The organism is Curvibacter gracilis ATCC BAA-807 (assembly GCF_000518645.1).
GTDB classification, from domain to species: domain Bacteria; phylum Pseudomonadota; class Gammaproteobacteria; order Burkholderiales; family Burkholderiaceae_C; genus Curvibacter; species Curvibacter gracilis.
Genome location: NZ_JADZ01000018.1, coordinates 111,662 through 160,861, shown reverse-complemented (window position 1 = coordinate 160,861; position 49,200 = coordinate 111,662). Strand labels below are relative to the sequence as shown.

The 49,200-nt window shown below is 64.7% G+C and carries 46 protein-coding genes and 1 pseudogene (1 of these 47 running past the window's edge); 36 read left to right on the top strand and 11 right to left on the bottom strand.

The window, feature by feature from the left end:
• Window positions 1-370 precede the first annotated feature (370 nt).
• Window positions 371-946, bottom strand: coding sequence for a 5-formyltetrahydrofolate cyclo-ligase (locus tag L880_RS0116380; RefSeq protein ID WP_019575970.1), 576 nt, complete (start codon window positions 944-946; stop codon window positions 371-373).
• Window positions 947-955: 9 nt separating this feature from the next.
• Here L880_RS0116380 and L880_RS0116375 point away from each other — a divergent pair, with 9 nt between their 5' ends.
• The gene (locus tag L880_RS0116375; RefSeq protein ID WP_027476594.1) at window positions 956-2,974 is read left to right on the top strand and encodes a lytic transglycosylase domain-containing protein; all 2,019 of its coding nucleotides are present in this window, start codon (window positions 956-958) and stop codon (window positions 2,972-2,974) included.
• A gap of 126 nt (window positions 2,975-3,100) precedes the next feature.
• Window positions 3,101-4,873: an alkaline phosphatase D family protein gene (locus tag L880_RS0116370; RefSeq protein WP_027476593.1), complete on the top strand. Its 1,773-nt coding sequence runs from the start codon at window positions 3,101-3,103 to the stop codon at window positions 4,871-4,873.
• A 17-nt stretch (window positions 4,874-4,890) separates the two neighbouring features.
• Here the strand turns inward: L880_RS0116370 and L880_RS0116365 are convergent, their stop codons facing one another.
• Both L880_RS0116365 and L880_RS0116360 read right to left on the bottom strand, forming a co-directional pair.
• Window positions 4,891-5,817: an MBL fold metallo-hydrolase gene (locus L880_RS0116365; RefSeq protein WP_027476592.1), complete on the bottom strand. Its 927-nt coding sequence runs from the start codon at window positions 5,815-5,817 to the stop codon at window positions 4,891-4,893.
• 4 nt (window positions 5,818-5,821) lie between these two features.
• Window positions 5,822-7,516 (bottom strand): AMP-binding protein, encoded by a 1,695-nt coding sequence (locus L880_RS0116360; protein WP_027476591.1) that lies wholly within the window; start codon window positions 7,514-7,516, stop codon window positions 5,822-5,824.
• A 178-nt stretch (window positions 7,517-7,694) separates the two neighbouring features.
• Here L880_RS0116360 and L880_RS0116355 point away from each other — a divergent pair, with 178 nt between their 5' ends.
• Complete coding sequence (locus L880_RS0116355; protein ID WP_027476590.1) at window positions 7,695-8,609, top strand: esterase/lipase family protein; 915 nt, start codon at window positions 7,695-7,697, stop codon at window positions 8,607-8,609.
• Between the two features lie 31 nt (window positions 8,610-8,640).
• Here the strand turns inward: L880_RS0116355 and hppD are convergent, their stop codons facing one another.
• Window positions 8,641-9,777: a 4-hydroxyphenylpyruvate dioxygenase gene (hppD, locus tag L880_RS0116350; RefSeq protein ID WP_027476589.1), complete on the bottom strand. Its 1,137-nt coding sequence runs from the start codon at window positions 9,775-9,777 to the stop codon at window positions 8,641-8,643.
• 125 nt (window positions 9,778-9,902) lie between these two features.
• On the opposite strand from hppD, the gene L880_RS0116345 reads away from it, so the two are divergent.
• The 4 genes from L880_RS0116345 to lnt all read left to right on the top strand — a co-directional run bounded on the left by L880_RS0116345 (window position 9,903) and on the right by lnt (window position 13,812).
• A complete protein-coding gene (locus L880_RS0116345) occupies window positions 9,903-10,376 on the top strand; it encodes an Lrp/AsnC family transcriptional regulator (protein WP_027476588.1) in 474 nt (157 codons plus the stop codon).
• A 93-nt stretch (window positions 10,377-10,469) separates the two neighbouring features.
• Window positions 10,470-11,201 (top strand): GNAT family N-acetyltransferase, encoded by a 732-nt coding sequence (locus L880_RS0116340; RefSeq protein ID WP_027476587.1) that lies wholly within the window; start codon window positions 10,470-10,472, stop codon window positions 11,199-11,201.
• A gap of 95 nt (window positions 11,202-11,296) precedes the next feature.
• On the top strand, window positions 11,297-12,172 hold the full coding sequence (locus L880_RS0116335; protein ID WP_027476586.1) for a CorC family transporter: 876 nt from the start codon (window positions 11,297-11,299) through the stop codon (window positions 12,170-12,172).
• Entirely contained in the window at window positions 12,169-13,812 is a 1,644-nt protein-coding gene (gene lnt / locus L880_RS0116330) for an apolipoprotein N-acyltransferase (RefSeq protein ID WP_043329658.1), read from the top strand. The genes L880_RS0116335 and lnt overlap by 4 nt, the downstream gene beginning before the upstream one ends.
• Window positions 13,813-13,820: 8 nt before the next feature.
• On the opposite strand, the gene L880_RS0116325 is transcribed toward lnt, so the two are convergent.
• Entirely contained in the window at window positions 13,821-15,767 is a 1,947-nt protein-coding gene (locus L880_RS0116325) for a trypsin-like peptidase domain-containing protein (protein WP_157462926.1), read from the bottom strand.
• Window positions 15,768-16,065: 298 nt separating this feature from the next.
• On the opposite strand from L880_RS0116325, the gene glyQ reads away from it, so the two are divergent.
• The 8 genes from glyQ to L880_RS0116285 all read left to right on the top strand — a co-directional run bounded on the left by glyQ (window position 16,066) and on the right by L880_RS0116285 (window position 23,629).
• Window positions 16,066-16,971, top strand: a complete 906-nt coding sequence (gene glyQ, locus L880_RS0116320; protein WP_027476583.1) for a glycine--tRNA ligase subunit alpha — start codon at window positions 16,066-16,068, stop codon at window positions 16,969-16,971.
• A gap of 18 nt (window positions 16,972-16,989) precedes the next feature.
• Window positions 16,990-19,110 carry a glycine--tRNA ligase subunit beta gene (glyS, locus tag L880_RS0116315; protein WP_027476582.1) on the top strand — a complete coding sequence of 707 codons (2,121 nt, stop codon included), beginning with the start codon at window positions 16,990-16,992 and terminating at the stop codon, window positions 19,108-19,110.
• Window positions 19,111-19,140: 30 nt separating this feature from the next.
• Complete coding sequence (gene gmhB / locus L880_RS0116310; protein WP_019575956.1) at window positions 19,141-19,713, top strand: D-glycero-beta-D-manno-heptose 1,7-bisphosphate 7-phosphatase; 573 nt, start codon at window positions 19,141-19,143, stop codon at window positions 19,711-19,713.
• A 67-nt stretch (window positions 19,714-19,780) separates the two neighbouring features.
• The gene (locus tag L880_RS0116305) at window positions 19,781-20,527 is read left to right on the top strand and encodes a lysophospholipid acyltransferase family protein (RefSeq protein WP_027476581.1); all 747 of its coding nucleotides are present in this window, start codon (window positions 19,781-19,783) and stop codon (window positions 20,525-20,527) included.
• 20 nt (window positions 20,528-20,547) lie between these two features.
• Entirely contained in the window at window positions 20,548-21,528 is a 981-nt protein-coding gene (locus L880_RS0116300) for a M48 family metallopeptidase (RefSeq protein ID WP_027476580.1), read from the top strand.
• An 88-nt stretch (window positions 21,529-21,616) separates the two neighbouring features.
• Window positions 21,617-21,994: a CidA/LrgA family protein gene (locus L880_RS0116295; protein ID WP_043329654.1), complete on the top strand. Its 378-nt coding sequence runs from the start codon at window positions 21,617-21,619 to the stop codon at window positions 21,992-21,994.
• The gene (locus L880_RS0116290; RefSeq protein WP_027476578.1) at window positions 21,991-22,728 is read left to right on the top strand and encodes an LrgB family protein; all 738 of its coding nucleotides are present in this window, start codon (window positions 21,991-21,993) and stop codon (window positions 22,726-22,728) included. The genes L880_RS0116295 and L880_RS0116290 overlap by 4 nt, the downstream gene beginning before the upstream one ends.
• Window positions 22,729-22,786: 58 nt before the next feature.
• Entirely contained in the window at window positions 22,787-23,629 is an 843-nt protein-coding gene (locus L880_RS0116285; protein WP_027476577.1) for a class I SAM-dependent methyltransferase, read from the top strand.
• Window positions 23,630-23,659: 30 nt separating this feature from the next.
• On the opposite strand, the gene L880_RS0116280 is transcribed toward L880_RS0116285, so the two are convergent.
• The 4 genes from L880_RS0116280 to L880_RS0116265 form a co-directional block, all read right to left on the bottom strand.
• The gene (locus L880_RS0116280; RefSeq protein ID WP_027476576.1) at window positions 23,660-24,433 is read right to left on the bottom strand and encodes an SDR family oxidoreductase; all 774 of its coding nucleotides are present in this window, start codon (window positions 24,431-24,433) and stop codon (window positions 23,660-23,662) included.
• 35 nt (window positions 24,434-24,468) lie between these two features.
• The gene (locus L880_RS0116275) at window positions 24,469-25,428 is read right to left on the bottom strand and encodes an NAD(P)H-dependent flavin oxidoreductase (RefSeq protein WP_027476575.1); all 960 of its coding nucleotides are present in this window, start codon (window positions 25,426-25,428) and stop codon (window positions 24,469-24,471) included.
• 114 nt (window positions 25,429-25,542) lie between these two features.
• A complete protein-coding gene (locus L880_RS0116270) occupies window positions 25,543-25,959 on the bottom strand; it encodes a YeeE/YedE family protein (protein WP_043329710.1) in 417 nt (138 codons plus the stop codon).
• 110 nt (window positions 25,960-26,069) lie between these two features.
• A complete protein-coding gene (locus tag L880_RS0116265) occupies window positions 26,070-26,495 on the bottom strand; it encodes a YeeE/YedE family protein (RefSeq protein WP_027476573.1) in 426 nt (141 codons plus the stop codon).
• 92 nt (window positions 26,496-26,587) lie between these two features.
• On the opposite strand from L880_RS0116265, the gene L880_RS0116260 reads away from it, so the two are divergent.
• From L880_RS0116260 to L880_RS36410, 3 genes and pseudogenes are all read left to right on the top strand, one after another.
• Window positions 26,588-26,842 carry a metal-sensing transcriptional repressor gene (locus L880_RS0116260; protein WP_019575946.1) on the top strand — a complete coding sequence of 85 codons (255 nt, stop codon included), beginning with the start codon at window positions 26,588-26,590 and terminating at the stop codon, window positions 26,840-26,842.
• Window positions 26,843-26,916: 74 nt separating this feature from the next.
• A pseudogene (locus L880_RS36415) lies at window positions 26,917-27,417 on the top strand (MBL fold metallo-hydrolase); the annotation flags it as partial.
• 174 nt (window positions 27,418-27,591) lie between these two features.
• A complete protein-coding gene (locus L880_RS36410) occupies window positions 27,592-28,026 on the top strand; it encodes a rhodanese-like domain-containing protein (protein WP_425389194.1) in 435 nt (144 codons plus the stop codon).
• A 141-nt stretch (window positions 28,027-28,167) separates the two neighbouring features.
• On the opposite strand, the gene L880_RS0116250 is transcribed toward L880_RS36410, so the two are convergent.
• Window positions 28,168-28,875 carry a galactosyltransferase-related protein gene (locus L880_RS0116250; protein WP_342669176.1) on the bottom strand — a complete coding sequence of 236 codons (708 nt, stop codon included), beginning with the start codon at window positions 28,873-28,875 and terminating at the stop codon, window positions 28,168-28,170.
• Window positions 28,876-29,167: 292 nt separating this feature from the next.
• Here L880_RS0116250 and gspE point away from each other — a divergent pair, with 292 nt between their 5' ends.
• From gspE to L880_RS0116155, 18 genes are all read left to right on the top strand, one after another.
• Window positions 29,168-30,895: a type II secretion system ATPase GspE gene (gene gspE, locus L880_RS0116245; protein WP_027476570.1), complete on the top strand. Its 1,728-nt coding sequence runs from the start codon at window positions 29,168-29,170 to the stop codon at window positions 30,893-30,895.
• Entirely contained in the window at window positions 30,888-32,144 is a 1,257-nt protein-coding gene (locus tag L880_RS0116240) for a type II secretion system F family protein (protein ID WP_027476569.1), read from the top strand. Before gspE ends, L880_RS0116240 begins: the two co-directional genes overlap by 8 nt.
• Window positions 32,145-32,166: 22 nt before the next feature.
• Entirely contained in the window at window positions 32,167-32,598 is a 432-nt protein-coding gene (gene gspG, locus L880_RS0116235; RefSeq protein WP_027476568.1) for a type II secretion system major pseudopilin GspG, read from the top strand.
• Window positions 32,599-32,609: 11 nt separating this feature from the next.
• Window positions 32,610-33,083 (top strand): GspH/FimT family pseudopilin, encoded by a 474-nt coding sequence (locus L880_RS0116230; RefSeq protein WP_027476567.1) that lies wholly within the window; start codon window positions 32,610-32,612, stop codon window positions 33,081-33,083.
• On the top strand, window positions 33,080-33,496 hold the full coding sequence (locus L880_RS0116225) for a PulJ/GspJ family protein (protein ID WP_043329651.1): 417 nt from the start codon (window positions 33,080-33,082) through the stop codon (window positions 33,494-33,496). Before L880_RS0116230 ends, L880_RS0116225 begins: the two co-directional genes overlap by 4 nt.
• Before the next feature lies 1 nt (window position 33,497).
• Complete coding sequence (locus L880_RS0116220; RefSeq protein WP_027476565.1) at window positions 33,498-34,199, top strand: prepilin-type N-terminal cleavage/methylation domain-containing protein; 702 nt, start codon at window positions 33,498-33,500, stop codon at window positions 34,197-34,199.
• Window positions 34,196-35,065, top strand: a complete 870-nt coding sequence (locus L880_RS0116215) for a type II secretion system minor pseudopilin (RefSeq protein ID WP_084461356.1) — start codon at window positions 34,196-34,198, stop codon at window positions 35,063-35,065. The genes L880_RS0116220 and L880_RS0116215 overlap by 4 nt, the downstream gene beginning before the upstream one ends.
• A 27-nt stretch (window positions 35,066-35,092) precedes the next feature.
• Window positions 35,093-36,559 carry a PilN domain-containing protein gene (locus L880_RS36675; protein ID WP_169737769.1) on the top strand — a complete coding sequence of 489 codons (1,467 nt, stop codon included), beginning with the start codon at window positions 35,093-35,095 and terminating at the stop codon, window positions 36,557-36,559.
• On the top strand, window positions 36,556-37,113 hold the full coding sequence (gene gspM / locus L880_RS0116205; protein WP_027476562.1) for a type II secretion system protein GspM: 558 nt from the start codon (window positions 36,556-36,558) through the stop codon (window positions 37,111-37,113). The genes L880_RS36675 and gspM overlap by 4 nt, the downstream gene beginning before the upstream one ends.
• The gene (locus tag L880_RS32575) at window positions 37,110-37,631 is read left to right on the top strand and encodes a hypothetical protein (protein WP_051443360.1); all 522 of its coding nucleotides are present in this window, start codon (window positions 37,110-37,112) and stop codon (window positions 37,629-37,631) included. Before gspM ends, L880_RS32575 begins: the two co-directional genes overlap by 4 nt.
• A gap of 537 nt (window positions 37,632-38,168) precedes the next feature.
• Window positions 38,169-40,301 carry a type II secretion system secretin GspD gene (gene gspD, locus L880_RS0116190; RefSeq protein WP_169737768.1) on the top strand — a complete coding sequence of 711 codons (2,133 nt, stop codon included), beginning with the start codon at window positions 38,169-38,171 and terminating at the stop codon, window positions 40,299-40,301.
• A 42-nt stretch (window positions 40,302-40,343) separates the two neighbouring features.
• Window positions 40,344-40,766, top strand: a complete 423-nt coding sequence (locus tag L880_RS32570) for an outer membrane protein assembly factor BamD (RefSeq protein ID WP_157462924.1) — start codon at window positions 40,344-40,346, stop codon at window positions 40,764-40,766.
• A 202-nt stretch (window positions 40,767-40,968) separates the two neighbouring features.
• Window positions 40,969-42,873 carry a hypothetical protein gene (locus L880_RS0116180; protein WP_027476560.1) on the top strand — a complete coding sequence of 635 codons (1,905 nt, stop codon included), beginning with the start codon at window positions 40,969-40,971 and terminating at the stop codon, window positions 42,871-42,873.
• A gap of 179 nt (window positions 42,874-43,052) precedes the next feature.
• Window positions 43,053-44,048 (top strand): peptidylprolyl isomerase, encoded by a 996-nt coding sequence (locus L880_RS32565; protein WP_051443357.1) that lies wholly within the window; start codon window positions 43,053-43,055, stop codon window positions 44,046-44,048.
• 129 nt (window positions 44,049-44,177) lie between these two features.
• Complete coding sequence (locus L880_RS0116170) at window positions 44,178-45,011, top strand: ABC transporter permease (protein WP_211245328.1); 834 nt, start codon at window positions 44,178-44,180, stop codon at window positions 45,009-45,011.
• Complete coding sequence (locus L880_RS0116165) at window positions 45,011-46,291, top strand: ABC transporter ATP-binding protein (RefSeq protein WP_027476558.1); 1,281 nt, start codon at window positions 45,011-45,013, stop codon at window positions 46,289-46,291. Before L880_RS0116170 ends, L880_RS0116165 begins: the two co-directional genes overlap by 1 nt.
• Before the next feature lie 8 nt (window positions 46,292-46,299).
• Window positions 46,300-47,229 (top strand): hypothetical protein, encoded by a 930-nt coding sequence (locus tag L880_RS0116160; protein ID WP_051443356.1) that lies wholly within the window; start codon window positions 46,300-46,302, stop codon window positions 47,227-47,229.
• A gap of 86 nt (window positions 47,230-47,315) precedes the next feature.
• Window positions 47,316-48,491: an acyltransferase family protein gene (locus tag L880_RS0116155; RefSeq protein WP_157462923.1), complete on the top strand. Its 1,176-nt coding sequence runs from the start codon at window positions 47,316-47,318 to the stop codon at window positions 48,489-48,491.
• Between the two features lie 53 nt (window positions 48,492-48,544).
• Here the strand turns inward: L880_RS0116155 and L880_RS32560 are convergent, their stop codons facing one another.
• Window positions 48,545-49,200 carry the end of a methyltransferase domain-containing protein gene (locus tag L880_RS32560; protein WP_245615188.1) on the bottom strand. Its footprint extends 3,025 nt past the window's final position, so the window shows 656 of its 3,681 coding nt (coding positions 3,026-3,681); its start codon lies beyond the right edge, outside the window — the gene reads right to left on this strand; it ends in the stop codon at window positions 48,545-48,547.

Genomic DNA, 49,200 nt, shown 5'->3' with positions numbered 1-49,200 from the left:
TCGGTTCCCGCTCCCCACCTCCCGTCGGGCACGGCGAGCAGCGCAGACTTGGGCGGATAAAGGGCTCGCGTCTGTTTGAGCGCAGCGAGTTTAGCGAGACCCCGCCCAAGTTGAGCAGCGCAGCGGACCCTGCGCAGCAGGGCGTGCACGTCGGGTCGCCTTTGGTATTCGCATAACTTCGCTGCGCGAAGTGAGCGAATCCCCGCTGCGCGACCTTTGCTTACTTTCTTTGGCGAGACAAAGAAAGTGAGGCGCCCGCCGGGGCGCAATCCCGGCCTCCGACCTGAAACCAACAGCAGAACGAACAGAGCGCAGCGGCACCACCGACACGCCCCAGCCCTGAGCCAGAGGCAAACCCCAACCCCAACCCTCACCCCACCGGCCAAACCACCCCGTTGTCATTCAGGATCGCATCCAGCGGCTGGTCATGCGCCTCCGGCTCGAAGTCGGGCAGGAAGCCCTGGGTGTAGCCCAGGCCCACCGTCACCGGGCGGGGTTCCAGAGCGGCCAGGGTGCGGTCGTAGAAGCCGCCGCCGTAGCCGAGGCGGTAACCGCCGGGGCCGTAGCCCACGCAGGGAACGAACAGCAGGGTGGGCACGATCAGCTCGGTGTCCTTGGGCTTGGGGATGCCGTAGGCGTCTTCTTCCATGGGGCAGCCCGGGTACCAGGCGTGGAAGGTCAGGGTCTTGTGCACCTTGTCCACCACCGGCAGGCCGATGCGGCGCAGCTGGGGCTCACCCTGCAGCTCGCCGTCTTCCTTCCAGCGGTGCAAGGCGGGCAGGGGGTCGAATTCGCCCTTGATGGGCCAGTAGGCCCCAATGACCTGATCGGTGCGACCGACCAGCCAGATGCGCATCACGCGCTGCAGCAACTCGGCGCGCTGGAGCCTGTCTGGCAGGTTCAGTCGTTGCTCAATGAGTGCCTTGCGAACCGCTAACTTGTCCATAATTCCCTCATGTATCTAAAGAAGATTTTGACACCGCTTCTGGTGTCTCTGGTTTTGAGCACCTCAGCCGGCCTTGCGAAGGCTCAAACCGGGGGCCTGGCCGGGGCCTTCACGGCGGGGCAGAACCGGGCCGACGACGTGCTGGTCGACATGAGCCAGGCCTTCCGCAAAGGCGATCGCAAGAAGCTGGCCCAGTTGCTGCCGCTGGCCCGCGGCCATGTGCTCGAGCCCTGGGCCGCCTACTGGGAGCTGCGCGCCCGGCTGAACGAGGCCAGCGCCGACGAGGTCGAGGCCTTCATGGCGCGCTATGTGGGCACCTACCAGGAAGACCGCATGCGGGCCGACTGGTTGCAACTGCTGGGCCAGCGGCGTGACTGGGAGGGCTTTGCAGCGCAATACCCGCTGTACCGCATGGGCGACGACCGCGAGCTGCGCTGCTATGCCCTGGCGGTGGACTACCTCAAGGGCGTGGCGGCCCCTGGCGCGGCCGAAGAGGTTCGGCGCCTGTGGCACGGCCTGCGCGAGGCAGAAGATGGCTGCACCCTGGCGGCCGATCGCTTCTATGCCGGCAAGCGTTTGACCGCCCTCGACATCTGGCGCAAGGCGCGCATCGCCACCGAGGCCAACCGACCACGTGCCGCCCGCAACGCGGTGGGCGTGGTGGCGCCCGAGGTGCTGCCCGAACTGGCCCTGATCAACGACAGCCCGGTGAAGTTCCTGGCCAAGCGTGCCGCCGCCCCGAGCCGGGTGCGCCAGGAGCTGGTGGTGCTGGCCCTGATCAAGATCGCGCTCAGCGACCCCGACACCGCCGCCACCCTGCTCGAAACCCGTTGGGCCGTGCAACTGCTGCCCGAGGAAGAGCACTGGGTGTTGGGCGTGATCGGCAAGCAGGCCGCGCTCAAGCTCGACCCGGCGGCCGCGCGCTACTTTGGCAAGGTGAACCGCGACACCGACCTCAATGACGATCTGCTGGGCTGGAAGGTGCGCGCTGCCCTGCGCGCAGGCCAGTGGCGCCAGGCGCTGGGCGCCTTGCGCGCCATGAGCGATGAGGCACGGCAGGAGAGCATCTGGGTCTACTGGCGGGCCCGGGCCCAGCTGGCGTTGGCGCGCAACGAGGCCGAGCGCCGCGAGGCCTTGCAGCCCCTGCAGGCGATCGCCGGCCCACGCGGCTTCTATGAGCAACTGGCGCTCGATGAACTGGGCCAGAAGCTGGTGCTGCCGCCGGCGCCCGTGCCCCTGTCGCCTGAAGAAAAAGAGACGGCGCGCAACAACGCCGGCCTGAACCGGGCCTTGTACGCCATCGCCATTGGCCTGCGCTCTGAGGGCAACCGCGAGTGGAACTACAGCACCAATCTGCACAGCCCGGGCGGCCTGGGCGAGCGCGACCTGCTGGCCGCTGCCGACCTGGCCTGCCAGCGCGAGGTGTGGGACCGCTGCATCAACACCAGCGAGCGCACCCGTAATGTGTTCGATGCCAGCCAGCGCTACCCCATGCCCTTCCGGGACCAGGTGCTGCGGCGCGGGCGCGAGATCAACCTCGACCCGGCCTATGTGTACGGCCTGATCCGCCAGGAGAGTCGCTTCATCATGGATGCCCGTTCGGGCGTGGGCGCCTCGGGCCTGATGCAGGTCATGCCCGCCACCGCTCGCTGGACGGCGAAGAAGATCGGCCTGACCGGCTTCACCCCCGACCAGCTCAATGACCGCGACACCAACATCGCCATCGGCACGGCCTACCTGAAGCTGGCGCTGGACGACTTCGGTGGCTCGATGCCCATGGCGGCTGCGGCCTACAACGCCGGCCCGGGCCGACCCCGCAACTGGCGCAACGGCCCCATGCTGGAAGCCGCGATCTGGGCCGAGAACATCCCCTTCACCGAAACCCGTGATTACGTGAAGAAGGTGCTGGCCAACACCACGGTGTATGCCGCCCTGATCACCGGGCAGCCCCAGTCGCTGAAAAGCCGGCTGGGCATGGTGGGCCCGCGCGACCAGAGCGTGCCCGACCCGAGCACCGATCTGCCCTGAGCGGGCCACCACGCGCCCAGGTCTGCGATGGGCAAGCCGGTGTGGCTGCCCATCGGTCGGGTTTCACGCCCCTGTCATCGCAGGCGTCCATGCTGCGGGCTCATTCCATCTTCACGAGCTCTTCACATGGATCGCCGTCAATTCCTGTCCCGTTCTGCCTTTTTCACCGTGGCTGCCGCCTCCCTGACCGCCTGCGGTGGTGGTGGGGGCGGTGAGGGGGTTGGCACTTACCAGTTTCCGCAGGGGGTGGCCAGTGGCGACCCGCGTGAAAGCAGCCTGGTGTTCTGGAGCCGCTGTGTGCGCGCCACCGGGGCGAGCGGTGACATCAGCGTGCGCCTGCAGGTGTCCACCACGGCCCAGTTCTTCAACCTGCTGGCCGATCTGCCCCTGGTGGCCAGCGCCGCCTACGACAACACGGTGCGTGCCAAGGTCACCGGCCTGCCGGCCGCCACACCGCTGTACTACCGCTTTCTGGCCGGCAATGACGTCAGCGCCGTGGGCGTGGGCAAGACGGCACCGGCCAGCACGGCCACCCTGGCGCAACTGCGCTTTGCATGGTTCACCTGCCAGGACTGGAGCGTGAACCACTGGGCCGCCATGAACCTGCTGGCGGCCGAAGACCTGGATTTTGTGGTGCACCTGGGCGACTACATCTACGAGACCGTGGGTGCGGCCTTCCAGAGCGGCGCGGCCGAGCCGGCCCATGCCCGCATCAGCCTGCCCGATGGCACCAAGCTGAGCGACGGCACGGTGTATGCCACCACGCTGGCCGACTACCGCACCCTGTACAAGACCTACCGTGGCGACGCCCGCCTGCAGGCCATCCATGCCAAGTTCCCCATGATCGCCACCTGGGACGACCATGAGTTCAGCGACGACTGCTGGCAGGACCACCAGACCTACACCAACGCCAACCTGCAGCAGACGGCGCGTCGCCGCGCCGCCAACCAGGCCTGGGTGGAGTACATGCCGGTGGACTTCGGCGATGTGTCCTTCGACAGCGCCAACGCGGCATTCAACAACCTGCGCATCTACCGCGACTTCCGCTTTGGCACCCTGATGCACCTGGTGATGACCGACGAGCGCCTGTACCGCGACGACCATGTGGTCAATGAAGCCGCCATCGCGACGGCCCAGGGGCACGACCCCATCAATGGTAGCGATTCGATCGGGGCCCGCTACTTTGTGCAGGTGCCGGTGCTGCAGCAGTTCGAAGCCCTCAAGACCCAGGCCCTGGGGCGCGTGCCCTCCATCCTCGGCACCACCCAGACCGCCTGGTGGAAGCAGACCCTGTCGAACTCCACCGCCACCTGGAAGGTATGGGGCAACGAGGTGATGCTGAGCCGGCTGTGGCTGGACCTGCGCGCCAGCGCGCCGGCCCCCTACAACGCCCAGTACGTGGTGAACTGCGACGGCTGGGACGGCTACCCCAGCCACAAGGCCGATCTGCTGGGCCACATCACCAGCAACAACATCCAGAACGTGGTGGCCATCACCGGCGATCTGCACGCCTTCCAGTGCGGCGTGGTGCGCGACAAGCCCGACACCAGCACCGGCACGCCGGCGGTGGTCGACTTTGTGAGTGCCGGCATCAGCAGCTCGAGCTTCTACAGCTATGTGAAGGCGGGCGCCGGCAGCACCCCGCTGGCGGCCCTGGTCACCTCGCCGGCCACCTTTGACGCGGTGCTCAAGGGCAACAACCCCGACTTTGCCTATGTGGACCACGACGCCCAGGGCTATGCCTCGGCCACCCTCACGGCCAGCAGCCTGCAGGTGGTCTACACCAAGATGAAGCCGCTCAGCAGCAGCGGCACCGTGCCCGACAGCCCGGTGCTCAAGCGCACCCGCATCACGCTGGCCGCGGGCAGCAAGACGCCGGTGGTGACGGACAACGTCTGAGCACCAGCACCTCCGGCTCAGGCATTGATCAGTTGCTGCCCCTGCAGCCGGGCCGCGCCCGAGGCCACCAACTGGGCGACCAGCTCGGACAGCCAGGCCTCTTCAGAGGCGCCGCCCATGCGCCTGGCGGCCTCGCGCATGTGGGGGGTCTGTTGCATCCAGCGCTTCAGATCGTCAAGACCGATCTGCTGCCATTCGAGCAGCTTGAACTTCAGCAGCACCTTGGTGGCGTACTGCTGATGGCGTTCGGGCGAGCGCACAAAGCCGTCCAGGCGTCGACGCGCCGTGGCCAGTGCTGCGCCCAGGTCGTGGAACACCGCGCCGTGGCCGGGCACCACGGTGCGCGGTGCCAGGCGCTCGATCAGGTCCAGGGTGGCGGCCACCTCGTCAAAGGCGGCAATGCCGTCGAGTTCGGGGAAGACCACGCCAAAACCGTTTTCCCACAGCGCATCGGCCGAGATCAGGGTGGCGCTGGCGGGCTCGAACAGGATCACCGAATGCGGGTCATGCCCGGGGGCAGCATGCACCTGCCAGGTCTGCTGGCCCAGCCGCCTTTCGGTGTCGGGCTGCAGCAGGCCGTCAAAGCCGAAGCGGGGGCAAAGCTGGCCGGTGTGCTGGTAGCTCAGGCGGCTTTCGTCCCAGGCGCGCACCGCCTCGGCCTCGCCGGGCGGGATCCAGGTCTGCAGGCCCGGGTAGCGGGCCTGCAGTGCGGCATTGCCGCCGCAGTGGTCGCTGTGCAGGTGGGTGTTGAGCAACTGCACCAAGGGGCGCGGGCCCAGTGCGGCTTCGACCAGGGCCACGGTCTGCTCACTGTGGCTGGCGTAGCCGCTGTCGACCAGGGTGGCGCCCGCGGGGCCTTCGAGCAGGATGTTGTTGGCCGACAGCCAGCCGCGCTCGAGCACGCTGACGCCCGGGGGCAGGGCCGGCGGTGTGTCGTGCCGCATGGGCTCAGTGGGCCGCGGCGCTGTTGCGCAACTCACGCCGCAGGATCTTGCCCACATTGGTCTTGGGCAGTTCGGTGCGGAACTCGATGTGCTTGGGGTGCTTGTAGCCGGTGAGGTTTTCGCGGCAGTAGCGGGCCACATCGTCTTCGGTGAGCGCCGGGTCGCTGCGCACCACGAAGATCTTGATGGCCTCGCCCTGCTTGGCATCGGGCACACCGATGGCGGCGCACTCGAGCACGCCGGGGCACAGCGAGATCACCTGCTCCAGTTCGTTGGGGAACACGTTGAAGCCGCTGACCAGGATCATGTCCTTCTTGCGGTCGATGATGCGGGTGTAGCCTTTTTCATCCATCACGCCCACGTCGCCGGTGCGCATGAAGCCGTCGCTGGTGAAGGCCTTGGCGTTCTCGGCCGGCTGCTGGTAGTAGCCGGTCATGACATTGGGGCCCTTGATGCAGATCTCGCCCGATTCGCCCTGCGGCACGGTGTTGCCGGCGTCGTCTTTGATGGCGATGTCGATGCTGGGCAGGGGCAGGCCGATCGAGCCCGAGAACTGCGTGCTGGTGACCGGGTTGTTGGTGCCGATGGCGCAGGTCTCGCTCATGCCCCAGCCTTCGACCATGGCCGAGCCGGTGAGCTGCTGCCAGGCCTTGGCCGTGCCCTCGGCCGCCGCCATGCCGCCGGCCTGCGAGATGCACAGGTGCGAGAAGTCGAGGGTCTTGAACTCGGGGTGCTGCAGCAGGGCGTTGAACAGGGTGTTCACCGCCGGCAGCATGTGGAAGGGGCGCTTCTTCAGTTCCTTGATGAACTTGCCGATGTCGCGCGGGTTGGGGATCAGCGTCAGGTGCGAACCCTGGCGGATGGCCAGCAGGCACAGGGTCAGCGCGAAGATGTGGTACAGCGGCAGGGCGGCAATGCCGTTGATCTTGGTCGGGTCGCCGATGCGGGCCAGGGCCGGCTTGAACCAGGCGTCGGCCTGCAGGGTGGCGGCCACGATGTTGCGGTGGGTCAGGGTGGCGCCCTTGGACAGGCCGGTGGTGCCGCCGGTGTATTGCAGGAAGGCGATCGAATCGAGGTTGCTGCTGGCCGGCTGCAGCTTCTTGCCGCGCCCCTCGGCCAGGGCCTGGCTGAACGGCACCACGCTGCGCCCGGGCGTCAGGGCGATTTGGTAGGGGGGCACCATCTTGGCCAGGTGGCGCACGGCAAAGGTGATCCAGGCGCCCTTGAGGCCACCCAGCAGGTCGCCCATCGAGGTCATCACCACCTGCTTGATCGGGGTCTTGTCGATCACCGCCTGCAGGGTGTGGGCAAAGTTCTCCAGGATGATGATGGCCGTCGAGCCCGAGTCCTTGAGCTGGTGCTCGAGTTCGCGCGCGGTGTAGAGCGGGTTGACGTTGACGCAGGTGTAGCCGGCGCGCAGCACCGCGGCCATGGTGACGGCAAACTGCGGGATGTTGGGCAGCATGATGGCCACCCGGGCCCCGGGCTCCAGCCCGCGCGACTGCAGCCAGGCGCCCAGCGCAGCCGACAGGGTGTCGAGCTCGCCGTAGCTCATCCACACGTCCATGCACACCGAAAACGGCTTGTCGGCAAATTTGCGGAACGACTCCTCCAGCAGGTGGGGGACCGAACGGTACTGCTCGGGGTCAATCGTTTGGGGCACGCCGGCCGGGTAGTGCTGCAACCAGATTCTGTCCATCATGTCTCTCCTTGGCGCTCGATTCTGGCTGCGCTGCAGCAAAGGTGGCTACGGGGCTTGTCCTAGGGTGAGGCGGCAATCCGTCGCTGAGGCGACAGGCACAGAGGGTTGCGCTTCGATGCAGCGCTGCGTGCCATCATCGGCGCATGACATCAGTTCCCCTTGGAGTGAGCCGCCGATGATTGCCCGCCTGCAAAGAATGATGCTGCTCTGGGGGGCGCTGCTGATGGTGGGCGCCTGGGCTTGGTGGTGGCCGCAATCGCCCTGGGTGATGGCCGCGGTGCTGCTGGGCCTGTTGGCCCTGAACCCGCTGGCCCTGGGCCTGGAGTTGCTGATCATGGCGCGGGTCAACTGGGGTGACCCGGCGCCACCCGCCCCCTGGCCGCAGCTGCTGCGGGCCTGGGTGACGGAGGTGCGGGCCTCCAGCCGGGTGTTTGGATTTTGGCAGCCGTTTCGGGCCGACGCCCTGGGCGATCAGTTATCGCCACCGGGGCCCGCTGGGCAGCGCGGCGTGCTGCTGATCCACGGCTACTTCTGCAACCGGGGCGTCTGGACCCCGTGGATGCAGCATTTCACCGCGGTGGGGCGGCCTTTCATGGCGCTCAGCCTGGAGCCTCCGTTTGGCTCGATCGATGCCTGTGCGGCACAGGTGGACCGCGCCGTGACGGCCCTCACCGAGGCCACCGGCCGGGCCCCCATCGTCGTGGCCCACAGCATGGGCGGCCTGGTGGCCCGCGCCTGGTGGCGTGCCAGTGCGGCGCGTGGCGAAGCCCCCCTTGTGCACCATGTGATCACCCTGGGTACTCCGCACCAGGGCACCTGGCTCGCCCGCTGGGCCCACACCGCCAACGGCCGCCAGATGCGCCTGGCCAGCCCCTGGCTGCAATCCTTGGCCGCCGAGGAGCCGACCGAACGCGCCACCGCCTTCAGCTGCTTCTATTCGAACTGCGACAACGTCGTCTTCCCGGCCCACACCGCCACCCTGCCCGGCGCCCGGGCCCACTTCGTGCCCGGCATCCCCCACGTCGCCCTGGCCACCGACCCCGGCGTGCGCAGCCAGGTGATGGCGTTGATAGAAGCGATGGATAGATGAGCGGCTGCGTTCCGCATCCGCTCATGGGGCCTCAGATCACCCCGCGCCGCATCTGATCCAACTCGATGGACTCGAACAAGGCCTTGAAATTGCCGTTGCCAAAGCCGTCGTCGCCCTTGCGCTGGATGAACTCGAAGAAGATCGGGCCCAACTGGTTCTCGCTGAAGATCTGCAGCAGCAGCGCGTCCTTCTTGCCGTCGATCAGGATCTTGCGCTTGTGCAGTTCTGCCAGGTTTTCGCCATGGCCCGGGATGCGCTTGTCCACCAGTTCGTAGTAGGTGTCGATGGTGTCGAGCAGGCGCACCTGGTTGGCCTGCAAGCCGTCCACCGTGGCATAGAGGTTGTCCGAGCCCATGGCGATGTGCTGGATGCCTTCGCCGCGGTACATGTCCAGGTACTCCTGGATCTGGCCCGGCTTGTCCTTGCCTTCTTCGTTGATCGGGATGCGGATCTTGCCGCAGGGGCTGGTCATGGCCTTGCTCTTCACGCCGGTCACCTGGCCTTCGATGTCGAAGTACTTGACCTCGCGGAAGTTGAACAGGCGCTCGTAGAAGTCGGCCCATTCATGCATGCGACCCCGGTGCACGTTGTGCGTCAGGTGGTCGATATAGGTCAGGCCCACACCATGGGGGGCCAGGGCTTCTTCGGTGCTCAGGCCGGGCAGGGGCTCGAAATCGACATCGAAGAAGCCGATGTTGCCGATGGCACCGGGCTGGGCGCCGTTCTTGCCGCGCCAACGGTCCACCAGGTAGATCAGGCTGTCGCCGATGCCCTTGATGGCGGGAATGTTCAGCTCGCCCGGGCCGGCCACGCCGGCATAGCCCCAGGCGCCCAGGCCGACGGCGCGCTCGTAGGCGGCCTTGGCATCCTGCACCCGGAAGGCGATGGCGCACACGCTGGGGCCGTGCAGGCGGGCAAAGCGCTGGGCGAACGAATCGGGCTCGGCGTTGATGATGAAGTTGATCTCACCCTGGCGGTACAGGGTCACGTTCTTGTGGCGGTGGCGTGCCACCGGGCGAAAGCCCATGCGCTCGAACACCAGGCCCATGGCCACCGGATCGGGGGCCGCGTACTCGATGAATTCAAAGCCGTCGGTGCCCATGGGGTTGTCCCAGGGCGTGAAGGGTGCCACGGGCGCGGTGGCGTTGGCAGGCAGGGGGGCGTTCATCAGTCTGTCTCCATCCATGAGTGAGGTCTTGAAGCGATTGACTGTAGGGGGCGAGGCCAGCAGTTTTTCTGCGTTCTGCGGCCGTGACCTCGGTCAATTTGCATGAATCCTGCAAAATAAAGGCCATGGAAGCATTGGATAAGCTGGATCGGCAGATTTTGCGCAGTCTGCAGGCGGATGGTCGCGCCACCTACGACCAGATCGCCGAGGCCGTGGGCCTGTCGGCCAGCGCGGTGCTGCGCCGGGTCCGGCGCCTGGAAGACAGCGGCGTGATCGACCGCTACGTGGCCCTGGTACAGCCCGAGGCCGTGGGCCTGGGCCTGACGGCCTACCTCAATGTGCGGCTCGAAAAGCACACCGAGAGCCACAAGCGCAACCCCATGGACCTGTTCCGCGCCAGTGTGCAGACCTGGCCCGAGGTGGTCGAGTGCGCAGCCCTGACGGGCGAGATGGATTTTTTGCTGCGGGTGGTGGTGGCCGACATGGCGCATTACCGGCGCTTTGTGATGGAAAGCCTGCTCAAGCACCCCAGCGTGCAGGATTGCAAGACCAGCTTTGTGCTGGACCGCGTCAAGGCCACGACGGCCTTGCCTGTCTGACGAACGGTTCTTGAGGGGGGATAACCTTCATCTCCGCAGGGCTTGAAGGGGCTGGATTTTGGGTTATAGGGGAAAACCCTTATAGTTCAGCCCATGTTAGCCCCTTCCAACTGGATCCGGTCTTCGCTGCAGGCGGGACGCGATCTGTTTCATTTCACCCTGGCCCAACCTTCGGGCCCTGAAGCCTCGGGCCCATCGCCCGTGCTGGTGCCCATCCGCTCGCTCGGCCCCAGCTACCGCTCCCGCATCGCCGCTCATTTGCTGGCCCTGGAGCCGCAAGACCGCTACCTGCGCTTTGGCTATGCCGCCAGCGACGAGCAGGTGCAGCGCTATGTCGACCAGCTCGACTTTGAGCGCGACGAGATCTTTGGCATTTACAACCGCCGGCTTGAACTGATCGCGATGGCGCACCTGGCGTTCTCGACCGATCCGAAGTCGGCCAGTTGCGCCGAGTTCGGCGTGTCGGTGCTCAAGCACGCCCGTGGCCGTGGCTACGGCGCCCGCCTGTTCGACCGGGCCGTGATGCACGCCCGCAACGAAGGCGTGAGCCTGATGTTCATCCACGCCCTGAGCGAGAACACCGCCATGCTGAAGATCGCCCGCAATGCCGGTGCGACGGTGGAGCGCGATGGCTCGGAGTCCGAGGCCCACCTCAAGCTGCCGCCCGCCAGTCTGGATTCGCGCGTGGCCGAGATCGTCGAGCAGCAGTTCGCCGAACTCGACTACCGACTCAAGGTTCAGGCCAAGCAGTTCCGTGACACGCTGGCCAGCGTGCAGGAAATCCGCCGGGGCGTGCGCCAGGGTCGTCACCAGTCGGCCCAGTGAGTGGAAAGCGGTGCGGCCGGCCGTGTTGGCCGGCTGTCATATCAATCCGCTATCCTTGAGGCTTACCCACTACCGCACGTTTTGCGCACCAGGCTGTGTCCGACCCTCACCCCGCGCGTGCTTCCGAGAAGGAAGACAAGCGCTCTTTTCTGCAAAAAGTTGCCGAATTCATCCGTCCCGGGCCCGACTCGCGTGACGAATTGCTGGAAGCCCTCACCGATGCCGAGGACAACCAGGTCATAGGCGCCGAGTCGCGCGTGATGCTCGAAGGCGTCATCCGCATGGCCGATCTGACGGCCGGCGACGTCATGCTCGCCACGCCGCGCATGGACCGGCTCAACATCGACTCCCCCTACGACGAACTGCTGCACCAGGTGATCGAAACCGGGCATTCCCGTTTCCCGGTGTACAGCGATGAGCCCGACAACATCATCGGCATCTTGATGGCCAAGGACCTGCTCAAGCTGCAGCGGGCCCCAGAACTCAACATCCGGGCCCTGCTCAGACCCGCCGTTTTTGTGCCTGAAAGCAAAGGCCTCAACGACTTGTTGCGCGAGTTCCGAGGCAACCGCAACCACCTGGCCATCGTCATCGACGAGTTCGGTCGAGTGGCTGGCTTGATCACCATCGAAGATGTGCTGGAGCAGATCGTCGGCGAGATCGAGGATGAATTCGACATCGCCGAAGACGAAGGCGACATCTTCGGCCTGGCCGACCGCAGCTACCGCGTGAGCGGCGACACGCCGATCGAGCGCGTGGCCGAGGCCTTTGGCGTGCTCATCGAAAGCCGCGATGCCGACGAAAACTTTGACACCATCGGCGGCCTGATCGCCCATGAACTGGGCCATGTACCCCGGCGCGGCGAGCACTTTGAGCTGGCCGGGTTGAAGTTCGTGGTGCAACACACCAAGGGCGGCGCCGTGCGCTGGTTCAAGGTCACGCCCCAGGCCGACGGCGCCACCCCCGCATGAAGGGCCTGAGCGGCTTGCGCGGCTTGGGGCGCCCGGCCCGGGCCACCTTGGCCCACTGGGCGTTTGCGGCCCTGGCCGGCGTGATGCAGGCCCTGTCGCTGGCCTGGCCCTGGGGTGGGCAGGCCTTGGGCACGCTGCAGGCCTTGTCGCTGGTCGCCCTGGTCGGCTTGCTCCACCGGGCGCCCAGCGCCCGGCGTGGCGCCTGGCTGGGCGCCGTTTTCGCCCTGTGCTGGCTGGCCGGCACCTTCTGGTGGCTGTACATCTCGATGGCCGTCTATGGCGGGCTGGAGGCGCCGCTGGCGGTGCTGGCCGTGCTGGGGCTGGCTGCCTTTCTCGGCAGCTACTACGCCCTGGCGGCGGGGCTGTATGTGCGTTGGCACCATCGGCTGGCGCTGGGCCCGCTGGCTTCGGCCGGGTTGTTTGCCGCCTTGTGGACCCTGGCCGAGCTTTTGCGCGGGCATTGGTTCACCGGCTTTCCCTGGGGGGCCGGGGGCTATGCCCAGGTGGAGGGTGCGGCACGCTGGCTGGCCCCTTGGGTCGGGGTGTATGGCACGGGGGCTTTGGTGGCGGCCTGGGCCGCCGCGCTGGCGAGCTGGGCCAGGTTGTCGTGGGTGATGCGCGCGGTGTTGCTGGGCTTGTGGGCCCTGCTGTGCTGGGTGCCTGCGCCCGAGCAGCCGGCCTCCTCGGCCTCGCTGGAGGTCAGCCTGTTGCAGGGCAACATCCCGCAGGACGAGAAATTCCAGGCCGGCTCGGGCGTGCCCATGGCCCTGGCCTGGTACCGGGCGCAACTGATGGCCAACCAGGCTTCTTTGGTGGTGGCGCCTGAGACCGCGCTGCCTCTGCTGCCCGAGCAGTTGCCCGCGGGCTATTGGGACGGGCTGCTACAGCGCTATGGCGTGGGGTCGCAGGCGCCTCCCCAGGGCGGGCGACCCCAGGCCGCCCTGATCGGTGTGCCCCTGGGCAACCAGCGCGAGGGCTACACCAACTCGGTGCTGGGCCTGATGCCCGGCGAGACTCGTCTGTACGCCTACGACAAGCACCACCTGGTGCCCTTTGGCGAATTCATCCCGCCGATGTTCCACTGGTTTGTGGCCTTGATGGACATGCCGCTGGGCGACTTCAATGCGGGCGCGGTGGGCCAGGCCTCCATGCCCTGGCAAGGCCAGCGGCTGGCGCCCAACATCTGCTATGAGGATTTGTTTGGCGAGGAGTTGGGGCTGCGTTTTCGCGACCCGGCCCGGGCCCCCACGGTGTTTGTCAACGTGAGCAACATCGGCTGGTTTGGCGACAGCGTGGCCATCGACCAGCACCTGAACATCTCCCGACTGCGTGCGCTCGAATTCGCCCGCCCCATGGTGCGGGCCACCAACACGGGCGCCACCGCCATCATCGACCACCGCGGTCGGGTGACGGCCCAGTTGCCGCCGGTGAGCCGCGGCGTGCTGCAAGGCGTGGTGCAGGGGCGGGGGCTCAGCGCCGATCACGGCGGCTGGGGCATCACCCCCTACGCCTGGTGGGTGTCGCGCCTGGGGCTGGCGCCGCTGTGGCTGCTGTGTCTGGGGCTGGTACTTTGGGCTAGACAGTGCGAACGTGCGTCACACCGTCGTACCCGCTCGAAGACGCCGAGCCTCAGCCGCTGAGCTCTTTGTCACTGGCTGGCCCAACTGTAGAAGGCCACACCCTCATCGCGGTAAGTGGGCATGTTTGCGTTGATGAAAGCACGGTCAGTGGGGCTGATTGTGTAGAAGTGAGCGTTGGTGGCCGTGTTGTAGAAGCGGTACACCGGTGCGCTCACGCCATCGCTCGCAGTTTGCGAGTACCAGCCAATCCCCTCGGCGACGAACGGGGGGGTGAGGTTGGCCGCGATGTAGCTCACATCCGTAGTGCTTGCCGTGTAAAAGTGGCCATTGCTGGTCGGGTTGTAGTAGCGGTAGACAGGGCTCAGCCCGTTGGCTGAAGTTGCGTAAGAGTAGAAAGCAATTCCCTCGTAAGCGTACTGGGGGATGTTGTTGATCACGTAGTCGCGGTCAGAAGTACTGGCCGTGAAGAAGTGAACGCGGCTGGTTGCGTTGTAGAAACGGTAGACCGGAACCCGGGTGGCCGTGGCATTGTCCAGCCATTTGTAGATCCCAGCGGTGTAGGCCAGATCGAAGCGACCATAAACGTCATTGGCAGTGGGATTGGAGCAGGTGGAGCCGCCGCCAGACAACTGACCCACCAGGTATTTCGAGCCGCCGCTGGTGATGAACAGGCCCGAGCCGCTGCTGCCGCCCTCGGTCACGCCGCTGTTCCAGCCGACGCGGACGTGGGTAGTGCTGCTGCTGGAGCCCGAGGTGAAGCTGCAGGAGAACGTATCGGAGCCAGCGGTCCGACTGCAAGAGGCATAGCCGGTGGTGCTGCCCAAGCTGACCTTTTGCAGGTCGCCAGCGGGGTGGTGCACACCGCCGACGCTGGTGCCCGTGGCGGGCAGGCTGGGCGACCAGCCCGAATAGGTCACGCCTGAGGGCGGGCTGTTGTTCAGGCGCAGGAAGGTGGCGTCGCTGCTGTTGTCGGTGTAGAGCAGGGCGGCGCCGCCGGTCACGGTCTTGCTGGCGCTGTACAGGGTGCCGCTGCCACAGGCCGAGGCGCGGTAGAACCAGAAGGTCTGCAGCGTGCTGGCCACGGTCTGGGTCGAGATGCAGTGGTTGGCGGTGAGCAGGTAGGGCGTCGCGCTGCTGGCGCGGTCGTTCAGCAGGGTGCCCGTGCACAGGTAGCTGCTGCCGGTGCTGGCGTCGGAGAACAGCAGCCGCGCCACGCTGTTGCCGGTGCTGCTCCAGTCGCTGTTGCAGGCCACATCGATCTCGCAACTGCCCGAGTTGTTGATCTTGAGCGCGAGCTTGGCGGCCGTGGGCGACTGGAACAGATGCGACAGCTGCGGCACGTTGATTTGCAGCGTGGAGGTGGCCACGCCTGCAGGCAGCTCGATCTGCATCGTGAGGTCTTCGCCTTCCACGTAGGGGGCGAAGTAGAGGTGGTTGCCGCTGGCGCCCGCCTTGCTGAGTTCATTGGCGGCCAGGGCGTCGATCACCTGGGTGCCCGTGACTTCGGTGGCGGTGCTGGCACCCTGGGCATAGAAGCGCAGCTTGGTGCGCGCGTCGATGTGGCTCACATCGAGCACCAGCCGGGTGCCGGCGGCGCCGCTGGAGACAAAGCGGATGGCGGCGCGCTGGCTGCCGTCGCTGCCTGGGGTCCATTGCAGGCGGCTGGCGAAGGTGGTGGCCGAATCCAGTTCGGCAATCTTGCGGCCCAGGCCGATCTGCGGCGCCTGGCCGATGCTGCGGATGTCGACCGCAGTTTGCAGCTTGGCCACCTCGGTGCCGGCGCTGCCCAGGGCCACTTTGTAGCTCGGGGCCGGGTCGCCGGTGCCCAGTGTGTAGTCGTTGCTGACCTCGGCAGACTTGGCCGTGGCGGGGGTGAAACTGTCCACCGGCGTGCCCAAGGCGGAGGTGGGCAACTGGCGTTCTGCCACGGTGCTGCTGCCATTGCCGCCACCGCAGGCGCCCAGCAAGGCCGTCAGGCCCAGGGCCAGGCCCCATCGAACGAGGTTTGCTTTCATCTTGTCGGAATCCATGGGTTGGTGAGGTGTCCGAGGCCCCCAGGGCGCGCATGTGTCGGCTCTGCTGTCTTCTGCGCCGGTATTTTGCATGGGCTTTGCGTCAATTTGTGTCCCGTTTACAAAGGATGGCCCGTCCTGTGGCGGGATGTATGGGCCTGCCTCATGAGGGCCCCGGGCATCCAGGTCCGCCGGGCCGTAAAATCACGGGTTTGCTGCGCAAGAGCCTGCTTCAAAAAGCAGCCACGCCGGCCCCATCCACCTCTTTTGCCCAGACCCCGGCCCACCGGGGCCCAACGTCATGTTGACCTTTCAGCAAATCATTCTGAAGCTGCAGTCCTACTGGGACGCCCAGGGCTGCGCGCTGTTGCAGCCCTACGACATGGAAGTGGGCGCAGGCACCTCGCACACCGCCACCTTCCTGCGCGCCCTGGGCCCCGAGCCCTGGAAGGCCGCCTATGTGCAGCCCAGCCGCCGCCCCAAGGATGGCCGCTATGGCGAGAACCCGAACCGCCTGCAGCACTACTACCAATACCAGGTGGTGCTCAAGCCCGCCCCCAGCAACATCCTGGAGCTGTACCTGGGCAGCCTGGAGGCACTGGGTTTCGATCTCAAGAAGAACGACATCCGCTTCGTCGAAGACGATTGGGAAAACCCCACGCTGGGCGCCTGGGGCCTGGGCTGGGAGGTCTGGCTCAATGGCATGGAGGTGACCCAGTTCACCTATTTCCAGCAGGTGGGCGGCATTGATTGCAAGCCCATCACCGGCGAGATCACCTACGGCCTGGAGCGCCTGGCCATGTACCTGCAGGGTGTGGACAACGTCTACAACCTCAAGTGGACCGACACCCTGAGCTACGGCGACGTGTACCACCAGAACGAGGTGGAGCAGTCCACCTACAACTTCGAGCACAGCGATGCCGAGTTCCTGTTCACCGCCTTCGGGGCCCACGAAAAGCAGGCCAAGTACCTGATGGAGCAGCAACTGGCCCTGCCGGCCTACGAGCAGGTGCTCAAAGCCGCCCACACCTTCAACCTGCTGGATGCCCGGGGCGCGATCTCGGTCACCGAGCGGGCCGCCTACATCGGCCGCATCCGCAACCTGGCCCGCGCCGTGGCCCAGGCCTATTACGAGAGCCGCGAGCGCCTGGGTTTCCCCATGGCCCCGCGCGAGTGGGTTGAACAGATTGCCAAGAAGGCCGCCTGAGCGGGAGAACAAGACATCATGAGCCAACAAAATCTTCTGGTTGAACTGTTTGTCGAAGAGCTGCCCCCGAAGGCACTCAAGAAGCTGGGCGAGGCCTTTGCCGGCGTGCTGGCCGAGCAACTCAAGGCCCAGGGCCTGGCCGCTGCCGACAGCGTGACCACCGCCTTCGCCTCGCCGCGTCGCCTGGCGGCGCACATCACCCACGTGGCGGCCAAGGCGGCCGACCGCGCGGTGCAGCAAAAGCTGATGCCGGTCAGCGTGGGCCTGGACGCTGCGGGCAACGCCACGCCGGCCCTGCTCAAGAAGCTGGCGGCCCTGGGCGCCGATGCGTCTGCCGTGGCCGGCCTCAAGCGCGCGCCTGACGGCAAGGCCGAGGCCTTGTTCTATGACAGCGTGGTCAATGGCGCCACGCTCGACGTCGGCCTGCAAAAAGCCCTGGAAGAGTCGCTGGCCAAGCTGCCGATCCCCAAGGTCATGACCTACCAGCTCGAAACCGATTGCGAGCTGCCGGGCTGGAGCAGCGTGCACTTCGTGCGCCCGGCACATGGCGTGGTCGCCCTGCATGGCAGCAGTGTGGTGCCGCTCAAGGTGCTGGGCCTGAAGTCGGGCAACACCACCCTGGGCCACCGTTTCGAGGCCGCCAAGCCGGTGGTCACCATCGAACATGCCGACGCCTACGCCGAGACCCTGCGCCACGATGGCGCCGTGATCGCCAGCTTTGCCGAGCGCCGCGCCGAGATCGTGCGGCAGCTGGCCGCCGCCGCGGCCCAGGTGGGCAATGGCGTGCGTCCCATTGAAGACGACGCTTTGCTTGACGAAGTCACCGCCCTGGTCGAGCGCCCCAACGTGCTGATCTGCGCCTTCGAGACCCAGTTCCTGGGCGTGCCGCAGGAGTGCCTGATCCTGACCATGAAGGCCAATCAGAAGTACTTCCCGCTGCTGGACGCCGCCGGCAAGCTGACGCACCAGTTCCTGGTGGTCAGCAACATCAGCCCGGCGGATGCCAGCGCGGTGATCGGCGGCAACGAGCGCGTGGTGCGCCCGCGCCTGGCCGACGCCAAGTTCTTCTTCGACCAGGACCGCAAGAAAACCCTGGCCTCGCGCGTCGAAGGCCTGGGCAAGGTGGTCTACCACAACAAGCTGGGCACCCAGGGCGAGCGTGTCGAGCGCGTGCGCGCCATTGCCCAGGCGATCGCTGCCCAATTGGGCGACGCCACCCTGGTGGCGCAGGCCGATCTGGCCGCGCAACTGGCCAAGACCGATCTGGTGACCGACATGGTGGGCGAGTTCCCTGAGCTGCAGGGCACCATGGGCCGTTACTACGCCCTCAACGACGGTCTGCCCGAGGCTGTGGCCGACGCCATCGAAGACCATTACAAGCCCCGCTTTGCCGGCGACACCCTGCCGCGCGGCACCGTGGGCGTGGTGGTGGCCCTGGCCGACAAGCTGGAAACCCTGACCGGCATGTTCGGCATCGGCAACCTGCCCACCGGCGACAAAGACCCGTTTGCGCTGCGCCGTCACGCCTTGGGCGTGGTGCGCCTGCTGATCGAGAACCAGCTGCCGCTGGCCCTGGGGACCCTGCTGCAAAGCGCCGTGCCCGCCTTTGGCGACAAGATCAGCGACGCCAGCGCCGCCCTGGCCGATTTCATCTACGACCGCCTGGCCGGCAGCCTGCGCGAGCAAGGTTTCAGCGCCCAGGAGGTGGATGCCGTGCTGGCACTGCGCCCCGAACGCCTGTCCGACGTGGCCCAGCGCCTGGAGGCGGTGCGTGCCTTTGCCAAGCTGCCCGAGGCGGCAGCCCTGGCCGCAGCCAACAAGCGCGTCAGCAACATCCTCAAGAAGGCCGGCGAGGTGGATGCCCACGTCAGCCCGGTGCTGCTCAAGGAAGCCGCAGAGCAGGCCCTGTTTGCCGCCCTGCAAGCCACGGCACCGCAGGCCAAGGCCCAGTTCGATGCCGGCGATTACACCGCTTCGCTGCAGACCCTGGCGGCCCTGCGCGCTCCGGTCGATGCCTTCTTCGAAGGCGTGATGGTGAACGCCGAAGAGCTGGACCTGCGCCTGAACCGCCTGGGCCTGCTCAAGACCCTGCACGACGCCATGAACCGCGTGGCCGATCTGTCCCGACTGGCCAGCTGAGCCCCAACGCCCCTCCACAGGATGCTTCCCATGAAACTCGTCATTCTCGACCGCGATGGCACCATCAACGAAAGCAGCGACGACTTCGTGAAAAGCCCTGAGGAGTGGCTGCCCCTGCCCGGCGTGCTGGAGGCGATTGCGCGCCTCAACCACGCTGGCTTCCAGGTGGTGGTGGTGTCCAACCAGGCGGGCCTGGGGCGCGGCCTGTTCGACATGGCCCAGGTCAATGCCATGCACGCCAAGATGCACAAGCTGCTGGCCGCCGCAGGCGGGCGTGTCGAGGCAGTGTTCTTCTGCCCGCACGCCCCCGATGAGGAATGCCGTTGCCGCATGCCTTCACCCGGCTTGTTCGAGCAGATTGCCGAGCGCTACGGCATCAGCCTGCAGGGCGTGCCCATGGCGGGTGACAGCCTGCGTGACCTGCAGGCCGGGCATGCCGCCGGCTGCGAGCCGCACCTGGTGCTCACCGGCCTGGGCGCCGAGTGGCGCGACCGGCCCTTGCCCGACACCTTTCCGCCGGGCACCCGTGTGCATGCCGACGTGGGCGCCTTTGCCGACCACCTGATCGCACGCGACGCCGAGCGCCAGCGCGCCGCGGCCTGAGTGGGGGCGCTGTCTCTGGCGCCTTCACCGAGATCCATCGTCCTTCATTTTCGAGAAGACCCCACCCATGTCCCTGCTGCGCTCCATCCTGCACACCCTGTGGATGCTGGTCACCGTGATCCCCTGGGCCCTGATCATGCTCGTGGCCTCGCTGTGGCGCCGTGGCACCCCGCTGTGGTGGATGGCGGTGCGCTGGCTGGGCTGGGCCGTGTCGGGCGCGCGCGTGCTGCTGGGCATTCAGGTGCGGGTGAGCGGGCGCGAGAACCTGCCGCTGGGCGAGACCAGCCCGGCCATTCTGCTGGTCAAGCACCAGTCGACCTTCGAGACCTTTCTGATGCCCACGCTGATGCCGCACCCGCTGGCCTATGTGTTCAAGAAAGAGCTGCTGTACGTGCCTTTCTTTGGCTGGGCCATGGGCCGGCTCGACATGATCCACATCGACCGCAGCCAGCGCGCCCAGGCCTTCAACAAGGTGGTGGCGCAGGGCAAGCGCCTGCTGGCCCAGGGCATCTGGATCATCATGTTCCCCGAGGGCACGCGCACGCCCCGCGGCCAGAAAGGCCAGTACAAGAGCGGCGGTACCCGCCTGGCCATCGAGACCGGTGCGCCGGTGATCCCGATCGCCGTCACCTCGGCCAAATGCTGGCCGCGCAAGGCCTTCATCAAACACCCCGGCGTGGTGGATGTGTCGATCGGCAAGCCGATCCCCTCGGCCGGGCGTCAGCCCGACGAGCTGATGCGCGAGGTGGAGGCCTGGATCGAGGCCGAGATGCGTCGCCTCGACCCCGAGGCCTATCCGCCTGCCCAGGGCTGAGCTCGCGCGTGCCAGGGGCCATGAACCGACTGCTGCAGTTCACACTCGATCTGTTCGAGCGTGACCCGACGCCGGCAGCGCCCTCTGGGCCGGTCAAGCGTCGGGCCGCCCCGCCGCGCCGACCCAAGGCGGCGCCAACGCCCGACCCGCAGTTGTTCGAGCCGCCACGCCCGAAAGCGCCCACCCCCAGCCCTGCCGGCCCGCCCGCCGCACCGCTGACCGAGGTGATCGCCCCCATGAGCTTTCGCCACCCCCAGGCCAACCGCGAGCTGCAGTTGCAAGGCACCTGGGTGGCCTACCGCTTCGAGCGGGCGCGCCGGCGCAGCATTGGTTTTGTCGTCGGGCCCGAGGGGCTGGTGGTGCGGGCGCCGCGCTGGGTGCCTCAGGCCGAGGTGGATGCCGCACTGCGCACCAAGAGCGCCTGGATCGTGCGCAAGCTCGACGAGGCCCGCGAGCGCCAGACCCGCCAGGCCGAGGCCAGCGTGGCCTGGGCCGACGGGGCCGAGCTGCCTTTTCTGGGTGAGCCCCTGCGCGTGCGCCTGCAGCCGGGCGCACTGGCCGGCGGGCTGCTGCACAGCCTGCCCCCTGAGGCGGCGGCCGAGCAGGGCGTGCGCCACCTGCTGAGCCTGGGCCTGCCGCCGCAGGCCGAGGCCAGCCAGATCAAGGATGCCGTCCAGGCCTGCCTGATGCGCGAGGCCAAGGCCTTGTTCGCCCAGCGGCTCGACCACTACGCACCCCAACTGGGCGTGCAGTGGAAGAAGTTGGCCCTGAGCAATGCCAGCACCCGCTGGGGCAGTGCCCGCATTGACGGCAGCATCCGCCTCAACTGGCGCCTGATCCATTTCAGCCTGCCCGTGATCGACTATGTGGTGGTGCATGAGCTGGCCCACCTGCGCGTGATGGACCACAGCCCGCGCTTCTGGGACACGGTGGCCGCCGTGGTGCCTGACCACGCAGAACGCCGTCAGCAACTGCGCCTGGGCGCCTTGCCCCGGTGGTGAGGGTGGGCGCAGCGCCCGCGCCTGCACCCAAAGCGGCCTTGCGTGACAATGGCGGCCCCCAGCTTGAGCCCACAGGAGGCACCCCACCATGATTCAAGGACTGACGCTTTTGTTTCTGATGCAGCTGCTGGGCGAAGGCCTGGTGTTCTGGTTGCACCTGCCCTTGCCCGGGCCCTTGCTGGGCATGCTGATCCTGGCCGGTTGGCTGGTGCGGCGGGGCGCCGTGCCCGAGGGGCTGCGCCAGGCCTCAGGGGGGCTGTTGCAACACCTGATGCTGCTGTTCATCCCGGCGGTGGCCGGCGTGATGATGCACTTTGGCCGCGTCGCCCACGAGTGGCTGCCGTTTCTGGCGGCAGGCATTGGCGGGGCGGCGGTGACCTTGGTGGTGACGGCGTTGACCTTGCGCTGGATGTTGCGGCGCAGCGGTCAGCCTCTGACGGATGACGTCCCTGAGGAGGCTGCATGAACCCCGGTGGCCTGTTCGAGATCTGGGTCTTTCTGGGCCGCTCGCCCTTGTTGTGGCTGGCGCTCACTTTGTTGGCCTACCTGGGTGCGGTGGCGCTTTACCGGCACTCCGGACACAAGCCCTGGCTAATACCGGTGCTCACCTCGGTGAGCCTGGTGATCGCCGTGTTGTGGGTCACCGGCACACCTTATCCCACTTATTTTGAAGGGGCCAAGTTCGTCCATTTTCTGATCGGCCCGGCCACGGTGGCGCTGGCCGTTCCCTTGTTCGGTCAGTTCGAGCGACTCAAGCGCATCTGGCGACCGGTACTGGTGGCGCTGCTGGCGGGGTCGGTCACGGCGATGGTGTCGGCTGTGGTGATTGCCTGGGCGCTGGGGGGCTCGACCGAAACCTTGCTCTCATTGATGCCAAAATCGGCCACCATGCCGATCGCCATGGCGCTGGCCGAACGATGGGGCGGCTTGCCCTCGCTGGCGGCGGTTGCCGTGGCGGTAACCGGTATCAGTGGCGCCATCATGGCCCGTCCGCTGCTGAACTGGATCGGGGTTCACGACCCTGCGGTGAGAGGGTTTGCCGTGGGCATCTCGGCCCACGCCATCGGCACCGCCCGGGCCTTGCAAGTGCATGAAACGGCCGGGGCGTTTTCCGCGCTGGCCATGGGGCTCAACGGGGTGGCTACAGCGGTGCTGATGCCTCTGCTGGTGGCCTTGTGGCAGGCCACGCCGTGGTGGTGAACTTTTTTTGATTCCGGGTATCTGCCCGTTTTTTTTGTCGACCCAACTGAGAATCGTCATGAAACTGACCCGAACCTTGATCGCTCGTGCCGTGGGGGCTTCTCTCGTTCTGACTTTGGCCGCCTGTGCCGGCCCTGCTGCCAATGGCGTGCCCGGCGCCTTGAACACCAACTCGATCGCGGCCATTGTTGCCAGCCCGGATCGCTCGGCCGCAGACCGGCAACTGGACGCGGTGCGTCAACCTGAAAAACTGCTGGCATTCATCGGTGTGCGTCCCGGCATGCAGGTGCTGGATTTGAATGCCGGGGGCGGCTACACCAGCGAGTTGCTGGCGCGCAGCGTCGGCGCCACCGGGCGGGTCTATGGTCAAAGTGCGGAGCCACCTGCAAATGCCAAGGACGCTGCTTCACAGACCGACACGGTTGGCTTCAGGGCCGGGCCAGAACCGGCCCGTACGCGCTCTTTTGCTGCCTTGCTGCAGCGAGCTCGCCAGTCCCAACTGGGCACGCTGGAGCCCGTGGTGCTGCCTTTTGAATCCCCGGTTCCCGATGCGGCCACCCGCAAGGGGCTGGATCTGGTGACCTTCATGTTCAATTACCACGACCTGGGGCACTGGGGCGTGGACCGCGCAGGCATGAACCAGGCTATCTTTGCCGGGCTGAAGTCGGGCGGCATCTATGTGATTGCCGATCACGCGGGGCGTGCTGGCACGGGCATCACCGAGTCGAACACCCTGCACCGCGTTGAGGAAGCCCTGGTTCGCCAGGAGGTCGAGGCGGCGGGCTTCCGTTTCGTGTCTGCCAGCGAGATCTACCGCAACCCGGCCGACCCCCGTGACCAGAAATCGGCCGCTGACGGGCAACGCACTGACGGCTTCCTGCTGAAGTTCGTCAAGCCCTGAGCGCTGTTGCCGCGCCCGGGCTGACCTGGCTCACCCCCGGGCGTGGGTCACCCCACCATCCACCGTGAGTGTGTGGCCGACCACGTAGTCGCCTGCCCGTGAGGCCAGGTAGATCGCCGCAGCGGCCATGTCCTCGTCGCTGCCGATGCGGCGTGCCGGAATGCGGGCCGAGACCTCCTCGCCGTGGTCGCGCGCGTCGCGGTTCATCTCGGAGGCGAAGGCCCCGGGGGCGATGGCATTGACCATGATGTTGTCCTCGATCAGGCGCAGGGCCATGCGGCGGGTCAGGTGGATCAGGCCCGACTTGCTGGCGGCGTACGAATAGGTCTCCAGCGGGTTGACCGAGATGCCGTCGATCGAGGCGATGTTGATCACCTTGGCCGCGCGCTGCTGTGCTGCCTGGCGCAGCAGCGGGGCCAGGGCCTGGGTCAGGAAGAAGGGGGCCTTCAAGTTCAGGTCGACCACCTTGTCCCAGCCACTTTCGGGGAACTCGTCAAACGGAGCCCCCCAGGCGGCACCGGCGTTGTTGACCAGGATGTCGAGCGAGCTCTCATGCTGGCCGTAGGCCGCTGCCAGGGCCTTGGCACCTTCGACGCTGGACACATCGGCAGGCAGCGATACACAGTGGCCGCCCTGTGCCAGCTCGGCGGCGGTGGCGTCGCAGGCAGCGGCCTTGCGCGCCGAGATGTAGACGCGTGCCCCCTGGGCGATGAAGCCGGCCGCAATCATGCGGCCGATGCCGCGTGAGCCGCCGGTGATGAGGGCGGTGCGGCCTTTGAGCGAGAAGAGTTCGCTGGTGTTCATGGTGTTGTCTCCTGTTGATTGGGTTTCAGAAAGTCTCAGCCGAAATGGCGCTGCTGGCTCAGGGCGCCCAGGCGGGCGGTGATTTCTTCAAAGCCGCGCAGGGTGTCGTCGATGATCTGCTGGGCGGTCTGGATGCCCTCGATCAGGCCCACGCTCTGGCCGGCCAGGGCCGGGGCGGCTTCCATGTCGCCGCCGAAGTACACCTGTTGCAAACCTTTGAAGGTATCGGCCGGCATCAGGCCCTCGTCGTGGATCACCCGGGTGCGTTCGGACTTGAGCGCGCGGATGCAGGGCGAGGCCTTTTTGTTCAGCACCCAGGTGCCGGTTTCGCGGGCCTGCACGATGGCGTTCTTGTAGTTGTCGTGCACCGGGCTCTCAGCGCAGCAGACAAAGCGGGTGCCCATCTGGATGGCTTCGGCGCCCAGCGCAAACGCAGCGGCCATGCCGCGCCCGTCCACGATGCCGCCGGCGGCGATCAAGGGCACATCGACCCGGGCCCGGATGGCCTGCAGCAGCACCAGGGTCGATACCTCTTCGGGGTTCTTGAAGCCGCCGCCCTCGGACCCTTCCACCACCAGCCCATCGACACCGGCATCCACGCATTTGAGGGCGGTGTCCAGGGTGGGCACCGCGTGGTAGACCGTGATGCCGGCGCTCTTCAGCGGCGCGATGAACTTGGCCGGGCTGCCCGCCGAGGTGGTGACAAAGCGCACCCCGCTGTCGCACACGAAGCGCAGCATGGCGTCGTCCTGCAGAAAGCGGATCGGCAGGTTGACGCCAAAGGGCAGGCCCAGGGCCAGCATCTGCCGGATCTCCTGCTGGCAGTTGGCGGTCTCGCCGGAGGAGGTCTCGATCACCCCCAGCCCACCGGCGCGCGACACGGCCGAGGCCAGCGGGGTGCGGGCGATCCAGCCCATGGGGGCCTGGACGATGGGGTAGCGGGCGCCAGTGTGGGCCAGCACGCGGTTGCGACCGGGCGTGAAAGCAGTGCTCATGGGGTGGGCTGGTGCAAGTGGGACATGGGCACGCAGCGTAGCGGCGCTGCTGCGGCCTGTCGGTCACCTGCGGGTCAGCCCGGGTGGCGGCCCTCCATCACCCCCGCCGGCGGATCAGCGCAGCCAGCGCCGCGCCACGGCCATGCCGGCCAGCATGGCGGCCACAAAGGCTGCGGTGTCCAGCCCGCCGCTGAGCAGCGTGCTCAGGGCCGGCCCCGGGCAATAGCCCGCCAGCCCCCAGCCGATGCCGAACAGCGCCGCCCCCAGCAACAGCCGGGTATCGATGTCCTGCCGCGTGGGCAATTGAAAACGTTGGGCGAACAAGGGGTGACGTTCCGGGTGGGCCGGGCTGGGGGGCGTGACGGCAAAGCCGATCAGCGTGACCAGCAGGGCGCCCCCCATCACAAAGGCCAGGCTGGGGTCCCATTGGCCGCTGGCGATGCCGCCCAGGTTCAGAAATCCGATCACCTTGGCGGGCTGGGTCATGCCGGAGACGGCCAGTCCCGCCGCAAACAGCAGGCCTGCCGCCATGGCGGACAGCAAGGCCGGCAGCCGCGACAGGGCAGGGTCGGTGGTCGACGGGGTGGGGCGGGGCGTGACGGAGGTGCTCATGCGGTTTGCCGGGACAAGGGGTGAAGGCCTCAGGCCTGAAACAGCTTCTGCAAGGCCACCGTGGCCATGCCCGAGCCCATGAAGGTGGCCGTGGCCGCCAGCGAGCGCACCGAGCGCCTGCCCAGCCCGCACACGCCGTGGCCGCTGGTGCAACCCGAGCCCATCACCGTGCCCAGGCCCACCAGAAACCCTGCGCCCAGCAGCAGGGGCAGGGGGCGCAGCGGTGTGGTGGGGGTGTGCAGCCACTGGGCAAACAGGGCGCCACCCAGTATCAGTCCTGCCAGGAAGGCGGCCTGCCAGGCGCGCTCCGAGCTCGGGCCTTGCCCGGGCAGCAAGGCCGCCGCGATCCCGCTGATCCCGGCGATGCGGCCCAGCGAAACCAGAAGCCACCAGCTGGCGAGCCCGATCATCAGGCCGCCCAGGGCCGATTGGAGGTAAGGGTGCAGTGCAAACATGGTGATGATTCTGGCGATGAAATCTTGTTCCTGTATACCCGGCAGAGTATATTTTCGAGCTTGTCCCCGACGCGCCTGTGGCGTTTTTGACCATGTCCTCTTCACCGTCCCTGGCCGATGCGGCCCACAAGAAAGCGCTGCAAACCCGGTTGGCGCGTGTCGAAGGTCAGCTGCGCGGCGTGCAACGCCTGATCGACGAAGATGTGGACTGCGAGCAGATCGCACAGCAGTTGGCGGCAGCGCGCAAGGCGCTCGACAAGTCATTCTTTCACATGGTGGCCTGCATGATCGAGCAGGGCCGTGTGCCCCCGGATCAGATCGGCCGCCTGTTGGCCAAGTTTGCCTGAGGGCCCTTGCGCCGCGTCTTTCCTCTCGCCCCTTCTTTTTGATCCAGTCCGTCTGTTTGCCACAAGGAACCGACATGCAACCCATCCAGTTGTTCGATACCGCCTCCAGCACCTACACCTACCTGTTGGCCGACCCAGTGACCCGCGAGGCCGTGATCATCGACCCGGTCGAAGAGCAGTTGGAGCGCGATCTTCAGGTCTTGCGCGAGCAGGGCTTCAGCCTGCGCTGGATCATCGAAACCCATGCCCATGCCGACCACATCACCAGCGCGGCGGCCCTGGCCGAGCACACCGGTGCGCACACCGTGGCACCGCAGGGCTGCGGTGTGGGCACGGCGGCCACCCAGCTCAGTGACGGCCAGACCCTGGCCTTTGGTGGCGAAAGCCTGCTGGCCCTGCACACCCCGGGCCACACCGCCGGCAGCATGAGCTATGTGTGGCGTGACCATGTCTTCACGGGCGACACGCTGTTGATCAATGGCTGCGGCCGCACCGATTTCCAGTCGGGCTGCGCCGAGGCCCTGTACCGCAGCCTGACCGAGGTGCTGTTTCGCCTGCCCGAGGCCACCACCGTGTGGCCAGGCCACGACTACCAGGGCCGCACCCGGTCCAGCATCGGCATTGAAAAGGCCAGCAACGCACGCGTGGCGGGCCGCAGCCAGGCCGAGTTCGTGGCGGTGATGGAGGCCTTGCAACTGCCCAAGCCCCGACGCATTGACGAGGCCGTGCCGGCCAACCTCAGCTCCGGCCTGCGGCACGATGCCGGCGGCACCCCGGTGGGCGAGGTGCGTGTGGCCTCCGGTTATGCGGGCGATGTCTCCCCGCTGCTGGCCTGGCAATGGGTGCAGTCAGGTGAGGCGGTGCTGGTGGATGTGCGTACCGACGCCGAGCGCGAGTGGGTGGGTTTTGTGCCCGGCGCCACCGGGCTGGCCTGGAAGCAATGGCCCGGCATGGCCATGAACCCAGCCTTTGATGACGGTGTGGTGGCGGCCGCTGCCGGGCGCAAGGTGGTGTTGTTGTGCCGCAGCGGTGTGCGCTCGGTGGCCGCGGCCAAGCGCGCCACGGAGTTGGGGCTGCAGGCCTACAACATCCTCGAAGGCTTTGAGGGCGATCCGGACCAACACGGCCAGCGTGGCCGCAAGGGTGGGTGGCGCTTTCGTGGCCTGCCCTGGCGCCAGGGCTGAATATAGGGCCCCCACGCTCCCTCACTGCGTGTGGTCGCTGCCCCCCGCGGGGGCCGCAGTCCGCCTTGGGGCGGCCCGGCGGCGGCCTGATGTTGTCCCCAGGCTCCCTCACTGCGTGGGGTCGCTGCCCTCGAGGGGGCTTCAGCGCCCCATGTCGGGTAGCCGCACCGGCCCGGTCTTGCGCAGCCGCCACAGGTAGCGGTACAGCGTCGGCGTGGTCCACAGCCGCCACAGGCTGCGCAGGTGCAGGCTCACGTAGCGCCACTGGCGGTGGCTGGTGCGCTGGGCGTGGTGCGTCATGCGCACGTCGGCGCGCTTCAACTCCAGCCCGGCCAGTTGCACGCGCAGGCAGAAGTCCACGTCTTCGCAGTACAGAAAATACCCCTCGTCAAAGCCGCCCAACTGCTGCCATACCTCGCGGCGCAGCACCCAGCAGGCCGCATTGGCCCAGTCGCGCCGCGGCACGGGCGGGCGATGGGTGTAGCGCTTGAGCAGGGACAGCGGCGTGGGCACTTCGCGTTCGCTGTCTTGTACCGTGCCGTCGAGGTTGAGCAGCACGGGGTAGGCAAGACCGATGGGTGCGGGGGTGGCCAGTTCGACCAGGCGTGACCACAGGTTGTTCGGCAGGTGGTCCAGGTCTGGGTTCATCACGCCAAAGAATGGCGTGCTGCAGTGCTGGAAGGCCTTGTTGTGGTTGGCGCCAAAGCCCTGTGGTTTGGCGTTGAGGATCTCGCTGACCCGGAAGGGGCAATCAGGCGGCACCGTCAGGCCAGGGCCGGGCAGGTTGTGGGTGATGATCAGATGTTGCAGATTGCTCGGGCCTTGAGCGCTCAGTTCATCCAGCAACACTTGCAAGCATTCTGCATGGCCGTGGCTGATCACCGAAAGCGTCAAATCCCGTTCACTCCGATTCAAGGAATCCGGTCCGCTGTCCCTGTGTGTCATTTAGATGAAGTGATGCCAACGCTGCATGGCGAGCATGTTAACTGTTGGTTGGGGTGTAACGGCGCCAGCTGGAGCCGGGTGGCTGGGTGATTTGGTGCAAAATCGCGGCCTGGCGTGCGGTGTCTGGCTCCGTGCTCAGGCTTTCGCTCCCGTTCCAGACGTCTGATGGGCGTCGCATCACCGCTTTCATCCCCACATGAGCACAGAATCCTTGTCTACCGTTGAACCCGTCCTGACGCAGGACGAGCCGCGCCCCCGGCTCGGCGACGTGCTGGTTCAGGCTGGCAAGCTCACTCCACGTGACCTGGAACGCGCCCTGTCGGCCCAGCAAGAGTTGGGCGACATGCTGGGGCGGGTGTTGGTTCAGTTGGGGTTGGTGTCCGAGCAGGATGTGCTTCAGGCCTTGTCCCAGCAGTTGGGTCTGACTGTGGTGGGGGCAGATCAGTTTCCCGAGTTTCCCCTGGAGGTGCCGGGTTTGTTGCCCGCCTATCTGGCGGCCAACCAGGTGCTGCCCATCCGCCTGCATGAGGATCGACTCGATGTGGCGATGGCCGTGCCGCAAGACCGGTATGTGCTCAAGGCCTTGCATTTGGCGACGGGCTTGAAGGTTCAGCCTCATCTTTGCCTGGAAAGTGAAATCGAGAAGGCGTGGGCCCAGCCGGTCGAGGCCGAACCTGAAGACGACACTGCGGGATTTGATGAGGACAGCCTGGGGGGCGACTTTGTCGAGCACCTCAAGGATCTGGCCAGCGAAGCGCCTGTGATCCGATTGGTCAACAGCATCATCAGTCGGGTGATCGAGTTGCGTGCTTCGGACATCCATTTGGAACCCTTCGATGACGGTCTGCATGTGCGCTATCGGGTGGACGGTGTGATCCACGCGGGCGATGTGGTTCAGCCCAAGCTGAGCGCGGCCGTGAACTCGCGCGTGAAGTTGCTGGCACACCTCGACATTGCCGAGCGTCGCCTCCCGCAGGACGGTCGCATCAAGACCCGGGTCAAAGGGCGTGAGCTGGATCTTCGGGTGTCCACGGTGCCCACGGTGCATGGTGAAAGCGTGGTGATGCGGGTGCTTGACCGTGCCAGTGTGCGTTTCAGCCTGGAAAGCATGGGCTTTGCCAGCGACACCCTGGGGCGCTTCAACACCCTGCTGGCCAAGCCGCACGGCATCTTGCTGGTCACGGGGCCGACGGGCTCGGGCAAGACCACGACGTTGTACGCGGCCCTGTCCAAGCTGGATTCGACCACCCAGAAGATCATCACGGTGGAAGACCCGGTGGAGTACCAGCTGGAGGGCATCAACCAGATCCAGGTGCACCCCCAGATCAACCTGACCTTTGCCAGCGCGCTGCGCTCCATCCTTCGGCAAGACCCCGACATCATCATGATCGGCGAAATGCGCGATGGTGAAACCGCCCAGATCGCGGTGCAATCCGCGCTCACAGGCCACTTGGTGCTTTCCACGCTGCACACCAACACGGCAGCAGGCGCCGTGATCCGGCTCAAGGACATGGGGGTGGAGGGGTATCTGATCACTTCTTCGGTCAATGGCGTCCTGGCGCAACGTCTGGTTCGGGCCCTTTGCAGCCACTGCAAGCAGGCCGATGCGCCGTCATCCGAGGTGCTGTCCAGCACGGGGCTGCATCGCTTTCTGCCGGCGGGGCAGGCCATCTACAAAGCCGTGGGTTGCGATCACTGCCGGGGCACGGGTTACCAGGGACGCACCGGCATCCATGAATTGCTGGTGCTCGATGAAGCCATGCGGCGTGCCATTGTGGCGGGCGACGATGCCAGCCGCCTGCACAGCCTGGCCTGTCAGTCCGGCATGCTGACGCTGTATGAAGATGGCTTGCGCAAGGTGGCCGCAGGCGTGACCAGCCTCGATGAGTTGCTGCGCGTGACGGAGGATCAGGGCGATGCCTGAGTTCTTCTGGCGCGCGGTGGATGCGCAGGGCCAGGTGCAAGAGGGGCGTCATGAGGCCGCCTCGGTACCTGCCACTCAGAAATGGCTGCGGGCTCGTCACCTGACCCCGCTGGAAATCCGTGAGCCCCAGGCCAGCGATTCAGATGCCCGGGCGGCGGGAAAGGTGTCGGGCCTGACCTCCCTGAAGAGCAGCGGGCGCCGCGTGGGCAAGGGCCCGGTGACGCAGGCCGACGTGCTGCTGCTGACCTCCGAACTGTCGATCATGTTGCGCGCAGGCCTTGCCCTGGACAACGCCCTGCGGGTGTTGATTGGCATGAGCCACAAGCCGTCGGTGGCGGCCTTGACCCAAAGCACGCTGGAGGACGTCAAGGGCGGCACCCCCTTCAGCAAGGCCTTGGGCAAGCACCGCGCCTTGTTCGGTGATTTCTACATCAACATGATCCGCTCGGGCGAGGTCAGCGGTCAGCTCAGCTCGGTGATGGATCGCCTCGTCGAGCACATGGAGCGTCTGCGCGCGCTGCGAGAGAACGTGGTGTCCGCCACCATTTACCCTGCCATCTTGCTGGGTGTGGCGGTTTTATCCTTGATTGCCATGCTCGGCTTTGTTGTGCCGCAGTTCGAGAAGCTGTTCAACGACATGGGTGATGCTCTGCCTTTGCCCACCCGCCTGGTGATGGGGTTGGGGCATGCGTTCACCAGCTATGGGCTGGTGATCGGCGCTGTGGCCTTTTTTGTCGGCACCGGCGTCTGGCGCTGGTTCAAGTCGCCGGTCGGTCGCAGTTGGTGGCAGCACAAGGTGTTGCGCCTGCCTTTATTGGGGCGGCTGACCCTCAAATACGAATTGACCCTGTTTTCGCGCTCGCTGGGCACCTTGCTGGGCAACGGCGTTCCGTTGTTGACAGCCCTTCGCATCGCCACAGATACCGTGACCAATGATGTGCTGCGCAGTGCCTTGGCCGGCGTGGGGCCCATGGTCAAGGAAGGCAGCAAAATGGTCGATGCCATTTCTGCCACCGGAATTTTTGAACCCTTGGCGATCAACTTGATCCGAGTGGGGGAAGAGACGGGGCGCATCGGACCCATGATGCTGGAGTTGGCCAACATCCTGAACCGAGACGTCGAGGTGGGGATCAAGCGTGGCCTGACCCTGCTGGAGCCGTTGCTGATCATTGTGCTGGGCCTCATGATCGCCTCGATCATTGTGTCGATCCTGCTGGGTATTCTGTCCATCAATGATCTGGCTGTTTGAGTTGTTACTTTAAGGATTTGATATGTTGAGCTTTCGCCAGCGCCGTGCGAGCCGTCGTGCCCGTGGCTTCACCCTGATCGAACTGCTGGTCGTGTTGGCCATCCTAACCTTGCTTGCTGGCTTGGTGGGGCCTCGGGTGCTGAGTCAGCTCGGTGGGGCCAAGTCCAAGACGGCGGGTGTGCAAATTGCCGACCTCGAAAAATCGCTCGAACTTTACAAGCTCGATGTGGGGCGCTTCCCGACTACGGAAGAAGGGCTGAACGCCCTGGTGGCCAAGCCTGCCTCGGCCAATGGCTGGAATGGCCCTTACTTGAAGGGCGGCGTGCCCAACGACCCCTGGGGCAAGCCTTACAAGTACACTCTGAACGGCGCCAACGTCGAGTTGCTGTCTTACGGTGCCGATGGCGCAGCCGGTGGTGAAGGCGAGAACGCCGACGTCGTGAACGCCAAGTAAATCCATCACGCATGAACCGGTTCCGGCACTTCCATGCTGCCCGCGAGCGGGGCTTCACCCTGATCGAGTTGCTGGTGGTGTTTGCCATCTTGGGCTTGTTGATGGCGGTGGTGCCCATCGCGTTGGGCAAGATGCGGGAGGGCGCCGAGTACCGGAGTGTGCTGCGCGAAATGGTGTCTGAGATGCGCGCAGCCCGCAACCGCGCCCAGCTGCAAGGGGCCGAGACCCGTTTTCGGGTTGATCTGGAACGCCGGCTATTTGGTGTGGATGATGCCCCGGCCAAACCTTTTCCGGCTTCGGTGGCAATCAGGGCCACCGTGGCGGGCATGGAGCTCGGGCAGTCAGGTGCGGCGGCCATTCGGTTTTTGCCTGACGGTGGCGCCACGGGAGGCAGTATTGATGTGTTTCGTCCCTCTGGCAGCGGCACTCGTTTGCGCATTGACTGGATGTCCGGCCGTGTCAGCACGGAACCCATCGAGCAATGAGGGCCTGCCTGTACTCCCGGCGCGCCTCGGCGCGCGGGTTCTCTCTGCTGGAGTTGTTGGTCGCCATGGCGATTCTCGGCATGTCCTTGGGCCTGATCTACCGGGCCAGTGGCAGTGCCGCCCGTGGCATGGCCTCGGTCGAGATGCAGTCCCGTGCAACGGCCGAGCTCGAATCGTTGCTCGCCTGGCACGACACCGTGCCTGAAGGTGGTTGGCACGACGCCGGTCGTCGAGGTGGCTTTGACTGGCGCATCGATTCGGCGCCTTGGGCCGGCTCGCTCAACGATTCACGCACGGTGCCCCTGCATGAGGTGCAGTACAGCGTGAGCTGGTTCAACGGCGACCGGGTGCAAAGCCTGCAGGTCACCACCTTGCTGCCCCAGGCCCTGCCGCTGCCAGGACAGGTGCGCTGACATGGTGTACGCAAGCCGACCCAGCCGTCGCCAGGGCTTCACATTGGTGGAGTTGCTGGTGGCCATGTCGCTCATGTCGCTCATCCTGCTGGCCATGAGTTCAGCCCTGCACACCATGGGTCAGACCGAGTCGCGCATCGACGAGCGATCCACCCGGCTGGATGACTTTCGTTCGGCCACAGCCTTTATCCGGTCCACTCTGGGCCGGGTCTCGATGCGGCTGCGCCCTGGGGCGGGTTCGGTCGATCAGAGCAATTACCTGTTTGAGGGGCGCAACGAAGGCATTGCCTGGGTGGGCGCCATGCCTGCGCGCTATGGTGCAGGGGGGCGGCATTTCTTCCGTCTCATGGCTGAGCCCTCGGGCCAGGGCTATGCCTTGGTGTTGCGTTACGCCCCCTGGACCGGTGCTGCTGGCTTTCCGGATTGGTCGCAGGTAGACGGCCGGGTGCTGGTGGGGGGGGTGACGGGCTGGAGCATCGAATACGAAGACCCGCGCGTGGCGCCTGGCCGCTGGCTGCCTGAATGGTCCATGGCCATGGGCAATACCAATCAGGACCGGCGCAGCCGATTGCCCTCGCGTGTGCGCCTGTTGATCCAGGTGGCGGGCAGCGACTGGCCTGAGCTCGTGATCCCTCTGCGTCAACTGCCTTCACAGGTTGGCGGCAGCGCCGGTGGTTTTGCCGTCGGAGGCGCTGAAGAATGAAGATGCAACGCGTCTCCAAGCCACCCGTGTGGCTGCGCATCCGCCCGCACCAGGCCGGCATTGCCCTGGTGGGCGTGTTGTGGATGGTGGCGGCCCTGAGCCTGATTGTGGCGGGCATGGTCAAGGTCACCCGGCAGGACGCGCGTACCGTGTCGGCTGGCAAGCAAGGCGTGCTGGCAGAGGCCTATGGGCAAGCGGCCATCGTGCAAACAGTGCAGCGCATGCAGATCGATCCCACCCAATATGTGCGCTACACCCAGCTCACAGTCAATTACCAGGGGGCTCCGATCCAGGTTGCAGTGGTGCCACTGAATGGGCTGATCAACCTCAATGGGGCATCGGCGGGCCTGTTGTCCAAGCTGTTCCGGGTGGCGGGCGGCTTGCCTGCCACCACGGCCGATACCCTGGCCCAGCAGGTGGTGGCCTTGCGCGACCGGCCCGACACAAAGGGCACGGCCGTGGGCTTCGATGCGGTGGAAGACCTTCTGCAGGTGCCCGGGGTCGACTACGACCTCTATGCTAATATCGCCCGCCTTCTGGTCGTGGGCCGGCGCACTGTGTCGCGGGTGAACGCTTTGGCGGCCACGCCCGAGGTGCTGGTGGTGCTGGCGGGCGGTGATTCTGCGGTGGCCAATCAGATCGTGCAGGCCCGGCAAGTGGCTGGTTCGGCACCCGACACCACGCGGCTCGATGCCTCTTTTGTGGACAACAGCTCGGGGTCGCGCTACCGGCTGATCGCCAGCCTGTCGCTGGACTCGGGGCGTCGTTGGTATGTTTCCCGGGACATCGACCTCAACCGAAATGCCCCGGATGGCCTGCCCTGGCGCACTTTTGGGGCCGACCGCCGGGTTGCCTCCGCGCCATGAAACTTTTTATTTTCCTGAATGGTGTCCATGGTCACGACCAACACTGATTTGCGTCTGTTCGGTCTCGACTTGCGAAAGTTGGGCGCAGAGCTCGCGCGCCCCTGGCAAGGCTTGCTGGATCGGCCGGCCTTGCGCTGGCTGACCCCGCTGCAGCCGGTGCGTCTCATCCGAGCTGACCGCAGCGAATGGATTCAGCGCGGCGAGTTGCTGCAGCCGGCAGCCAATTGCACGGCCAAGGTTCGTGCCGCCGCCAGCCGCGCCACCGCAGTTGAACTGCCGGATGAGAGCGTGCTGGTGCGTGAGCTGGTGTTGCCTTTGTTGGCCGATGCCGATCTGGCCCGCGCCGTGGCGCTCGAAGTTGCCGCTGCCAGCCCCTTTCTGTCCGACGACACGGTGCATGGGTTTACGGTGCTGTCACGCCAAGGTCATAGCCAGCGTGTGGCTCTGGTCCTGAGCTCGCGGGCCTCGGTTGTCCGTTACCTTGATGAAGTGATGGCCGCGCCCGGCCAGCCGGCCGAGTCGTCCCGATCGGCACCCGAGGTCTGGGTGTCACTGAGTGCTTCGGCTCTGCAACCAGGCTCCTACATCACGCTGGCTGGATTTGGTGAAGCCAATCGCCTGCGCCGCCAGCAGCGCGGACGCACTCTGCGCGTGGGCTTGATTCTGCTGGCCTTGTTCTGGTTGGTGCCGGCGCTCACCGCTTCCACCCTGCAGCTGAGCCATCGGGTGCGGCAGGCCGAAGCCCAGTTCGCGACCCTGAACAAAAAAGCGGCTCCGGCCGTGGCGCAGCGCACCGAACTGGTCACGCAGCTGGATGGTCTCAAAGACCTGAACGAAATCCTGCAAGAGCGCGTCGAGCCGCTGCGGGTGATCGCCTTGATGACCGAAACCCTGCCGGACGACACGTGGCTGCAATCGCTGCAGATCCAGGGCGCCAAGATCACGCTACAGGGATTGACCCCGAGCGCCGCCGCACTGATGCAAAAGCTCAGCACTGAGCCGCTTTTCAAGGACGTCAAAGCCCCTTCGGCGGCCGTGCGACAGCCTGGCGCAGCCAAAGAGGCCTTCAACATCGAATTCACCCTGGACACCAAGGCCATGCGTGCCAACGACCCGGAGCAGGAGGCGCCGCCCCCGCGCCCGCGGGAGAACCGTCCGGTACCTGGGGTTGATGGCAAGCCTGCAGACGCCAATGTGCCCAAGCCCGCGCCGGTGGCAAATGCTGCGCCCGCAGCGCCTCCGCCCACTCCGGTGTCGGCAGCCTACCCGCAAGGCGTGCCGCCTGCTGTGCTCAAGGAAGCTGGGCCATTCGGTATTTTGTTGGGCGCTACCCCCAAGGTGGCACAGCCTGCTCCGGCGGTGATCCCGCCTCCGCCTCCGCCTGCGCAGGCACCTGCTTCGGCCCCCGCCACAGCCCCGGCCGCGCCCACCCCTGCAGCGCCAGCCAAGCCGGCGGCCGGTGCCAGCCCGTTCTCGATTGGAGGTGGCAAATGAAATCCATCAAGCAATTGCAGAGCCTGCCGGGTCTGGTGTTGGGGCTGCTTCTCGTGTTGGTGCCTTTGATCGGTGTGTCTGGTTATGTTTACGTCCAGCACCAGGGAGCCCAAAAGCGCCTGTCTGATCTGGAGCCGCGCTACGCTCGCCTGTTAGGCCTGGTCGGCCAGCAAAGCCAGATCGAAGACGCGGTCGATCAGGCGCGGCAGTTGCAGGACCTGTACATCTACCCATCCACCCAAGACGTCTCGCAGGTGGGCAATGCTGCCCAGCAGCGCATTCGCGACCTGTTCACCAGCGCCGGCGTGGATGTGCAATCCAGCCAGGTCTTGCCTGCCAAGACGGATCACCGCTTTGACCGTATCCCCATCCAGGTGCGCTACGAGGGTGAAATGGCCAAGTTGCAGGCCTTGCTGGTGGCCGTGGGCACCCAGCCGGGGCCAGCGGTGCTGGTCGAGGGCATGACGGTGCAGATCCTGACCTACGCCACCAACCAGGCGCCGGCACGGCTGACCGGCCAAATCAACTTTTTTGTGCTGAGGTCGGCATCGTGAAAGCACAACTCGGAAAGATCCGCCTCGTGATCCGGCAATACGCCTTGTGGCTGCTGCTGGCTCTGAACCTGCTTTTGGCGCTCGAGGTTGCGCACCTGTGGGTCAATCGTCGGGGACAATTGCGTAATTGGTTGTGGCAGGAGCCGGCTGCGCAGCAAATCACTCTCGACAAAATCAGCTTGCCCCGCGGCGCCGCGAGTGGTGAGGCCGACCTGAGCCGTTTCGTGCAGGTGTTGGACCGCCCTCTGTTCACGGCCACCCGCCGGCCGCCGCCACCCCCGCCGCCCCCGCCGCCCCCCAAGCCCGTCGACCCCTTGGCCGACTTTGAATTGGTCGGTCTGGTCGAACACGGCGCTGAAGGCAGTGTGCTGGCGAAGCAGGGCGGGAAAGTTCGTCGCTACCACGTGGGTGATGCCGTGGGCGAATGGCGACTGGCCGCTGTGCAGGGGCGCGATGTCGTGTTCAAGAATGGCACCGAATCGAGAACTATCACGCTGATCCGGAGTCGCAAGCCCTGAGGCTGTGGCTCAGAGGCCGTCGGCAGCGGCATTGAATAACTGAGAAATATGAATCACAAACAATTTGTGCTCACGTCGGTGGTGTTGGCGATCAGCCAGCTGAGTTGGGCTGCCAGCGATGATGCGTCGGCCACCAAACCTGCGGCCACCGGCTTTTCGATCGGTGGTGGGGCCGTCGTGCCTGCCAAGACGGCTCCCGCTGTTGTCAAGGTAGCTCCAGCTCCAGCTCCAGCTCCAGCTCCAGCTCCAGCTCCAGCCGCGGTGGCTCCGGTGGCTCCGGTGGCTGCTGAGGCTACAGCCTCGGCAGCTCCTGCGCCGGCTGCCACAGCGCCCGCCGTGCCTTCTGGCGCTGACGCCAAAGCGCCTGAAGCTGTGCCCGCAGCGCCTCTGGGTGTCGTGGCACCGCCGACGGCAGCCGTTCCTGCGCCTGCCGCCTTGCCGCCCAAGGCTGCAGAATCCAAGGCTTCTGCTTTGGCTCCGCAGGTTGACACTGAGCCCCGGCTGGATCGCGGCACTGGCGTCATCACGGCACCCAGTTTGCTGGCACCTCCACCCGACGGTTCGGCCACCTCGTTTGGTTTTGAAGAGGCACCGATTCTCGATGTGGTCAATGTGCTGATGCGCGACATCTTGAAGGTGGATTTCGTGATCCATCCGCCGTTGACCGGGAGCGTCACACTGGCCACGCGTGCCAATGTCAGCACCGATCAGGCGGTCTATCTACTTGAAAGTGCGTTACAAGCGGCTGGCCTGCAGATGGTGCGCGACACGCGTGGCATTTTCCATGTGGGCAAGCCCGAGTCCCTTAAAGGCATCGGTGGCGCTGTGCGCCGTTTTGAAGCCGGCAAGGCCTTGCAACCGGGTTACGGCGTGATCGTGGTGCCGCTGGAGTTCATTGGTGCCGCCGAAATGGCGAGCATCCTCAAGCCCTTGTTGCCGCCCGATGCCCTGGTGCGAACCGACACCACCCGCAACATGCTGGTGCTGGTGGGCTCGCGCACCCAAGCCGAGGGGTGGTTGGACTTGGTGCGCACCTTTGACGTGAACCTGCTCAAGGGCATGTCGATTGGCCTGTTCCCGCTCAAGTACATCACCACCAAAGAGGTGGAAGACACGCTCAAAATGCTGGCTGCCTCGACCGGCAGCACCCTGAGCAGCTCGACCACCACGGCCATTGGTGGGGCCACAGCCGCCCCAGCAGCCCCCACCATGAGCCTGGGCGCTGCCGTGGCCGCAGGGGGCTTGGGCTCGTCGTCGAGCACCGCCAACCGCACCGGCGGTGTCAGTGAGGCGTTTCCCCTGTTTGGGGCCATTCGCATGATGACGGTCGACCGACTCAATGCCGTCCTCGTGGTCACGCCCCGAGCGCCCTATCTGGATGAAGCCAAGCGATGGCTCGATGGCATTGACAAGCCGGGGCTCAACGGCGGTGAACCTCAGCTGTATGTGTACCCCGTGCAAAACGGCAATGCCAAACACTTGGCCAGCGTGATCAGCGGCCTTTTTGGGGGCAATGCGGGGGGCAGTACCTCCAATACCGGCGTAGCGCCCAGCCTGGGAAGCTCCAGCACTGGCTCGACCTTTCTGGGCTCTTCGGGCACCAGCAGCTCAGCTTTTGGCAGCAGCTCCGGGATGGGCGGCAGCAGTTCCTTCGGTTCGGGTACCAGCAACACCAATGCCGCCAACAACGCCACCAACGTGCAAGCCGTGGCCTTGGGCAACAGCGGTGTGCGCCTGATTGCCGACAACCTCAACAACGCCATCCTGGTGTGGGGTACTCGGGCCGACTTTGCAAAGATCGAGAATGCCCTCAAACGCCTTGATGTTCCGCCCACCCAGGTGCTGATTGAGGCCAGCATCATTGAAGTGACCCTCAGCGATACCCTGAGCTACGGTTTGCAATGGGCCTTCAGTGGTGGTGCTGCCAATGGTCGAACTGGCAAGGGAGTGCTCAGTTCCGCCACTGATGGCTCCATCGCCACTGCAGCCCAGGGTTTTACCTACACCTTGACCAACTCGGCTGGCAGCGTGCAGGCCGTGCTGAATGCGCTGGCGGGGGAGTCTTTGCTCAAAGTGATCTCCAGTCCCACCCTGATGGTGCTCGACAACCATACGGCCAACATCACCGTGGGCACCCAGCAGCCTGTGCAGGCCGGCAGCAGCGTGACCAGCACGGGCACCACGGTCAGCTCGATTCAATACAAGGACACCGGTGTTAACCTCACGGTGACCCCTTCGGTCAATGCCGGCAACATGGTGACCATGGAATTGCAGCAGACCGTGAGCGATGTCGGGGCCACGCAAGACAAGGCGACTGGCCAGTACCCGTTCAACCAGCGTCAGATCACCAGCAAGGTGGCCGTACGCTCGGGCGAAAATATCGTCTTGGGTGGCTTGATCCGCGACAACAACAGCAATGGCAGCTCTGGCCTGCCCCTGCTCAGCTCCATCCCGGTGATTGGTGGCCTTTTCGGCGCCAAAAACTCCAGCACCAATCGCACGGAGTTGCTGGTGGTGCTGACCCCGCGTGTGGTGCGCTCCGATCAGGAGATCCGCGATGTCAGTGAGGAGGTGCGTGACAAGCTCAAGGGCCTGTCGGGCTTCAAGAACCTGGCTGTGACCCCGGCGGGCAAGGCCCCCTTGACGCAAAGCACGTCCACCCTCAAGTAAGCAATTTGTTTCTTCTTTATATAGAGAGAAAGTCTTCGCATCATGACCCTTGCATCTTCTTTCAAGACACGCCGCTGGGCCTTGACTGCCTGTGCTGTTTCGGCCCTGTTGCTGGCCGGTTGCGCCAGCATGCAGACCCAAACGCCTGAGCAAATCGTGGAGGCCCGCGCCAACCAGCGCTGGCAGTACCTGATTGAGGGCGATATTCAGAAAGCCTATGACATGTTGACCGACAGCTACCGTCGCGTCACTCCCTACGAGCGCTATCGTGGGCGCATGGCCAATGGGGGTTGGATCAAGGCCAAGGCAATTTCCGTGGCTTGCGCTGATGAAGTGTGTGCTGTACGCATCAGTTTGGAAGCAAAACCTCCCCTGGGTGCGAGGTATGGCGGTAACATCAATACAGGGCTCGATGAGAGTTGGGTTCTGGAAGAGGGGCAGTGGCGAATCAAGCCGCAGCTCTGATTTCCAACCCCGGGGCTCAGCGAGCACTGCCTTGTCTTACAGGAGGAACGTCAACCAGGTATTGGGTTTTGTTGCTTTTCTTCAACATGATGGGCTAGCCCACAATCCACTGGATGAGCCCGTTTCTTTCTGTGCTACGATTCGTAGGCGTTGACAATCTTGGTAGTTGCGCTTACCAAATTTTTTCTAAACAGGAGTTTTCATGAAAAAAAGGATTTTGTCCTTGAGCATTGCTGCCATGATTGGCGGTGTTGGTCTGGCTGGCGGTGCTTCCGCAGCTGTGTTTAGCCAAGGCGCCGGCACTCTGACTAACGTCGGTAATGCTGCTGGTAACATCTTGTTGGTTCCTTACTTCAGCACCCAAGGTGGTAACGCCACTCTGCTGAACATCACCAACACCGATACCGTGAACGGCAAGGCTGTCAAGGTTCGTTTCCGTGGCGCTGCCAACTCTGACGACCTGTATGACTTCCAAGTTCTGCTGTCGCCCGGCGACGTGTGGACCGCTTCCGTGTCGCAAGATGCCACCACTGGCATCAGCACCCTGAGCACCACCGATGCAACCTGCACGCTGCCCACTTCGGTCAACGGCACCTTCCAAACCGGTCGCGTTCAACAGTTCAGCACCGCTTCTTCGATTGCTAACCAGACTCGCGAAGGTTACATCGAAATCCTGAACATGGCTGACATTCCGAAGTTCGGTCTGTTCGACCAAGGTACCGTTTCGGGCACCACTATCACTGCACCGACCACCAACCCGCTGTACACCGCCATCAAGCACGTGAACGGTGTGGCTCCTTGCTCGACCAACGCTGCTGGCGCTGCTGCTATCAACCTGCTGGTGCAAGATCCGACCACCTACTCGGCGACCGTGGCTTTCACGACTGGTGCTGCTGCTGCTGGCACGATCGCTGTGAACACCAAGACGGCTTCGCTGGCCGCCACTAGCTCCTCGTCCGCTCAAGGTCTGGGTCTGGTGTTCCCCACCGGCAAGCTGTTGGCTGACTGGACCATCATCAACGTGGCTAGCACCACCGTTCTGTCGGGCCAAGCCACTGCTATCGCTGCTGACACTGCTAACCTGGTGTTCTTCCCGCAGGTCGGCACTGCCATCCCGACCACCAACAGCACCGCTGTGTCTACGGTTGCCATCGCGACCGGTACCGCAGCTACTCTGGCGACGCCTACCCTGGACGCTGTCACTGCTGACCCGATCTTCCGTACCACGAACCTGGCCTACAATCAAGGCACGGTTCTGGCCAACGCCAACGTGAACAACGGTACCGCTGCCAACAACGCCAACGGCACGATCCAGAACGCTGCTTCGTCCACCGCTGCTTCGCTGGCCTCGCCCGCCGTTGCTGCTGCGTACTACGACCAGCCTGACCTGTCCACCCCGTATGTGGGTGTGGTGTTGGGTGGCGCTACCGCTACCGCCAACGTGTCGGCTCTGAACCAGTCGTTGACTGTGACCGCTCTGCTGGCCAAGTCGTCGGTGACCAACTCGTACCTGACCACTTCGGCTCTGAACGCCGCGACTGACTGGGTGTTTTCGATGCCCACCCGTCGTTATCACACCGCTTACGCTTACAGCTACGCTGGCGCCACTGGCAACGGTCAGATCTACACTGACTACACCAAGGCTGCGACTGTGACTGGCGCTGGTGCTACTGGTTCCGCTTACCGTTTCTTTAGCCCGAGCAACACCTCGGTGTCGACGACCAACGGTCTGCAGATCTGCACCAAGCTGGCTACTGGCGTGACCGCCTTCGGCCGTGAAGAGCAAGTCGCTGCTGTGTCGAATCCTGGCTTCGTGGTGTCGCCTGGTACCGTGGCTGCTTCGGCAACCCTGAGCCTGTGCGGCGAAACCTCGGTGCTGTCGTTTGGCAAGGCTTCGGCTCTGCTGAGCGCCACCGTGGCCAACACCGTGTACCCGGCTGCTAGCCTGCCGGCCGTTGACGGCTGGGCTACCTTCGGTACCAGCTCTGGTGCTGCCAACGTGGTTGGCACGCTGCCTATCCTGGGCTTCGCCGCTCAGAAGGCTGTGAACAGCGCCGTGTCGGCTGGCGTGTCGGGCAACTTCGGTCTGTCCTACACCCACCGTTAATTGCGGGCCGGTTCGCCGGTTCTGTCAGGTCTTGCAAAAGACCTGCGCAATTCAAAAAGGCGGAGACTTCGGTCTCCGCCTTTTTTTTGGGTAAAGCTCTTTGGAGCCGTTTGAACTTCTGCGAAGACGCAGACTCAAGCTGGCTTGTCTTATTTTCATTTCGATCGAATCACACCACCATGCTGCCGTTCCAATTCAAGTCGTCCTGGATGCTGTCTTCTCTGGCCGCCGTTTCGTGCGGGGTTCTGTTGGGTGTTGTCTCGTTGGGTGCGCAAGCACAAGATGATGCTTTCATTCAAAAGCCCGTGGTGCTGTTGACGGCACCTGGCATTGAAGTGACCACTCTTGATGTGCTGGCAGAAATGCAGCGCGTGCCTGCTGACCAGCGTGCAGGGATGTTGACCAAGCCCGAAACCGTCGGGCAGATCGTACAGAACATCTTTTTGCGCCGTGCCCTCACGCAGACAGCAGATAAGCAAGGTATTGGCCAAACCCCCTTGTTGCTGCGTCTGAACCAACTGAACCGCGAGCGTCTGGTCACTGATGCTTACCTGGAATTCCTGGACAAGAAGAATGAATTGAATTTGGCGGATGCAGAAAAACTGGCGGCTGTTGAATACAAAGTCAACCCCAAGAGCTTTGAAGCCCCCGAGGAAGTTGAGGCCAGCCACATTTTGATCCGCTTTGGCGACGACAAGGCTGCGGCCAAAGCGAAGGCCGAGGCCATTCTGGCCGAGCTGAAAAATGGCGCTGATTTCGCTACTGTGGCCAAAGAAAAATCAGAAGACCCTGGCAGTGGCGCCAAGGGCGGAGACCTGGGCCGTTTTGGCCGTGGCCGCATGGTCAAGCCTTTTGAAGATGCGGCTTTTGCACTGAAGAAGCCTGGTGAATTGTCGGGCTTGGTCGAATCGCAGTTTGGTTACCATATCTTGAAGCTCAAAAAGCACGACATGGTGCGTGTTCGTGCATTTGCCGACGTCAAAGAGGAACTGGTCAAGAGCCTGCAGCAAAAATCCATTGTTGACGGCCGTAAGCTCGAAGCCGAACGTCTGAACAATGAAGCTAGCATTCAAGGCGATGCCCTCAAACGTTTTGTGGATGCCTACAAACCTGCAGAGCCCGCACAAACTGAGGCCAAGCCTGCGGAAGCCTCAGCGGCAGCTGACAAGAAATAAAGCGATCTGAGAATGCGCCGCTGACTTCATCTCCCATGCGATTCTGTCAAATAGTCGTCGTGCTGGGAGAGGTCAATAAAAGCTGAACCCAACCCGAGGCGCCCTGTTGCGACCTCGGGTTTTTTGATCATGGTGTTTAACAATGAAACAAGAAAGGCTGCCGTGGAGGCCCTGCTAGACGATGCGCGCCAATTGTGGCGAAACCGCTCTTTGCTGCGCACGCTTGTGCGGCGTGAGATCTCGGCCCGTCATGCTGGGACGGCTGCTGGCGCAATGTGGTCTTACATCCAGCCCTTGCTGACTGTGGCTGTGTATTACCTGGTGTTTGACATCGTTTTTGCCATGCGTTTGGGCGAACAGGCGCCGGTGCGGGCTGTGGGCACCTTCTTGATCGTTGGATCCTTGCCCTGGATGGCTTTTTGCGAATTCATCAACCGCGGCATGACCAGCTTGGTTGATGCTGGGGGGCTTTTGCAAAAAAATGCATTACCTCCCGTGTTGTTTCCGGTGAGATCGGTCTTGGCCAGCTCGGTGGTTTATGGCCCACTCATCTTGGCATTGATTCCCTTGTATGGAGCACATCACCACTACCAGGCGGCCCTGTTGGCCCTTCCGGTATTGATGTTGCTGCAAACATTACTCGCCTTGTTCATGGCTTATCTGCTGGCCATATTGGCGGCGGCTTTGCGCGACACGGTGCAAGTGGTTGGCTTTTTATTGTCGTTAGGGGTCTTTATTTCGCCCATTTTGTTTCCGTTGTCGCAGTTTCCGGAAGCTGGACGCTGGGCTCTGTGGATCAACCCCATCACACCATTTGTCTTGGCTTACCAAAGCGTGTTTCTGACGGGGCAATGGCCGCCGGTCGCCCACTGGGGCGTGATGCTGATGTGGGTGCTGGGCTGTGGCAGCTTGCTTTCACTGGTGCTGGGTCGCAGCCGCGACCATTTGGTGGATTGGCTGTGATGAACAAGTCAAAAAACACCGATCAGCCTGTGTTGCGTGTACAGCAACTCAGCAAAGAGTATCGCCTGTACGACTCACCGGGTGCACGCCTGCGCTCCCTGTTTTGGAATGGCGCTGGTTACCGCATTCAGCGCGTGCTGCAGGATGTGAACTTTGAGCTCTACCGTGGCCAATGCCTGGGCGTGGTGGGCAACAATGGCGCGGGCAAAAGCTCGTTGCTCAAATTGGTGGCCGGGACCTTGCAGCCCACCCTGGGTGTGTTGGAGCGTCGTGGCCGCGTCACGGCCATTCTGGAGTTGGGCGCGGGTTTTCACCCCGACTTCACGGGCCGCGACAACCTGTTCTTTGGTGGTCGCCTGACTGGCTTGTCGGATGCAGAGATCCATCAATTGGCCCCCAGCATCATCGAGTTTTCCGAGCTGGGCGATGCAATTGACCGGCCCGTCAAATCGTACTCCTCAGGCATGGTGGTGCGCCTGGCTTTTGCCTTGGTCACCGCGATCGAGCCCGATGTGCTGATCATTGACGAGGCCTTGGCCGTGGGTGATCAGCATTTTCAGAAAAAATGCATCGAACGCATTGATACTTTCCGACAAAACGGCTGCACGATCCTGTTTTGCTCGCACAGTATGTACCACGTGCGCAGCATCTGCAATCGGGCCATCTGGCTGGAGGGCGGGCGCGTGCGTGCCTTTGGCGAAACCGAGGCGGTGTTGAGTGCCTACGAGGCAGAACTGCCGCCCACCGTCACCCAGACCGCACGGGGTACCGAGGTGGTACCCGTGGCTCAGCAGATGGCCGCCAGCCATGCCGCCGCACCCGCCAGCCCAGGCGCCACCGATGACGCCTCCTCCGACCTGCCTGCTTTGATCGAAGGCACGCGGGCGCGCATTCTGAAACTTGAACTCGGCGGCCTGGGCGAGGGCGACCCACCGCTGTTGATCCAGCAAGATCTGCTGGTCACGGTCACCGTGCGCGTGGCCGACCAGGAGCAACCGCAGATCGGCATCATGCTGGAGCAAGCCAAGGGGGCCGGCATCACCGTGGTGGCCACCCACACCGATGGCGTTGTGCCGCGCTCATTGGGGAATGGCTGCTGGCAAGTCCAGCTGCGTTTCACCGATCTGCCGCTGTACTCGGGCGAGTACGTGGTCAGTGCCTACCTGTTTGATCACGCCGGGTTGGTGGTGTACGACGAATGGCTGCACCATGCCTACTTTCGGGTGGTGTACGCCAGCAAGCTGCCGGGGCTGGTTCGCCTGCCTCACCGTTGGGAATAGGGCCGGACATGGGGGTATGGCTGCAGCGCTGGCGCCATTGGGGGCGCATTCAATTGCGCGATGCGCTGGAGTTGGTTTGCATCCCCGCGTTGGCGGTGGTCTTGCCCTGGCCCCTGTGTTTTCGCCTGTTCCGGTGGATTGCAGGCTTTGACCTGCTCTACCGCATGCCCGTGCGCCGAGGCCTGGAGCAGGCCCGGCAGCGGGGCTGGATGTTGCCTTCCGACGCATCCCGCTGGGCGCGTGATCTGCGCCTGGTGCGCCTGGTCGACCATGCCGACTTCTACCTGTGCGCCACTCGGCGCTCGGCCTGGCTGCGCCGCCATGTGACGGTGGACGGGGCCTGGCCTGAACCAGGGCAACCCGGCCTGTTGTGCACCTTTCACTGGGGAGCGGGCATGTGGGCCTTGCGCCATGCTCGAGCCCAGGGGCTGCAACCCCACATGATGTTGGCGCGTTTCAACCCCGATCATTTTGCGGATCATCCCGTGTTGCTGCGCTACGCGCGGGCCCGCACAGCGGGCGTGGCGCGTGAAGGGGGGCATGCCACCATCGACCCTTTGCACTCCAAAGAACCCATTCAGTCTGCTCTGACTGCGCGCGAGCAGATCATGGCGGTGATGGATGTGCCTTCGGATTCAGTGCGCTCCACACGCGTGGTCGAGTTTCTGGGGCAATCCATTGCCATGCCCAGTGGCTTGCTCCGTGTGGCGACTGAGCGGCAGGTGCCAGTGACGGTGTTCAGCATGGGGATCGACCTGCGCACGGGCCACAGGCACTTGCGCATTCACCGGCTGGAGCCCAGCAACGATTTGCCGGCTTTGATGCCCGAGGTTTTTCTGCACATGGATCGTCTGGTGCGAGAGCAACCCACCCTGTGGCATTTTTGGGGTGAGGCCGAGCGGGTGTTTGCACCTGTCCCCGATCAGGCGCCGGTTTGAGCACACTGAGCGCTGATGTGCCGAGAGTTCGGGTCGGACGCGCTTAAAGTTAGCCCCCGGTCTGTAATTCGCAACCACCCTTGCTGATGTCTTCACCTTCCACCAACCCCGCCCATCCTCCTCCCGCCAACCGCAGCCTGGGGCTGGATTGCCTGCGCAGTCTGAGCATTGTGATCGTCTTGTGCAACCATGGCCTGATCGGGTTTGTCTTCAGCCAGGGCATTTTGCCGTTTCAGGGTTGGCTCGCTCGATTCAGTGCCAGCGCTGTGTTGTCGATCGAATGGCTGTTTCTGCTCAGCGGCTATTTGATTGGCGCCATGATGATTCGCAGTTTTGAATCGGGGCGGCCCTGGGCGGCTTGTGCCCGGGATTTCTGGCTGCGTCGGTGGTTTCGAACCGTGCCGAATTACTACCTGTTTTTGATCCTGAATCTGCTTTTGGTCTCCTGGGGCTGGATGGAAGGGGTTTTTGATTGGAAGTTTCTGGTTTTTTCGCAAAACCTGGCGTGGACAGAAACAACCCCGCATTTCTTTGGCGAGTCGTGGTCGCTGGCACTGGACGAATGGTTCTACTTCAGCATGCCCTTGCTGCTGGGCCTGGTGGCCAGCCTGGGGGTCAAGCGCAATCAAACGCGCTTCATGCTGGTGTCGCTGTTCTTGATCGTGGGGCCCACCTTGTTGCGGGCAATGCACGCGCCTTCGGTCGAGTTCTTTGGCTGGGACGCTGATATTCGCCGAGTGACGATCTATCACCTCGATGCCACAGGCTGGGGTGTGTTGGCTGCAGTGATGAACAAGTGGTTCAAGCCTTGGTGGCGCTCACGCGAAGGCGCCAAGGCCCTGGCAGGAGTGGCGCTGATGGGCTTGGGCCTGTATGGCGTGTGCGATTTGCTGCAGCCCGTCAGCCCCCTCATGGGCCGGGTCTGGAACGTGGCCGCCATCGCCTGCATGGCCGCCGGTACGTTTCTGGTCATGCCCTGGCTGACGCAATCCTTCAGTGCCAAGCCACGCTTGGCGGCCTTCACGGGGCGGCTCAGCATGTACGCCTACTCGATCTACCTGAGCCATTTCCCGATGATGTTCGTGTACCTGCATGTACTGAAGGCGCAAGGGCCTGTCACCGCGTGGGCCTTGGCCGCCGCCGTGATCGGATGGCTGATCAGCGTGCTGCTGATCTCGGCGTTGGTCTACCACCTGTTTGAAGGCCCCGTGGCCGATCTGCGAGAGCGATTTACTCGCAAAGTGGATGCATCGCCGTTTTAAGCGGCCTGAGGGCGGTTCGTCTGGGTATCAGGTCGGCCTATCTGGCCCTTGATTCAGGTGTCATTTCCAGCTGTGGTGGCGCGAGGCAGATACTCGTTCTGATAATCAAACGCGGGCACGCGCAAAGCTTCGAAGTGCCCTGGTTTCAGGTTCGGTAATGCAGGCGCTTGCCCCGAGCTGAAATGCTGCGCCATGAGTGTCTGAAAAACCGCCAGCCAGCCCGCGGCATCCGTGTTCCAAGGCAGAACCCACGTCCAGGGGCGACCTGCGAGCCGAGCCGGGAAAGCCCCCAGATCGGGTGCCACGATGGGCAGGCCCGCCTGCAGGCAGGCGCTGAGGGTGTAGCTGTAAGTCTCGGGTGCCTGCACCGGAAACCACACCACATCCGGGTGCAGCCAATTCAGCAATGCGGGCAGTTCATCGTTCTGGTAGCGTCCATGAACCGTCAGGTGCGCGCGAGGTTGGGTGCTGAGGTCTCGGTAAGCGTGCCCCAGCAGGTGAAAGTCGACGGGAATACCCTGGCGGGCCGCCAACAGCGCGGTTTGCTCCAGCAGGTCTGCGCCTTTGAGCACGTTCAACGCGCCAATCACCGCCACCTTGAGCCGTGCGCCCGCGGGCAGCGCCTGGGGGTTCGGGTTGGGCAAAGCCTGCCCCGCAGGCAGGTCAGGGTGTGGGGCCAGGCGCAGTTCGGCCTGGGGCACGAAGCTGT

Excerpts from the sequence above, each read along its gene's own strand:
- L880_RS32570 (WP_157462924.1), top strand. The coding sequence starts at position 40,344 with ATGACCCTTGCATCTTCTTTCAAGACACGCCGCTGGGCCTTGACTGCC.
- glyS (WP_027476582.1), top strand. The coding sequence starts at position 16,990 with ATGAGCCAACAAAATCTTCTGGTTGAACTGTTTGTCGAAGAGCTGCCC.
- L880_RS0116355 (WP_027476590.1), top strand. The coding sequence starts at position 7,695 with ATGATTGCCCGCCTGCAAAGAATGATGCTGCTCTGGGGGGCGCTGCTG.
- gmhB (WP_019575956.1), top strand. The coding sequence starts at position 19,141 with ATGAAACTCGTCATTCTCGACCGCGATGGCACCATCAACGAAAGCAGC.
- L880_RS0116345 (WP_027476588.1), top strand. The coding sequence starts at position 9,903 with ATGGAAGCATTGGATAAGCTGGATCGGCAGATTTTGCGCAGTCTGCAG.
- L880_RS0116325 (WP_157462926.1), bottom strand. The coding sequence starts at position 15,767 with ATGAAAGCAAACCTCGTTCGATGGGGCCTGGCCCTGGGCCTGACGGCC.
- L880_RS36675 (WP_169737769.1), top strand. The coding sequence starts at position 35,093 with ATGGTCACGACCAACACTGATTTGCGTCTGTTCGGTCTCGACTTGCGA.
- L880_RS0116220 (WP_027476565.1), top strand. The coding sequence starts at position 33,498 with ATGGTGTACGCAAGCCGACCCAGCCGTCGCCAGGGCTTCACATTGGTG.
- L880_RS0116375 (WP_027476594.1), top strand. The coding sequence starts at position 956 with ATGTATCTAAAGAAGATTTTGACACCGCTTCTGGTGTCTCTGGTTTTG.
- L880_RS0116305 (WP_027476581.1), top strand. The coding sequence starts at position 19,781 with ATGTCCCTGCTGCGCTCCATCCTGCACACCCTGTGGATGCTGGTCACC.
- L880_RS0116360 (WP_027476591.1), bottom strand. The coding sequence starts at position 7,516 with ATGGACAGAATCTGGTTGCAGCACTACCCGGCCGGCGTGCCCCAAACG.
- L880_RS0116365 (WP_027476592.1), bottom strand. The coding sequence starts at position 5,817 with ATGCGGCACGACACACCGCCGGCCCTGCCCCCGGGCGTCAGCGTGCTC.
- gspM (WP_027476562.1), top strand. The coding sequence starts at position 36,556 with ATGAAATCCATCAAGCAATTGCAGAGCCTGCCGGGTCTGGTGTTGGGG.
- L880_RS0116290 (WP_027476578.1), top strand. The coding sequence starts at position 21,991 with ATGAACCCCGGTGGCCTGTTCGAGATCTGGGTCTTTCTGGGCCGCTCG.
- L880_RS0116230 (WP_027476567.1), top strand. The coding sequence starts at position 32,610 with ATGAACCGGTTCCGGCACTTCCATGCTGCCCGCGAGCGGGGCTTCACC.
- L880_RS0116270 (WP_043329710.1), bottom strand. The coding sequence starts at position 25,959 with ATGGCGGCAGGCCTGCTGTTTGCGGCGGGACTGGCCGTCTCCGGCATG.
- L880_RS0116180 (WP_027476560.1), top strand. The coding sequence starts at position 40,969 with ATGAAAAAAAGGATTTTGTCCTTGAGCATTGCTGCCATGATTGGCGGT.
- L880_RS0116380 (WP_019575970.1), bottom strand. The coding sequence starts at position 946 with ATGGACAAGTTAGCGGTTCGCAAGGCACTCATTGAGCAACGACTGAAC.
- L880_RS0116260 (WP_019575946.1), top strand. The coding sequence starts at position 26,588 with ATGTCCTCTTCACCGTCCCTGGCCGATGCGGCCCACAAGAAAGCGCTG.
- L880_RS0116285 (WP_027476577.1), top strand. The coding sequence starts at position 22,787 with ATGAAACTGACCCGAACCTTGATCGCTCGTGCCGTGGGGGCTTCTCTC.
- gspE (WP_027476570.1), top strand. The coding sequence starts at position 29,168 with ATGAGCACAGAATCCTTGTCTACCGTTGAACCCGTCCTGACGCAGGAC.
- L880_RS0116225 (WP_043329651.1), top strand. The coding sequence starts at position 33,080 with ATGAGGGCCTGCCTGTACTCCCGGCGCGCCTCGGCGCGCGGGTTCTCT.
- L880_RS0116165 (WP_027476558.1), top strand. The coding sequence starts at position 45,011 with ATGAACAAGTCAAAAAACACCGATCAGCCTGTGTTGCGTGTACAGCAA.
- hppD (WP_027476589.1), bottom strand. The coding sequence starts at position 9,777 with ATGAACGCCCCCCTGCCTGCCAACGCCACCGCGCCCGTGGCACCCTTC.
- lnt (WP_043329658.1), top strand. The coding sequence starts at position 12,169 with ATGAAGGGCCTGAGCGGCTTGCGCGGCTTGGGGCGCCCGGCCCGGGCC.
- L880_RS0116215 (WP_084461356.1), top strand. The coding sequence starts at position 34,196 with ATGAAGATGCAACGCGTCTCCAAGCCACCCGTGTGGCTGCGCATCCGC.
- L880_RS0116275 (WP_027476575.1), bottom strand. The coding sequence starts at position 25,428 with ATGAGCACTGCTTTCACGCCCGGTCGCAACCGCGTGCTGGCCCACACT.
- L880_RS0116160 (WP_051443356.1), top strand. The coding sequence starts at position 46,300 with ATGGGGGTATGGCTGCAGCGCTGGCGCCATTGGGGGCGCATTCAATTG.
- L880_RS0116295 (WP_043329654.1), top strand. The coding sequence starts at position 21,617 with ATGATTCAAGGACTGACGCTTTTGTTTCTGATGCAGCTGCTGGGCGAA.
- glyQ (WP_027476583.1), top strand. The coding sequence starts at position 16,066 with ATGTTGACCTTTCAGCAAATCATTCTGAAGCTGCAGTCCTACTGGGAC.
- L880_RS0116240 (WP_027476569.1), top strand. The coding sequence starts at position 30,888 with ATGCCTGAGTTCTTCTGGCGCGCGGTGGATGCGCAGGGCCAGGTGCAA.
- L880_RS32565 (WP_051443357.1), top strand. The coding sequence starts at position 43,053 with ATGCTGCCGTTCCAATTCAAGTCGTCCTGGATGCTGTCTTCTCTGGCC.
- L880_RS0116280 (WP_027476576.1), bottom strand. The coding sequence starts at position 24,433 with ATGAACACCAGCGAACTCTTCTCGCTCAAAGGCCGCACCGCCCTCATC.
- L880_RS0116155 (WP_157462923.1), top strand. The coding sequence starts at position 47,316 with ATGTCTTCACCTTCCACCAACCCCGCCCATCCTCCTCCCGCCAACCGC.
- L880_RS0116340 (WP_027476587.1), top strand. The coding sequence starts at position 10,470 with ATGTTAGCCCCTTCCAACTGGATCCGGTCTTCGCTGCAGGCGGGACGC.
- L880_RS0116370 (WP_027476593.1), top strand. The coding sequence starts at position 3,101 with ATGGATCGCCGTCAATTCCTGTCCCGTTCTGCCTTTTTCACCGTGGCT.
- L880_RS0116170 (WP_211245328.1), top strand. The coding sequence starts at position 44,178 with ATGGTGTTTAACAATGAAACAAGAAAGGCTGCCGTGGAGGCCCTGCTA.
- L880_RS0116265 (WP_027476573.1), bottom strand. The coding sequence starts at position 26,495 with ATGTTTGCACTGCACCCTTACCTCCAATCGGCCCTGGGCGGCCTGATG.
- gspG (WP_027476568.1), top strand. The coding sequence starts at position 32,167 with ATGTTGAGCTTTCGCCAGCGCCGTGCGAGCCGTCGTGCCCGTGGCTTC.
- L880_RS0116300 (WP_027476580.1), top strand. The coding sequence starts at position 20,548 with ATGAACCGACTGCTGCAGTTCACACTCGATCTGTTCGAGCGTGACCCG.